The organism is Pseudomonas sp. G5(2012) (assembly GCF_000408945.1).
GTDB classification, from domain to species: Bacteria; Pseudomonadota; Gammaproteobacteria; order Pseudomonadales; family Pseudomonadaceae; genus Aquipseudomonas; species Aquipseudomonas umsongensis.
Map to the genome: position 1 here is coordinate 114,873 of NZ_APIO01000047.1, position 48,003 is coordinate 162,875.

39 protein-coding genes and 1 pseudogene (1 of these 40 cut by a window edge) are annotated in these 48,003 nt (G+C 58.6%); 19 read left to right on the top strand and 21 right to left on the bottom strand.

What is annotated here, in order from left to right:
• From PG5_RS16485 to PG5_RS16510, 6 genes are all read right to left on the bottom strand, one after another.
• Nucleotides 1-8, bottom strand: the start of a protein-coding gene (locus PG5_RS16485; protein WP_020798252.1) for an SDR family oxidoreductase. 814 nt of this gene lie to the left of the window's left edge; the window shows 8 of its 822 coding nt (coding positions 1-8); its start codon is at nucleotides 6-8; its stop codon lies off the left edge, out of view.
• Between the two features lie 59 nt (nucleotides 9-67).
• A complete protein-coding gene (locus PG5_RS16490) occupies nucleotides 68-1,429 on the bottom strand; it encodes a phosphotransferase family protein (protein WP_020798253.1) in 1,362 nt (453 codons plus the stop codon).
• A gap of 37 nt (nucleotides 1,430-1,466) precedes the next feature.
• On the bottom strand, nucleotides 1,467-1,916 hold the full coding sequence (locus tag PG5_RS16495) for a nuclear transport factor 2 family protein (protein ID WP_020798254.1): 450 nt from the start codon (nucleotides 1,914-1,916) through the stop codon (nucleotides 1,467-1,469).
• A gap of 33 nt (nucleotides 1,917-1,949) precedes the next feature.
• A complete protein-coding gene (locus PG5_RS16500; protein WP_020798255.1) occupies nucleotides 1,950-2,768 on the bottom strand; it encodes an SDR family NAD(P)-dependent oxidoreductase in 819 nt (272 codons plus the stop codon).
• 66 nt (nucleotides 2,769-2,834) lie between these two features.
• Nucleotides 2,835-4,187 carry a DUF1329 domain-containing protein gene (locus tag PG5_RS16505; protein WP_020798256.1) on the bottom strand — a complete coding sequence of 451 codons (1,353 nt, stop codon included), beginning with the start codon at nucleotides 4,185-4,187 and terminating at the stop codon, nucleotides 2,835-2,837.
• A gap of 66 nt (nucleotides 4,188-4,253) precedes the next feature.
• Nucleotides 4,254-5,924 carry a DUF1302 domain-containing protein gene (locus PG5_RS16510; RefSeq protein ID WP_020798258.1) on the bottom strand — a complete coding sequence of 557 codons (1,671 nt, stop codon included), beginning with the start codon at nucleotides 5,922-5,924 and terminating at the stop codon, nucleotides 4,254-4,256.
• A gap of 321 nt (nucleotides 5,925-6,245) precedes the next feature.
• On the opposite strand from PG5_RS16510, the gene PG5_RS16515 reads away from it, so the two are divergent.
• Both PG5_RS16515 and folE read left to right on the top strand, forming a co-directional pair.
• Nucleotides 6,246-9,809, top strand: a complete 3,564-nt coding sequence (locus PG5_RS16515) for an indolepyruvate ferredoxin oxidoreductase family protein (protein WP_020798259.1) — start codon at nucleotides 6,246-6,248, stop codon at nucleotides 9,807-9,809.
• Between the two features lie 61 nt (nucleotides 9,810-9,870).
• Entirely contained in the window at nucleotides 9,871-10,428 is a 558-nt protein-coding gene (folE, locus tag PG5_RS16520; protein ID WP_020798260.1) for a GTP cyclohydrolase I FolE, read from the top strand.
• Between the two features lie 39 nt (nucleotides 10,429-10,467).
• Here folE and PG5_RS16525 read toward each other — a convergent pair whose 3' ends face one another.
• From PG5_RS16525 to PG5_RS16545, 5 genes are read right to left on the bottom strand one after another with little or no spacing between them, the layout of a single operon-like run.
• On the bottom strand, nucleotides 10,468-11,223 hold the full coding sequence (locus tag PG5_RS16525) for an SDR family NAD(P)-dependent oxidoreductase (protein ID WP_020798261.1): 756 nt from the start codon (nucleotides 11,221-11,223) through the stop codon (nucleotides 10,468-10,470).
• A gap of 25 nt (nucleotides 11,224-11,248) precedes the next feature.
• Nucleotides 11,249-12,301, bottom strand: coding sequence for a phosphotransferase family protein (locus PG5_RS16530; RefSeq protein ID WP_020798262.1), 1,053 nt, complete (start codon nucleotides 12,299-12,301; stop codon nucleotides 11,249-11,251).
• Nucleotides 12,298-13,593, bottom strand: a complete 1,296-nt coding sequence (locus tag PG5_RS16535) for an acyl-CoA dehydrogenase family protein (protein WP_020798263.1) — start codon at nucleotides 13,591-13,593, stop codon at nucleotides 12,298-12,300. The genes PG5_RS16530 and PG5_RS16535 overlap by 4 nt, the downstream gene beginning before the upstream one ends.
• 24 nt (nucleotides 13,594-13,617) lie before the next feature.
• Entirely contained in the window at nucleotides 13,618-14,355 is a 738-nt protein-coding gene (locus PG5_RS16540) for an SDR family NAD(P)-dependent oxidoreductase (RefSeq protein ID WP_020798264.1), read from the bottom strand.
• Between the two features lie 50 nt (nucleotides 14,356-14,405).
• Nucleotides 14,406-16,643, bottom strand: a complete 2,238-nt coding sequence (locus PG5_RS16545) for a CoA transferase (protein ID WP_020798265.1) — start codon at nucleotides 16,641-16,643, stop codon at nucleotides 14,406-14,408.
• A 189-nt stretch (nucleotides 16,644-16,832) separates the two neighbouring features.
• On the opposite strand from PG5_RS16545, the gene PG5_RS16550 reads away from it, so the two are divergent.
• Nucleotides 16,833-17,240 carry a VOC family protein gene (locus tag PG5_RS16550; protein WP_020798266.1) on the top strand — a complete coding sequence of 136 codons (408 nt, stop codon included), beginning with the start codon at nucleotides 16,833-16,835 and terminating at the stop codon, nucleotides 17,238-17,240.
• Here the strand turns inward: PG5_RS16550 and PG5_RS16555 are convergent.
• Genes PG5_RS16555 through PG5_RS16565 form a run of 3 tightly spaced genes read right to left on the bottom strand, consistent with a single transcriptional unit; the run spans nucleotide 17,237 to nucleotide 20,028 of the window.
• Complete coding sequence (locus PG5_RS16555; RefSeq protein WP_020798267.1) at nucleotides 17,237-18,016, bottom strand: SDR family oxidoreductase; 780 nt, start codon at nucleotides 18,014-18,016, stop codon at nucleotides 17,237-17,239. The two genes, PG5_RS16550 and PG5_RS16555, sit on opposite strands and share 4 nt — an antisense overlap.
• Nucleotides 18,017-18,040: 24 nt before the next feature.
• Entirely contained in the window at nucleotides 18,041-19,069 is a 1,029-nt protein-coding gene (locus PG5_RS16560; RefSeq protein WP_020798268.1) for an aromatic ring-hydroxylating dioxygenase subunit alpha, read from the bottom strand.
• A 17-nt stretch (nucleotides 19,070-19,086) separates the two neighbouring features.
• The gene (locus PG5_RS16565; protein WP_020798269.1) at nucleotides 19,087-20,028 is read right to left on the bottom strand and encodes a Rieske 2Fe-2S domain-containing protein; all 942 of its coding nucleotides are present in this window, start codon (nucleotides 20,026-20,028) and stop codon (nucleotides 19,087-19,089) included.
• A gap of 320 nt (nucleotides 20,029-20,348) precedes the next feature.
• Between PG5_RS16565 and PG5_RS16570 the strand changes: the two genes are divergently transcribed.
• From PG5_RS16570 to PG5_RS16580, 3 genes are read left to right on the top strand one after another with little or no spacing between them, the layout of a single operon-like run.
• Nucleotides 20,349-20,828: a MarR family winged helix-turn-helix transcriptional regulator gene (locus PG5_RS16570; protein WP_020798270.1), complete on the top strand. Its 480-nt coding sequence runs from the start codon at nucleotides 20,349-20,351 to the stop codon at nucleotides 20,826-20,828.
• Complete coding sequence (locus PG5_RS16575) at nucleotides 20,821-22,002, top strand: HlyD family secretion protein (RefSeq protein WP_020798271.1); 1,182 nt, start codon at nucleotides 20,821-20,823, stop codon at nucleotides 22,000-22,002. Before PG5_RS16570 ends, PG5_RS16575 begins: the two co-directional genes overlap by 8 nt.
• Nucleotides 21,995-23,521, top strand: coding sequence for a DHA2 family efflux MFS transporter permease subunit (locus tag PG5_RS16580; RefSeq protein WP_020798272.1), 1,527 nt, complete (start codon nucleotides 21,995-21,997; stop codon nucleotides 23,519-23,521). Before PG5_RS16575 ends, PG5_RS16580 begins: the two co-directional genes overlap by 8 nt.
• Here the strand turns inward: PG5_RS16580 and PG5_RS16585 are convergent.
• Together PG5_RS16585 and PG5_RS16590 are read right to left on the bottom strand one after the other, a co-directional pair.
• The gene (locus PG5_RS16585; protein WP_020798273.1) at nucleotides 23,509-25,161 is read right to left on the bottom strand and encodes a methyl-accepting chemotaxis protein; all 1,653 of its coding nucleotides are present in this window, start codon (nucleotides 25,159-25,161) and stop codon (nucleotides 23,509-23,511) included. The genes PG5_RS16580 and PG5_RS16585 overlap by 13 nt on opposite strands.
• Nucleotides 25,162-25,318: 157 nt before the next feature.
• Nucleotides 25,319-26,926, bottom strand: coding sequence for an IclR family transcriptional regulator C-terminal domain-containing protein (locus tag PG5_RS16590; RefSeq protein WP_020798274.1), 1,608 nt, complete (start codon nucleotides 26,924-26,926; stop codon nucleotides 25,319-25,321).
• Between the two features lie 183 nt (nucleotides 26,927-27,109).
• Here PG5_RS16590 and PG5_RS16595 point away from each other — a divergent pair, with 183 nt between their 5' ends.
• The 10 genes from PG5_RS16595 (at nucleotide 27,110) to PG5_RS16640 (ending at nucleotide 37,583) form a co-directional block, all read left to right on the top strand.
• The gene (locus PG5_RS16595) at nucleotides 27,110-27,922 is read left to right on the top strand and encodes a demethylmenaquinone methyltransferase (protein ID WP_020798275.1); all 813 of its coding nucleotides are present in this window, start codon (nucleotides 27,110-27,112) and stop codon (nucleotides 27,920-27,922) included.
• Entirely contained in the window at nucleotides 27,919-28,377 is a 459-nt protein-coding gene (locus PG5_RS16600) for a nuclear transport factor 2 family protein (protein ID WP_020798276.1), read from the top strand. The genes PG5_RS16595 and PG5_RS16600 overlap by 4 nt, the downstream gene beginning before the upstream one ends.
• Nucleotides 28,374-29,795 (top strand): aldehyde dehydrogenase (NADP(+)), encoded by a 1,422-nt coding sequence (locus PG5_RS16605; RefSeq protein ID WP_020798277.1) that lies wholly within the window; start codon nucleotides 28,374-28,376, stop codon nucleotides 29,793-29,795. The genes PG5_RS16600 and PG5_RS16605 overlap by 4 nt, the downstream gene beginning before the upstream one ends.
• Nucleotides 29,792-30,103, top strand: coding sequence for a Dabb family protein (locus tag PG5_RS16610; RefSeq protein WP_020798278.1), 312 nt, complete (start codon nucleotides 29,792-29,794; stop codon nucleotides 30,101-30,103). The genes PG5_RS16605 and PG5_RS16610 overlap by 4 nt, the downstream gene beginning before the upstream one ends.
• Nucleotides 30,104-30,306: 203 nt before the next feature.
• Complete coding sequence (locus PG5_RS16615; RefSeq protein WP_269458350.1) at nucleotides 30,307-31,581, top strand: MFS transporter; 1,275 nt, start codon at nucleotides 30,307-30,309, stop codon at nucleotides 31,579-31,581.
• A 47-nt stretch (nucleotides 31,582-31,628) separates the two neighbouring features.
• Nucleotides 31,629-32,714: a mannonate dehydratase gene (locus PG5_RS16620; protein WP_020798280.1), complete on the top strand. Its 1,086-nt coding sequence runs from the start codon at nucleotides 31,629-31,631 to the stop codon at nucleotides 32,712-32,714.
• Between the two features lie 151 nt (nucleotides 32,715-32,865).
• Nucleotides 32,866-34,398, top strand: a complete 1,533-nt coding sequence (locus PG5_RS16625) for a UxaA family hydrolase (protein ID WP_020798281.1) — start codon at nucleotides 32,866-32,868, stop codon at nucleotides 34,396-34,398.
• Nucleotides 34,399-34,585: 187 nt separating this feature from the next.
• The gene (locus tag PG5_RS16630; RefSeq protein ID WP_020798282.1) at nucleotides 34,586-35,839 is read left to right on the top strand and encodes an OprD family porin; all 1,254 of its coding nucleotides are present in this window, start codon (nucleotides 34,586-34,588) and stop codon (nucleotides 35,837-35,839) included.
• A gap of 422 nt (nucleotides 35,840-36,261) precedes the next feature.
• On the top strand, nucleotides 36,262-36,678 hold the full coding sequence (locus PG5_RS16635) for a response regulator (RefSeq protein WP_042955445.1): 417 nt from the start codon (nucleotides 36,262-36,264) through the stop codon (nucleotides 36,676-36,678).
• Between the two features lie 494 nt (nucleotides 36,679-37,172).
• Nucleotides 37,173-37,583 (top strand): response regulator, encoded by a 411-nt coding sequence (locus PG5_RS16640; protein ID WP_042955446.1) that lies wholly within the window; start codon nucleotides 37,173-37,175, stop codon nucleotides 37,581-37,583.
• Nucleotides 37,584-37,895: 312 nt separating this feature from the next.
• Here the strand turns inward: PG5_RS16640 and PG5_RS16645 are convergent, their stop codons facing one another.
• The 4 genes and pseudogenes from PG5_RS16645 to PG5_RS16660 form a co-directional block, all read right to left on the bottom strand.
• On the bottom strand, nucleotides 37,896-38,261 hold the full coding sequence (locus PG5_RS16645) for a transcriptional regulator (RefSeq protein WP_020798285.1): 366 nt from the start codon (nucleotides 38,259-38,261) through the stop codon (nucleotides 37,896-37,898).
• 926 nt (nucleotides 38,262-39,187) lie between these two features.
• Entirely contained in the window at nucleotides 39,188-40,213 is a 1,026-nt protein-coding gene (locus tag PG5_RS33575) for a tyrosine-type recombinase/integrase (RefSeq protein WP_020798286.1), read from the bottom strand.
• Between the two features lie 916 nt (nucleotides 40,214-41,129).
• Nucleotides 41,130-43,733: a DNA ligase D gene (ligD, locus tag PG5_RS16655; protein WP_020798288.1), complete on the bottom strand. Its 2,604-nt coding sequence runs from the start codon at nucleotides 43,731-43,733 to the stop codon at nucleotides 41,130-41,132.
• Between the two features lie 431 nt (nucleotides 43,734-44,164).
• A pseudogene (locus PG5_RS16660) lies at nucleotides 44,165-44,938 on the bottom strand (DNA polymerase ligase N-terminal domain-containing protein); the annotation flags it as partial.
• 185 nt (nucleotides 44,939-45,123) lie between these two features.
• Here PG5_RS16660 and PG5_RS16665 point away from each other — a divergent pair.
• Entirely contained in the window at nucleotides 45,124-45,567 is a 444-nt protein-coding gene (locus PG5_RS16665) for a cupin domain-containing protein (RefSeq protein ID WP_020798290.1), read from the top strand.
• A gap of 116 nt (nucleotides 45,568-45,683) precedes the next feature.
• On the opposite strand, the gene PG5_RS16670 is transcribed toward PG5_RS16665, so the two are convergent.
• Entirely contained in the window at nucleotides 45,684-46,427 is a 744-nt protein-coding gene (locus PG5_RS16670) for a tellurite resistance TerB family protein (RefSeq protein WP_020798291.1), read from the bottom strand.
• 249 nt (nucleotides 46,428-46,676) lie between these two features.
• On the opposite strand from PG5_RS16670, the gene pcsA reads away from it, so the two are divergent.
• Nucleotides 46,677-47,399, top strand: coding sequence for a phosphatidylcholine synthase (gene pcsA / locus PG5_RS16675; protein WP_020798292.1), 723 nt, complete (start codon nucleotides 46,677-46,679; stop codon nucleotides 47,397-47,399).
• Between the two features lie 4 nt (nucleotides 47,400-47,403).
• Nucleotides 47,404-47,790 (top strand): DUF488 domain-containing protein, encoded by a 387-nt coding sequence (locus tag PG5_RS16680; RefSeq protein ID WP_020798293.1) that lies wholly within the window; start codon nucleotides 47,404-47,406, stop codon nucleotides 47,788-47,790.
• The last annotated feature ends 213 nt before the right edge of the window (nucleotides 47,791-48,003 follow it).

The window sequence follows — 48,003 nt, forward strand, 5'->3', positions numbered from 1 at the left end:
ACAGACATAAACACTCCGAAAACAAAGGCCCGGCGGCAAGCCACCGGGCGAGGAAGGCTTCACCGCGTCAGGCGACTGGCGGCAGGTCGATGTGGCTGGCGGAGGCGCCAATGGCGGTGCTGCCATAGACCAGGACGCGCCGCTCGATTTGCGCCATGAACAGGTGCAGCAAGGGTTCGTCGTATTCCGGCCCGGCGTTTTTGACAAAGGTTTCCAGCGCTGCATCGATCTCGCTGTAGTCACTGAAGGTGCGGTCCAGCAGCGCTTGCGCGTCCTGTTGCTCCAGCTTGCGCAAGTGCAACTCCATGGCATCGCCACGGCCCAGGTATTCCACCAGTTTGCTCACTGCGCGCAATTTGGTTTTCTGGAAATCGCTGGCAACCTCCACTTGGGCCAAGGCATCGGTCAGCATGGTCAGCAGCTGTGCATTTGGGCCAGTGCCGACAACGTCCAGCTTCGGCTTTTGCAGGGGAACACCCATGGCCTCGGCCAGCGCATGCACCACCACACGGCGCAGGGCGATATCAAATTCGGTGTAGGTGTCATGCGGGTCACCCGGTTGTGGCGTGGCCACCGATGCCGAGAACTGCATGGTGCTGACCGTGGCGAAGAGCGCGGTGTGGTAGCGCACTACATCAGGCTCCGCCGGTTCGCCGGTCACTTGCTGATAATAGCGATACAAGGCCGCAAAACTGTCCCCGAGCGGTTCGTAATTGTCGCGCATGCGCGCCGAAGCGAGGTCGGCCAGAGGATCACCGATCATGGCGAACTCAAAATCGTAGAGGCCATGCACCTGTCCGTTCTCGAACAGAAACTGCCCCGAATCGTACTGAACGAAAGCAGGCCGGGTTCGGTGCTGTGGCACATTGCGCCGCAGCCAACCGAGGGCGAATTCGGCCAGAGGCTGAGGCTTGGTTTTATTACGCGCATACAGCGGGTAATAGGCTTCCAGACCCGCCAGGGTAATGTCCGCGGCACCTTTGGGCAGGCTGATACCCTGATCGATAAAGGGTTGCAACGGCAGTTGGTGCATACGCACCATGGCATCGACCCACTGGCGTGCAACCCCATGACGTTCGGCATCGCTCTTCGCCGTACTGACGTCACGGCTACCCGGCACCAACTGCATCAGGATGGCTTGCGGGTCTTCGCAAAAGCCGTAGATATGCGGTACGGGCACGCCTTGCTGACCGAGCAAGGAGAGAATGTCCGCCTCCCGGCGCAGATCCGGGAATGGACTGACATCCCCACCGCGCTCGCCCCGAATATGCAACTGAAGGGTTTCGCCATCGCGTTGCAGCTCAAGGTTCCAGGCCGGGCGCCAGCGCAGCAGACGCTGCATGGCGGTGATTTTCCCGCCCAGTAGACCTTCGACAAAGGTACGCAGCTTTTCTTCGACCGGATCACAGGTCACATTTGTTGTTGGCATACATGTCTCCCTCAGACGCTGATGTCCAGCGCCGCTATCAATGGGTGCTGATAACACCAGCGCTCGGCCCGCCCACGTGCTCCAGCGGTACGCCCTTTTTCTTCGCCAGGTCAGCGGTGTCCAGGTACTCGCGCCAGGCACAGATAAGGCCTTGCTCGTTCAGCTCGTACACCGCCACCATCGAATGCGGCATGGGGACGCCATTGCTGACGCAGTAATCATCGCGTTCGGTCATTACCACTCGCTCGGAAGAAACGATGTGGCGCGTGTTGCAGTGGTTATGCGTGACATAACTCATCTGCCGCTCTATCTCCTTGCGCAGCGCGTCACGACCACGGATCACCGGACCACCGGGTACCCAAAGTTGCCAGACAGCGTCGTCGGCAAAAGTGGCCATGATGCGTTCGATATCCGGGCGGCTGCCGTCGCTGCCATCGCCCCAGGCGGCCAGCATGTCGAGGATGAAGCGTTCCTGTTCGAGTGCCATGAAACGGGCTCCAGTGCAGTGAATTGATCGGGATCAGATCGAGGCTTGGGGCAGCAGGAAATTGCGCACCACTGGCACCATCGGCGTACCGCAGCTCATGCCACCGTCTACACGCATCAACGTGCCGTTGACGTAGGCCGCGTCGTCGCTGGCAAGAAATGCGGCCATGGCGGCGATGTCTTCCGGCTCCCCCAGTTGCGGTACGTTTTGCAGGTCGAGAAAAGCGCTCTTCATGGCCTCGTTGGCCCAGCTTTCCATGGCCGGTGTGCGAATGACCCCCGGCAAAATGCCGTTGCAACGAATGCCGCGTTTACCAAAGGTGGCGGCAATGGTTTGCACATACCAATTGAGCGCAGCCTTGGAGGCGCCGTAGCTGAACTGGGAGATTTCGCCGGCAATCGAGCTGGTGGACGATGTGAACAGAATCGAACCGCTGCCCTGGGCGAGCATGTGCGGCAAAGCGTATTTGCACGCCAGGACACCGCCCAGCACGTTGACACGCATGCAGTTGTGGAACAGCTCGGTGTTGAAGTTGATGAAGTCGATATCGCGGGTGGTGGCCGGGTTTCGGTACACCGCATTATTGAACAGCACGTCGATACGGCCGAAAGTCCGGACGGTCTGTTCAACCATCTCCCGCAGGGCGTCTTCCTGGCCGACATCCACTTGCAATGCCAGGGCATTGGCGCCGATTTGAGCCGCCACGGCCTGCGCCGATTCGGCGAAAAGATCGGTGACCACCACGGTGGCGCCTTCCCTGGCAAAACGCAGTGCCGAAGCGCGGCCAATGCCACTGCCCGCGCCAGTGATCACGCAGACTTTGCCGTCCAGGCGTTTCAGAATCTCGCTCATGAATAGGTCTCGGGAACGAAGAAAAAAATCGGCGTCCGAGGCGAACGCCGAAAAGGGCGCACGATGTCAGCGGGTTTGACCACCAGCGATGGTCTGTGGGTTGGCTTCACGCTCGGCGACCGGTTCCTGGCGGTAGCGTGTAGGGCCATTACCGAACATGCCGTACTGGTCACGGGTGAAGTCGTACAGCGAGTAGGAATCCTGTTGCGGATTGTTGGGAATACCGTAGGCCTCGATGTTGTACTGCGAGCCGGTACGGAACAACGCACCGCTGTCGTCCCAGGCGTCGTAGACAGCCGCGCCAAAGGTGTCTTCGTCGATGTAGTAGCGGCGCTTTTTCTGCGCGTGACGCACGCCGTCCTTGCGCGTCGCTTCCACCACCCAGACACGGTGCAGCTCCCAGCGTTCACAGGCCGGATTGATGTGGTTGGGCATGAGCTTTTTCTCCATGTCGCAACCCCATTTCAGCGTGTAGTTGCTGTAGGGAATCAACATTTCCTTCTTGCCCACCAACTTCCAGTCAAAGCGGTCCATCTTCCCGGAGAACAGGAAGATTTCGTCGTAGAACGCTACCCCGCCGAACGCCGAGTTAGGGGTGTCGTAGTTGAACTCCGGAGCCTTGCGTACACGCCGCTGGCCGGTGCTGTAGCTCCAGGCGTAGCGGGAGTCGGTGACCGGGTCGAGGTAATCCCAATACCCGGATGCCTGCCCGGCCGTACGGGCCGGCGCGACGACGTGCGACCAGATACGCTGGGCGATTTTCGGATCACGCCCTGGCACATCCATTTGATAGAAAGGTTTTTCGCCGGTGGAACGGTTGGTGTTGGTCAGCGTGATGTGGCCCTCATTGACCACATAGGCACTGTGGTTCCAGTCCCAGCCATTCACGCCCTGATAGTTGAGGATGTAGTTCCACATCACCTCGCGGCCATCGCGCGGCAGCGGGAAAGGCAGGCCGCCACGGCACGCTTCGCTGATCGACAGACCATCGTTCTCGGTTTTGCAGTCTTTGCGGGTGGCGTTGCGCTGGGTAGCTGCCAGGAAGTTTGCTGGAAAGGTGGCGGTCCGGTGGGTGGGGTACACCTCAAGGTAATACGTGTCGGGGTACTTTTTGAGCAACTTCATCTGCCCGGCCGTCATCTGGTCAGCGTACTGGTCCGCGTTGCTTGCGGTAATGCGCAAGCGTGGCTTTTCATTGGCAAACGGGTTCGGCCAGGTCCCATCGCCAGGCACCATACCGGCAGGGACTTTCAGACCACCGTCGTAAGCCGGAATAGTGCCCGCCGCGTTGCCGGCGACAATCGAACCAAACGCCGTGAGCTTGCCGCCCAGGTCCGCTGTAGTGAAGCTCTCATCAGCCACCGCCGACCCCGCCAAAGCGATGGCCACGAGGCCTATCGCACAAGAATTAATCTTCATGACCTTCTCCATTCAGATGGGTGATCACCAAGCCCGGTGATCACTGCATTGCATTTCAGGGGCGGTTTAGAACGCTGTGCTGACGGTCAGGGAGACCCAGTTACGGTCGGACAGTCCAACGTCGCCGGAACCACCGACGACGGTTTTTCCTACGCCATTGACATCGGCGTAATGGCGTTCGCTGCCGTAGCCGATATAAGACAGCGTCACGTCCATGCGCTCGTCGTAGGTGCCCTTCACACCGGCCTTCCAGGTGTATTTGCCTTCGTTGCCTCCCCCTGTGGCGGCATTGCCGCTGACGCCGTAATCCACGCTCATCGGGGTAGAAATATTCCAACCGGGGAACACCCCCAGCCACTGCGGCGCAAAGCTAACGGCAAGGCCGACATAGTTGTCGGTGGCGCAGCCGAAGTGTTTGTCCTGCCCCGCCGGGCAGCCGCGGTAGCCTTCGCCCTTGAACAGCTCTTCATGCTCTGTCACCTTTTCCACGTGACTGAACGCCATTTCGGTGATCAGGCTGCCGGTGTCGAAGTAATTGGTACGCGGCAGCAACCAAAGGCTGTTGACCACCAGGTGCCAGGTATCACCTCGGGCGCCCTCGTTGTCGACGGTGCTGATGTTGCTGGAGATCAGGGAAGTGTTCTGGCGATACGACAGGTCTACCCCCACGGAGCCGCCACCCAGTACCGGCCCTGCGGAGTAACCCAGGCCATAAAGCTTGACGTTGTTGGCGTAAACGTAGCGGGCGAAAGTCGGCGCCACTTGCAGGCCCCACGGGTTGTAATCATCGAACTCGCGGTAGTACAGGCTGACTTCCGAGTGCAGATAGTCGAAGCTGTAGGTACCCATCACGCCCCAGTTGCCCTCGTCCTTGGGCTTGAGCGGATCGATCAATGGCCGTGTGAAACCACTGAACAACGGCAAGCGGTCCGGGCCTTCAAGTGCGATGTCGGCGGAGGCCAGGTAAGTGCCGCCCTCAGGCGCACGAGTAGTGTCCCATTCGAAGAAATATTGCGCCGCCAGCGACAACTTGTCGGTGACCTGCGCCTGGGTGGAAATCTGCGTCAACGGCAGGAAGATTTCGCGCGTCTCGGTGCCGGGGTTACTCACGGCCTTGCGCCCATCCAGCGGTGCTTGTGAGTAGGAAATGGCATGCCCGGCAATCAACAGGCCATTGCCCCAATACACGGTGTGCCGGCCGGCACGCACGCTGACCGGGATGTCGCCAAGGTCGAAGCGGGTAAACGCAAAGGCGTCCAGCAATTCGCCGCTGGGTCCGCGGTGGTAGCGCTTGGTAAAGTTGGAGTAATGGCCGTTGGTATAGCTCGGCGTACTCTTACCCGGAAATGCGCCGGGGTAGAAGACGTTGCCATCGCTGGTTTCGACATCGGTGTCTTCGTACGCCTGGTCGTACCAGGCAGCGCCGCTGATGCGAAAGCCGTTGTACTTCTTATAGGCCACCTCCATTTCGCTCATCAGGTCGACGCGATTGGTCACCACATCGCCTTTATCAAACTTGGAATCAGACTCGTCGTAGGTGGCGTTGTTGGCCAAGGCATTGTCACGCCCCTCAGCTCGCACGCCGACGTTGTAGCGAACGGTGTTGTCCCAGCGCGCGGTGAGGTCCGGATTGCCGGTATCGAACTCGGCAGCCCTACTGTTGCCAACGGACAAGACACACCCGATCACACTGAGCCAGATGGCCAGGCTTAACGGCTTTGGTTTTGCGTCGATCATCAACACTCCCTTCCCATTCTTTTTGTTATTGGCAGCCGAAGTGCCGGGCCGTTTCAACCGCGCCGAAGAGCGCTGGCCTGAGGGCTTCGATATGGCTGAAGTAAACGGGACAGGGAGGTTTGGGCACAACGATTGGGAGCATTGCTGAAATGCATTTGATATTGATCAAATGCCAAAGAACATTCCGGTATTCAAATATCCAATACCACCCCGCTGTTTTTGTGATTTTACGATCCACACCCCCCTCCCTAGACTCCGGCCAATAACTAGGCAACGCCGCTCTCCTGGCGCCGCCATGACAATAAAGCCTGGAGGATGAGCATGAGTGCGTCCCCGTCTCTGGATGACAAATACATCCAGCACAGCGGAAAAGTTTTACTCACCGGGATTCAGGCGCTGGTGCGCCTGCCTCTGATGCAGCGCCAGCGCGATCTGGCCAATGGTCTGAATACCGCCGGGTTTATTTCCGGCTACCGTGGCTCGCCGCTGGGTGGTTTTGATCAGGCTTTGTGGAAGGCCCGCGACTATCTCAAGGAACACCACACGGTGTTCCATCCGGGCATGAACGAAGATCTCGCCGCCACCTCGATCTGGGGTACCCAACAGGTCAATATCTTCGAAGGCGCGACCTACGACGGCGTGTTCGGCATGTGGTACGGCAAGGGCCCGGGCGTCGACCGTTGTGGCGACGTGTTCCGTCACGCCAACGCTGCCGGCACCTCACAATTCGGCGGTGTGCTGGCGATTGCCGGTGATGACCATGGCGCCCGTTCCTCCTCGCTGCCGCATCAGACCGAGCACATTTTCAAAGCGGTCATGATGCCGGTACTGGCGCCATCGGGTGTGCAGGAATACCTCGACTACGGCATGCACGGCTGGGCCATGTCGAGGTATTCCGGTTGCTGGGTTGCGCTCAAGGCGGTGGCCGATACCGTGGAAAGCGCGGCCGTGGTCGACATCGACATTCATCGCGTACAACCGATCATTCCGGATATCCCGTTGCCCGAAGGCGGCTTGAATATCCGTTGGCCTGACCCGCCCCTGGCGCAAGAACAACGCCTGCTGGAACACAAGCTGTATGCCGCCCTCGCCTACGCCCGGGTCAACCGTCTCGACCGTATCGTGATGGACTCACCGAAAGCGCGCATCGGCATCATAACGTCAGGAAAATCGTACCTCGACGTGTGCCAGGCGCTGAAAATCCTTGGTATCGATGAAACCCTCGCACAGCAGATCGGCCTGCGCGTGTACAAGGTCGGTATGGTCTGGCCGCTGGAAGCCGAAGGCGTGCGCCAGTTTGCCGAGGGCCTGGAAGAAATCGTGGTGGTCGAAGAAAAACGCCACATGATCGAGTACCAGCTCAAGGAAGAACTCTACAACTGGCGCGAAGACGTACGACCGCGCATCGTCGGCAAGTTTGACGATAAAGGCGAATGGAGCCTGCCGCACACCGGCTGGTTGCTGCCGGCGACCAATGACCTGACCCCGGCAATGATCGCCCGTGCGTTGGCCAAGCGTATTTTGCGCCTGCATCAGAATGGTCCGCTGCAAGTAAGCCTGGCGGTACTGGACGCACAACTGGCCAGCAAAGGCCAGTTCAGCAACCTGATGGAACGCGTGCCCCACTACTGTTCCGGTTGCCCGCACAACACCTCGACCAAGGTCCCGCAGGGCAGTCGTGCACTGGCCGGTATCGGTTGCCACTACATGGCGGCCTGGATCTATCCGCAGACCCAGACCTTCAGCCAGATGGGCGGCGAAGGCGTGGCATGGATCGGCCAGGCACCTTTCACCAAGACCCGGCACGTCTTCGCCAACCTGGGCGACGGCACCTATTTCCACTCCGGCATTCTCGCGATTCGGGCCGCCATCGCGGCCAAGGTGCAAATCACCTACAAGATTCTCTACAACGATGCCGTGGCCATGACCGGCGGACAGCCTGTGGACGGCAGCCTCAGCGTTGCGCAGATCAGCCGACAGCTCGCGGCCGAGGGCGTGCAACGTATTGTGGTCGTCAGTGACGATGTCGAGAAATATCAGCACATCCGTGATCTGGCAGACGGCGTGCCGGTGCTGCGTCGCGACAAAATGGACGAAGTGCAGGAACAGTTGCGCCAGTTCCAGGGGGTGTCGGCAATCATCTATGACCAGACCTGTGCCGCGGAAAAACGCCGGCGGCGTAAACGCGGCAAATTCCCGGACCCTGCACGTCGGGTCGTGATCAACGAAGCAGTATGTGAAGGCTGTGGCGATTGCAGCAGCAAATCCAACTGCATGTCGGTGGTGGCGGTGGAAACCGAGTACGGCCGCAAGCGTGAAATTGACCAGTCTTCATGCAACAAAGACTTCACCTGTCTCAACGGTTTTTGCCCGAGTTTTGTCACGGTCGAAGGTGGCACCTTGCGCAAACCCAAAGCCCTGGCTTCCGCGAAGGATGACGTGTGGGATTTGCCGACGCCCGCGACCGTAGCGCTGGATGAGCCATATAGCATCCTGGTCACTGGTGTGGGCGGTACGGGCGTGGTGACCATCGGCGCCCTGCTGGGAATGGCGGCGTTCATCGAAGGCAAAGGCACGCTCAATCTGGACATGGCCGGCATGGCACAAAAAGGCGGTGCGGTGTGGTCGCACATTCGCATTGCCGCGCACCAGGAACAGTTGTTTGCACCGCGGATTGCCGAAGGTGAGACCGCCCTGCTGCTCGGTTGCGACCTGGTGGTCAGCGCCAACACCGAAACCCTGTCCAAACTGCGTCATGGCGTGACCCATGCCTTGATCAACAGCGAAGAAACCATCACCAGCGCCTTTGTGCGTACCTTCGCCCAGCAGGCGGAAACTGGTGATTTGCTGAAACACCCGGACCCGACCTTCCAGACCGGCAACATGTCGGAGCAAATCGCCGAAGCGGTGGGCACTGAGCATGCGGATTTTATCGACGCAAGCAAAATCGCCACGGCCCTGATGGGTGATTCGATTGCGACCAACACGTTCATGCTCGGCTATGCCTACCAGAAGGGCTGGTTGCCGGTGGGTAAAGCGGCGCTACTACAGGCCATCGAACTGAACGGCACGGCGGTGCCCTTTAATCTCTCGGCCTTCGACTGGGGTCGGCGCAGCGCCCATGACCTGCCACGGGTATTACGCAAACTGGAAGCCGGCAAGGTGCAAAGCCCGGACCGCTTACTGTCGCAAAGCCTGGAAGAAACGCTGGCACGGCGCATGGAGTTTCTCACTGCGTACCAGAACTACGCCTATGCCCAACGCTACCGCTATCGTGTCGAGCAATTCATCAAGGCAGAAACCGCACTGCTCGGGCAACCCGGCAAGCTGTCGGCAAGCGTCGCCCGTTACTACTTCAAAGTGCTGGCCATCAAGGATGAATATGAAGTAGCCCGTCTGTTTACCGACGGCCAATTCCTGGAAAAAATCCAGGCTGGCTTCGAAGGCGACTATCGCCTGCGCTTCCACCTCGCTCCGCCGCTGCTGAACGATAACGGCTCCGGCCGTGAATCGAAAAAACGCAGCTTCGGCCCCTGGATGCTGCAAGGCTTCAAACTGCTGGCCAGGCTCAAGTTCCTGCGTAATACATGGCTTGATCCATTCGGTCGTACCCATGAGCGCAAGGTGGAACGCAATTGGCTGGCCAACTACGAACAGATCCTCGACGAAGTGCTGGCGGGCTTGACCACCCAAAAACTGGGCCTGGCCCAGGATCTGGTGGAATTGCCTGAAAGCGTTCGCGGCTATGGTCCGGTCAAAGAGCGATTCCTCGGCCATGCGCAACAACGCCAGGCGCAATTGCTGGAGCAGTGGCGCAATGGCAACACCGCCCAATTCCATGATGCCAGCCAGAGCAACAGCAAAATCGCCGTCACTCAACTATAAGCCTTGCCCGGGCTGAACATTGTGCAGCCCGGGATGTTGGTTCATTCAACAAGGTCAAACCATGAACGAAGAACTGGCCAGAAATTACCGTGAGATTCTCCACAGCGTAGGTGAAAACCCAGAACGTGAAGGTTTGCTGGACACGCCAAAGCGCGCAGCAAAAGCCATGCAGTACCTCTGTCATGGCTACCAGCAAAGCCTCGAACAAATCGTCAATGGCGCACTGTTTGAATCGGACAACGATGAGATGGTCATCGTCCGGGACATCGAACTTTACTCCCTGTGCGAACATCATTTGCTGCCGTTTATTGGCAAGGCCCATGTCGCCTATATACCGACAGGCAAAGTGCTGGGACTGTCGAAAATCGCGCGTATTGTCGACATGTTCGCCCGCCGTTTGCAGATTCAGGAAAACCTGACACGCCAGATTGCCGACGCCATTGCCCAGGTGACCGATGCCGCCGGGGTGGCGGTGGTGATCGAGGCAAAACACATGTGCATGATGATGCGCGGTGTTGAGAAACAAAACTCGGTGATGAGCACCTCGGTGATGCTCGGCGCCTTCCGCGAGTCGTACAACACCCGCCAGGAGTTTTTGCAGCTGATCCGCGGTCGCTAGGCACGTGTGCCGGGCTCACCCAGGCACACTGCTTGCCACTCAACTGAGCATCATCATCCCGCCGTCAATCACCAGCGTCTGACCGGTGACAAACCGCGAGCCATCGCCGGCAAGAAACACCAGCACAGGGGCCAGGTCCCGGGCCGGTTCGCCCAGCTTGCCGCCGATTGGTACTTGGCCGGCCATGTACGCATCGTGTTGCTGCAATTGCTCGGCGCCCATGCTCGCGCGGGTGGCGTCGTACATCGGCGTCCACATCGCCGGAGCAATCGCGTTGACGGTAATGCCCAAGGGCCCCCACTCCCGCGCCACCGTGCGCGTCCACGCCAGTACGGCGCCCTTGCTGGCGGCGTAATGGGCTTTGCCCGGCTGTCCGAGTACGCCTGCGGCAGAGGCGAAATTGATGATGCGCCCGCCGCTGCCCTTGAGCTGCTCATAGGCCGCTCGGTTGGTCAGGAAAGTGCCACGGGTATTGACCGCAAAGACCTTTTCCCACTCGTCCAGCGTGATGCTGTCGGCGCTGGCATTCGGCGCGATGCCCGCGGCATGCACCAGCACATCCAGACCGTTGAGCTGTTCGCTGGCCCAGGCAAAGGCCGCGTCCACCGATTGGCTGTCAGCGATGTCACAGACTCGCGAGTGCGCCCAACCACCACCGTCACCCGTTATCGAGGCTGCCTCGCCCAGGTCGAGACTGACGACATGGGCACCCTCTTCCACAAACGCCTTGACCACTGCCGCGCCAATGCCGCGGGCGCCCCCCGTGACGATGATCCGCTTACCGGCCAGTTGCATGGGCTGTTCCTCTTGTCTGGATATATCAGGATAGTTGCTCGATACGTTGCAACGCCGTAGCGATCAGGCGCAGCGCCGAGGCGTGGTGTTTTTCACCGGTGACCCTGCAAGCTTTACCTGCACAGGCACGTGCGTGGCTGACTTCGAGAAAAATGCCGAGCTTGAACCCAGCCAACACCAGGTACCAGGTCAAGTCCGCCAACGAGCGTGAGCTGCCGGCGCGGTAATGGGCGACCAATTCATCGCTGCTGCAAAAGCCATCCCAGGGATGCACTTCGATGGTGCCGGCGCCACGACCCTCGGCATCGGGCCAGGTCACCACCAGCCAGGCGAGATCGAGCAACGGATCACCGACGGTGGCTAGCTCCCAATCGACTACCGCGGCGAGCTCTGCGTCGTCGTGCCGGAACATGACATTGGACAGGTGAAAGTCACCGTGCTGGATACCGGCCTGGAACTGCTGCGGACAATGCTCGCTTAACCATTGGGCCAAGCGTTCGAGCCCCGGCAGACCCTTGGCGCCGGGCCAACCGGGATAGTCTTTGACACTGTCCATCTGCGCCAGCCAGCGTGAGACCTGACGCTGGTGAAAACCCTCAGGCCGGCCAAAATCCGCCAGCCCCACCGCCTGGTAGTCAATTTCGCCCAGGCGCAACAGCGCATCGACCATGGCCAGCCCCATGCGCCGGCGCATTTCAGACTGCTGCGCATGAGGCGCCGGCAAACCGGTCGCGCAGTTGGGATTGAAACCCTGTATTGGTTCCATCAAGTAGAAACTGGCGCCCAAAACGCCTGGGTCAGCACAATCGGCAATCAAACCGGCATGGGGCACTTGCGACCCCGCCAATGCCTTGAGCAAGCGCGCTTCACGGGCAATCGTCTTGCCGCCGACTTCGCGCAGTTCCCTGGAAGGCCGACGCAGGACGAATTCACGCGAACCGCGCCGAAAGCGCAGCAGCAGGTTTTGCGTGCCTCCGGTCAAACGTATCGGGGCCTCGATGGGGCCGCGCTCCAGGCCTTGACTATCCATCCAGTCGGCCAGGCGCTCGAGGTCGACCAGATCCTGCCAGTCGTTCATGGATTGCGCTCGCCAAGGCTGGCCAATACGTCGGCGTATTTTTCCCGGGCACGGGCCTCGGCGGTGGGTCGATGGTAATCGGGGAACAATTCGTCGCAGGGCTGATAGTCGCGCAGCAGCTGTTTGGCAACCGTGACTTTGTGCACCTCGGTTGGCCCATCGGCCAGTCCCATCTGGAAGGAGCGCACGATGTAGCCGGTAAAGGGCATTTCTTCACTGACGCCCAGCGAACCATGCACATGCAGGGCGCGGGCGGCGATGTCATGCAACACCTTGGGCATAACAGCCTTCACTGCGGCGATGTCCTGGCGCACTCGCTTGTAGTCCTGGTACTGATCGATGCGCCACGCCGTGCGCATCACCAGCAAGCGAAATTGCTCCAGCTCGATCCATGAATCGGCAATTTTTTCCTGGATCATTTGCTTATCCGCCAAACGGCTGCCCTGGGTACTGCGCGACAGGGACCGCTCACAGAGTGTATCAAGGGCTTTTTGCGCCTGACCAATCACCCGCATGGCGTGGTGCACGCGGCCACCACCGAGCCGAACCTGAGCCACGACAAATGCCTGGCCGGGCGCACCGAGCATGTCGCCCGCGGGCACTCGCACCCTGTCGAATGACAGATAAGCATGGGTGGCGGCTGGGTCATCGGCGATACCGACGTTACGGATAATGCTAACCCCAGGCGCGTCAGCGGCGACGATGAACATAGACATGCCTTCATACACCGATACGCTTTTATCGGTGACCGCCATCACGATATAGAACGCTGCGTAGCGGGCATTGGAGGCAAACCATTTTTCGCCGCTCAGCAGCCAGTCATCGCCATCGCGTACCGCTTCGGTGGTGAACACGGCGGGATCCGCGCCACCTTGCGGCTCGGTCATGGCGAAGCAGGACACGATATCGCCATCGAGCAGCGGTTGCAGGTAGCGCTGCTTCTGCGCCGGGGTGCCGTAATGGGCGAGGATTTCCCCGTTGCCGGAATCTGGGGCCTGGCAGCCAAACACAATCGGGCCAAACAGCGAACGACCGAGAATTTCATTGATTAACGCCAGGCGCACCTGGCCATACCCTGCCCCACCCAGCTCCGGTCCCAGGTGACAGGCCCACAATTTGCGTGCCTTCACCTGCGCTTGCAGCGGCTTGACCAGCTGCTTGAACAACGGATCGTGGATATTCCACGGGCTGCCCAGCACATGATCGAGGGGCTCGACTTCCTCACGTACAAACTGCTCGATCCAATCCAGTTCCGCCTGTATCTCGGGGTCGGTCTGAAAGTCCCAGGCCATGGTGTGTCTCCTAGTAAATAACGATCAGGCCAGCAGCATGCCGCCGTCGACCAACAGGGTTTGGCCGAGCACATAGCTGGCCAGCGGCGAGGCAAGAAACAGCGCCACGTTGGCCATGTCCTGGGGCGTGCCCAGGCGCCCTTGAGGAATGGCCCGCAACGCGCCTTCGAGGCGCTTGGGGTTGCTGGTGGTTACCCGTGTCAGCTTGGTTTCCACCAGCCCGGGGGCAATGCCGTTGACCCGGATGCCGTCACGAGCCCAGGCTTCGGCCAGGGTGCGAGTGAGTCCAAAAGCACCGGTTTTCGAAGCGTTGTAGGCCGGATTGCCACGCGTGGAGTGGAAGGCGGCAGCGGAACTGACGGTGATCATCGAGCCCTTGGCCTGCATCAACAGCGGGTGAAACTTCTGTGCGCACACCATCAGGCTGATGAGGTTGACGTCGAGTACGCGCTTGAAACCCTCGGTCAGAAATTCCTGACGGTCGTAGAGCACCGTGCCTTGTGCTTGCACCAGCACATCCAGGCGGGTGAAGGGCACGCTGGCGACTTCAATCAACGCCGCGTCCGCAACGTCGAACTGGGCGTAGTGCAGGCCTTCGAGATTAGAGTCGGGTGAATCTCGATAGGCCGCTGCCGAGGCTCGTGTGCCCCAGACATGCACTTCGGCACCGCGCTGGCGAAAGTTCTGTGCAATGCCATTGCCAATGCCACTGGAACCGCCGATCACCAGCACGGTTTTACCGCTGAAATCCAACTCGTACATGGGTGTTCCTTGTGCTTGTCGATGAATGCTGTCGAGCAATAGCCACGCTTTTACAGCGCCACCAGACCCGCCGAGGCCATGCGTTCAATTTCACTGCGGGTGTAACCGAGCTCTGCCATGACTTGCCGGGTATGTTGGCCGAGGGCCGGTGGCGGGCGATTCAGCGACAACGGCAAATTGCCGAAATCCCAGAACGCGCCAATCTGTTGCAGGTCCCCGTACACCGCATGGGGATAATGGGCATGCAGGCCCGCGGCAGCGTGTTCGGGGCTGTCGAGAAACGCATCCATCTGCGCCTCCAGCACGGCCTGCGCAGGAACCTGCACGCCAGTCAGTGCTGCCAGTGCCGCCTGCCGGGTGAGGCCTGCGAAATAATCCTCGGGACGACTGCCCACCAGTGCGGTGAAGCGCTGAATTTCATCAGGCTGCAGCGCTGCCACCGCCAGCCAGGCATCGCTGCACAGATACAGACGGTGTGCGTCATTCAGCCCCGTCTGTTGCGCGTCCATATGGGCGACAGGCGTGAGACTGCCATCCTCCAGCACCACCGCTTCGCTCATCGACAGCAACGTGGCGCCCAACAATGAGGAACTGACCATTTGCCCGGCGCCGCTGCGGTTACGCTCGTACAACCCCAGTAGCAAGCCATAAAGCGAGGATAAACCGGCAAAAAAATCACCCACGCCAAAACGCAGCCACATCGGCGCTTGTCCTTCGCCGCCCTGCTCGACCTCCCAGCCGCAGGAGGCCTGCATCAGTTGGTCAAAGCCTGGCCAATCCGCACGCGGGCCGTTCGGCCCGTAGGCGCTGACATGGCAATAGACCAACTGCGGGTTAAGTGCTTTGAGACGCTCGTAGTCAACCTTGAGTTTGCGTGCGGCCGGCAGCCGCATGTTGTGGTGCACCACATCGGCCCAGCGTGCCAGCGTCTCGACGACGGGCTCGGTTTGCGGATCACCCAGTTGCAGCGCGACCCCCAATTTGCCCCGCTGGGTACCACTGAAAATTCGCTCCAGACGGCGCATGGCGTCGCCTTTAGGGGCTTCGATTTTAATGACCTCGGCGCCCAGGTCCGCCAGCAGCATGCAGGCAAACGGCCCGGCCAGGTAGGCGCCCAGATCCAAGACTTTCAAGCCATGCAGCGGTGGCAATGGAGCGGGACTCCACTTGTTCCCTTGCACTGGGAGCAATGCATCAGCGCCCGGCAGTACTGCGTTCCCTTCACCAACCAGTGGTGCACTGCCGCCGACTCGCGCAGGTAGCTGCACCTGCCAGGCCGGACCCGGTTGCAGGGTCTTGCCCAGTTGTACATCGTCAACTTCAACCACATAGCCATTGAGGCGCGCCTGCTCGTCGAAGTAGATATCGCCAAAGGCGCCGGCGATTTGCGCGGCCACATCGTGCTGCCAGAAATGCTCGACCCAATCCTGCGCCGGTCGTGTGGCGATAATCGCCTTGTTGGCGCCGAAGTTGGGCGCCACATGGCTGGGTGGCCATAACGCATTCAGGCGAGTCACTTCGGTTTCGCCCAGTTCGCTGAGCGCTGCGGCCATCCACGGCGATTTGTCCGGCGAGTAATGCACATGCAGCCAGCGGCCATCGGCGCACTGGTGCAATGGAATCGGAATGTATTTATCCAGGCCCTTGGCGAAGGCTGGGGTTGGCGTTTGCGCCCGGTTCCAATGCATGGTCATGGGCACCAGGGCCGCCTGTGCCAGACTCGTATGGGCGATGCCGCCACAGCCGTCACGGTCCCGCGCCAGCAACCGCGCCATTACCCCGACCACACACAGCCAGCAGGCCAGCCAGTTGGCGAATGGCATGCGCACAAACACCGGGCCGGGGCGATGCGCGGGCTGCTCATCCAACAGGCCCAGGCGCGCCAGGATCAGTGTTTCCCGTGGTATGGCATTCGCCAGCGCGTGCCGTTGCGGCCAGCCGCTGATCGCAGAGACAACCAATCGGGGGAAGTCTGCGACGAGCAGCGCGTCTGCCAGACCATGGGCCTGCGCCTCTGCCGGGGTGAAATCGTGCAGCAGCACATCGGCGCTGGCCAGTAGCAACCGCAACTGCTGGCGATCGGCAGGGTTCTCCAGGTCAAGGGTGACACTGCGCTTGCCACGATTGAGCACCGCGAACAGCACCTGGTGGTCTCTAGCCGCGTTGCCGGGTGATTCAACCATGACCACTTCGGCACCTGCTTCACACAGTTGCAGGCCCGCGGCTGAACCGGCAATGCCGGAACACAGGCTGATGACGCGAATGCCTTCAAGGATTGCCTGGCTCATACAGCACCTTTCAGTGGCTTGTTCTGCTCAAAGCGTTCTGCAGCAAAGCTGCAGAACGAATCCATGGCGTCACCCTAAGCCATCGAAAATTAATTTCATATATAGATTAGTATTCCGAATATAGAATCATAAGCACGGATATGAACAATAGTTAATAATCAGTTCAATAACACAATCAAGGGCCTCGACATGATCCTGCGCATGGACCACTTCACTATTGTCTCTGACCAACTGCAGGTGACACGGGATTTCTATGTTGAGGTGCTGGGTTTGGTTGAGGGGCCACGCCCGCCCTTCCCGGTTCCCGGGTTCTGGCTTTACACCCGGAACCAGCCAGTGCTGCATGTCGTGGGCGTAGCGCAAATGCCGGAACCACGACGTGGCGTGCTCGACCATATGGCCTTTCATGCCAGTGGCTTGCAGACGATGTGCACGCGTCTAATCGAGCATGGCGTGCGCTTCAAAATCATTCGTGCGCCAGGCTCGCAACGCACCTGGCAGCTGTTCATGCAGGACCCCAACGGGGTTGAAGTCGAACTCGACTTTGACGCCAGCGAAGAGCCGCCAGCCGATTGGAAAGAACGCCGGGCCGGCTAGATCAACCCGGAGTAACTGCCGCCGTCGACCTGTAGGTTTTGCCCGGTGATGTAGCCGGCCTGAGCCGAACAAAGAAACGCACAGGCCGCTGCAAATTCACTCGGCTGGCCAAATCGGCGCGCGGCTATTGGCTTGAGCATTTCCACCCGCGCCTGCTCGACGCTGAGTCGGCGATGCTTGGCCAACTGCTCGGTCATGAAGCGCAGGCGCTCGGTTTCAATACGTTCGGGCAGCAGATTGTTAATGGTCACGTTGTCGCGCGCGACTTCGACTGACAGGGCTTTGCAGAAAGCCGTGAGCCCTGCACGCGCCGCCGTGGACAATCCCAGGGGCAAGCGTGGCGACTTGACCATCGCCGAGGTGATATTGACGATGCGGCCAAACCCCCGCTCGCGCATCCCGCCGACCACTGCCTGAATCAGCAGAATGCCTGAAAGCATATTGGCCTCAATGGCCGCCAACCAGGCGGCATGGTCCCAGTCCTCCAGACGGCCCGGTTCCGGGCCTCCGTTGTTGGTCACCAGTATATCCACCACCGGACACGCGGCCAGCAGCGCCTGTCGACCGGCTGCGGTGGACAGGTCGGCCACCACGGTGCGTGGCAGTCGACCCGTGCTGCGTAAAATATCTTGCGCGGTGTGGGCCAGGCTCTCGGCATCGCGGCCATTGATCAGCACCTCGCAGCCCTCCTGCGCCAATGCCAGCGCACAGGCTTTGCCAAGCCCTCGAGAGGATGCACACACCACCGCAATACGCCCACCAATACCCAGATCCATTGCAGTACTCCTCGTGCGTGGGTGTCAGTCGTTCATGCCGAGCAAGGCTGTGATATCCCGCCCGGGTTCAGCGTCGCTGCCGTAGGCGAACTGGCCGGCACGCTGACGTTCGACCAACTGTTCCATCTGGTAGCGATAACGGGTACCCGGCGTATCGAAGCGCGAGTGCAAGTCACGACGTTCGTCGACCTCGAAATAACGTTGGTTCTGCGGGCGCACCACCGAGTTGTCCTGGGGCTGGATGATGTAGTTGATGCGCGGCATCACATAGCGAAAAGGCGCGGGTGCAGCGGTGGTGTTGAAGGTGACGTCACACCGCGATCTATGCTTGCCCACCGGCAGGAACGGTTGCAGGTTGGGCACGTCATACCCGGGGCGAAAGCGCGGATAGGAGATGCACACGTTGCTGCGCAAGTGAATGTGCAGCACGGCGCGAAAGTCCTGGTATTTGGCGCGCACACCGCCGACCCAGCGCATGATGGGCGCCACTGACTTTTGCGCCACGGTACGAGTGCGGGTCACGGTCTCGGAGGTCCATTGCACCTCCACCACGTCCGACTCACTGATACCGTCGCCAATGGTATTGGCATGCAGGAAATCGGCATGGGTCAGGTCAATCAGGTTTTCCACCGACAGCGCCGAGGTCGCATCAAACCGCACAGTACGCTGGGTGTAACCGGGAAGACTGCCGTCCTGCGGTAGAAACGGAATATGCGGGAGCAACTGCATGTCGGCAGCGTCCGGATTGCCGTACCAGACCCAGATGTAGCCGTAACGCTCAACCAGCGGATAAAAGCCCCGTCCCCCGGTAAACGCTGTGAGTATCAGCTCTTTCTGGGGGAAATGCGGATGAAACTCGGCAGCCACCGCGCGCCCGTTGTCCCGCCACAGGTAATAGGGCTGGGCATGAATGATCCGGCGAATGGGCCGCGCACTCAGGTCGCGGCTATGGGACACCGGGAACCAGGTGTCACGCAGGTCGTAGTTGATCGGCGTCCAGTCACCCCGCACTTTGCCAGGGATCGTATCGGTGGAGGAAGGCACGGCATGCATGGTGGGAACTCCTGTGCTCAGACGACTGCGCTGACGGGAATCAGGCGCGGTTGGCGCAACCCACGCAGTTCACGGGATGAGGCTTGCAACAAGGCCGCGACGGCTGCGCCATCAATCAGGCTTTTCACCTGGAATGGGGCTTGTTTACGCAGGCGTGCTGCTCGCCAGCGCAACGGTGCCCTGGCCGGCACCTGCTCATGCACGTAGCCACGCCAACACAGGCTGGTGGTGCCACGACGATTGGCACCGGTCGCGATCATCAGCGTCACTAGCGGCAATTCATCTTCGCTCAGCAAATCCACCCGAACAGTACCGCCGTTCAATGGGACGGCGGTGCGCACAATCAAGGGGTAATCCACCACAAACTGCGAAGGCAGGATTTGTGTGCTCCATACCGCACCTCGTTCCAGAACCACACGCCCCTGCTCGCTGCGCAGATCGCCAAGGAAAAAATCGGTAAGGCGCACATGGGGAAACCCGAGCAAGCATTCCGGACCGTCGAGCATCGCATCCAGGTACTGGTCGTGACTCATGTTGACGATAGTGGAACCGGTAAATTCGCGTCCGCTGGGTTGGTAATCGCTGCTGGGCAATGCCCCTTGCGGTGCCCCCTCACCCAACCACACATGGACAAAACCATTTTCCTCGCGCACCGCAAAGGCACGCGCGGCATAACGTGCAGGTACGCGCTCATCGGCATGCAGATTGGGGATCTGCGTGCAGCCACCACTGGCGCCATCAAAGGTCCAGCCGTGATAACCGCATTGCAGGCCGGACTCGACGACTCGCCCCAGAGCCAGCGGCACCCGCCGATGTGGGCAACGGTCTTCCAAGGCAAAGGCTTGGCCGGCCGCGTTTCGGAACAGCACCAACTCCTCGCCGGCAAAGGCCACGGCCAATGGCGTTTGATCATTCACGGCCTCGCAAAGCGCCATGGCCCACCAGCCTGGGGTCTTCATCGGGCTGCCTCTTTGTTATTGGTCTTGGGCAATTGCGTTGAACGCAGTCAGCGCTAACGGTAGTGCTTAGTGGTGGATAGAGCAAACATAATTCGACAGTTTTTTATTTTCTGTCGATATTTTTTAACCCAGCATAAAAAGGCAAAATTCAGGCATAAAGCCGAAACATTTCGGCTTAAAGAGCACATTTCAGCTTGATAAGCGACATCCAAATGGACATTTTTTCTTTATCTGATCATGTTTTAATGAAAAATAGCTAGCGAGCAATCCATAAGCCTGATTACCATTAGCTTGCTCATTGACTCCAAGGTGCGCTGACGATGACCCAATCCACCCTCGGCTTTGTCCTCCATGACGTTGCCCGCTTGATGCGTAAGCGCTTTGAACAATGGGCTCGCGCAGCCGGTCTCACGCGCTCGCAATGGCAAGTCCTGGCCAAGCTGTCGATTCATGAGGGCATCCACCAGAAAGGCTTGGCAGACCTGTTGGAAATCGAGTCGGTCACCCTGGTGCGCTTGCTGGACAAGATGCAGGAGCGCGGGTTGATCGAACGCCGAAACCACCCCACCGACCGCCGTTACTCCTTGCTGTTTCTCACCCCGGCTGCCCATCCGCTGTTGCAATTCATGCGCACCATCGGCGAGCAAACCCGACTGGAAACCATGGCGGATTTCTCCATTCAGGAGCACGACCAATTGCTGCAGTACCTCGAACGTATGCGTGAACACTTGCTGACAGCCTGCGGTCAGCCCGTGGATGAGCCCACAGGTTGTGCAGCAAGCGAGGTGAAGCATGGCTGAGCCCACATTGCAGCGCCCTGCCGTGCACGCTGAAGCCCGACCGCTCGAGCCAGCGGAAAAACCCCAGATGCAGGCGCCCGAGGCGTCGGCCCTTGTTGGCCATGCTGAAGTTCCGGCTGACACGGCACGCCAACGCTGGCGCATCGGCCTGTTCTTGCTGGCACCGATCAGTGTCGTGGCCTGTGCTGCCTGGTATGTGTTGGGTGGCCAGATCGTAAGCACCGACAATGCTTATATCCAGGCCGAGCGTGTAGGGGTTTCCACCGATGTCGCCGGAATCGTCGCGGCCATTGAAGTCAGTGACAACCAAAGCGTGAGCAAAGGCCAGGTGTTGTTCCGTCTCAAGCCCGAGCCCTTTGAAATCGCCGTGGCCAGTGCCAAGGCGCAGCTGGAAAACGCGCGCAACCAGATCCTTTACCTCAAGGCCAGCTACAACCAATCGCTGGCCGAGATCGCCCAGGCTGAAGCCAAATTGCCCTTTTACCAGACCAATCTGCAACGGCTGGAAAAGCTGGTCAGCGTTGCCGCCGTATCCAGGACTCTCTACGACGACGCCCACCAGGACCTCGACAACACCCGTCAGCAGGTGTCGGTCGCCAAGGCCCAGGCTGCCGCGGCGCTGGCTCAACTGGGTGGGCGTCTGGACAGAGCTCTGGAGCTGCATCCCTCCTACTTGCAAGCGCTGGCGGCACTGAATGAAGCCGAACGCAACCTGCGAAACTCCGTGGTCATCGCCCCGTTCGACGGCGTCGTCACCAACGTTGACTCGCTGCAAGTGGGCGCGTACCTCCAACCACCACAATCGGGCTTCAGCCTGGTGTCCAGCGAGCAGCTGTGGGTGGCTGCGTCACCGAAAGAGACCGAGCTGACCAACGCTCACATCGGCCAGGGCGTAACCATTGAAGTAGACACTTATCCCGGTGTCACCTGGCATGGCACCGTGGAAAGCATCAGCCCGGCGTCCAGTTCGAGCTTCTCCCTGTTGCCGGCCCAGAACACCACGGGCAACTGGGTGAAGGTTGTGCAGCGCATTCCAGTACGGATCCATATCGACGATGCGGCAGGCAAACCTGCGCTGCGCCATGGCATGAGCGCCGTGGTCGATATCGACACCGGCACGGCCCGTGGCCTGCCGAAGCCGCTGGCAAACCTGTTCGCACGCCATCATGAGTGAAGTATCCGGACCACTTCCGCCATCGCCGTTGCGGGTACTGATCACCTTGTGTGTGGTGCTGGCGGTGGTCATGCAGGCGCTGGACACCACCATCGCCAACGTCGCCCTACCCTATATGCAGGGCAGCGTATCGGCCAGCGCCGATCAGATTAACTGGGTGCTGACCTCGTACATCGTCGCCACCGCCATCATGACCCCGCCCTCGGCTTTCCTGGCCCGGCGCTTCGGTCGCAAGCGCGTGTTGCTGTGGTCGATCCTGGGTTTTGTATTGGCGTCGGTGCTCTGTGGCATTGCCCGTTCACTGGAAGAAATCATCCTGTTCCGTCTGCTGCAAGGGGTGGCCGGGGCGGCATTGGTGCCGTTATCGCAAGGCATCCTGCTGGATATTTACCCGCAGAAAGAACGAGGGTCGGCAGTGGCCCTGTTCGGGGTATCGGTCATGGTCGGTCCCGTATTGGGTCCGATGCTCGGCGGCTGGCTGACGGAACACCTCAGCTGGCGCTGGGTGTTCTTCATCAACTTGCCTATCGGGTTGCTGGCCTTCATCGGCATGACCCGCTTCATCCGGGAAACCCCGGCCGACCGAACCGCACGCCTGGACTGGCTGGGCTTTGGCTCGCTCAGCGTGGCCATCATGTCGATTCAACTGTTCCTCGACCGCGGCGAACAACTGGGCTGGTTCGACTCGGGGGAAATCATCCTGGAAGCGCTGGTGGCAGCCATCGCTTCGTACATTTTCATCGTCCACACCTTCACCCACGACAAGCCCTTTATCAGCCTGAAGCTGTTCAAGGATCGTAATTACTCGGTGGCGGTGGTGTTTATCTTCATCATCGGCATCACCTACCTGGCCTCGCTGGCATTGATGACACCCTACCTGCAAACCCTGATGGGCTACCCGGTTCTCACCGCCGGCATGGTCATGGGGCCGCGCGGCCTGGGGACGATGCTGAGCATGTTTCTTGCCGGGAAGATCATCGGAAAAGTCGATATTCGCTGGATACTGTTTTGCGGCCTGGTGTTGTCCGCCTGGTCGATGTACATGATGACCGGTTGGACACCGGCCGTGTCCATCGACACCATCGTCTACGTCGGCTTTATCCAGGGCGCGAGCCTGGGCCTGTTGTTCGTCCCGCTGACCACCATCGCCTTTACCACCCTGCCCCCGCATTTGCGGGGCGAAGCCACGGGCCTGTACAACCTGTCACGCAATGTCGGTTCGAGCGTTGGCATCTCGATCGTCACGGTGCTGCTGGCGCAAAACACCCAGATCAACCATGCCGAAATCGGCGCCTACGTGACGCCATTCAACCGCCTGTTCGATGCCTGGCCTGTCAACAACCAGCTCAATCCACTGACCGCCAGCGGGCGTGCAGCCCTGGATGGCTTGATCACTGTTCAAGCCAGCTGGGTGGCTTACCTGGATGACTTCAAGCTGCTGATGTGGTTATCCATTGGCGTCATACCGCTGCTGCTGATATTCAGGACTGCGAAGTATCAAGCCAATCAGGCCTCGTAGCGAAAACGCCCCACCGCTACGTTCAGCTCATCGGACAGTTCGCGCAAGGACACCACGGCTCCGGATACCTGATGGGTGATCGCATCACCCTCACCGGCCATGCGCGCGATGTGCTCGACGTTGGCCACGATGCCCCGCCCGCCCTCGCTCTGCACGCTCACCGCATCGGCAATCCGGTCCACCCCACGCGTGGAGTCACCGACCAGTTCCGTCGCCTGTTGCAGGGTACTTTCCAACTCACTCAGCAACCGGCCGCTGTCCTCAAGTGCCACGGTGCCCGCACTCAATGCCTGGTCGACGATCCCGGACTGGTTCTCCAGCTTCAACGTCAACTGGTTGATCGAGTTGGCTGCCAGCGCCGAGCGTTGTGCCAGGTTACGCACTTCGTCGGCCACCACGCTGAAACCGCGCCCGCTCTCACCAGCCCTCGCGGCCTCGATCGCTGCGTTGAGCGCCAGCATGCTGGTTTGCGCGGAAAGGTCCTTGACCTGACCGATGCTGGCGGTGATCGCTGTCGTGCTTTCGACAAAATCGCCCACCGAGCCGCGGATGGCGGAGAAGGCATGGCGCACGCTGTCGATTTTCTCGAGTAGTCGCGACAAGGCCAAGTGCCCATCTTGCGCACCACGCAAACTGGCTTCGGCGCAGCTGCGCAGACTTTCAGCATGACTGGAGATTGCCGCAATGCCGTCGCTCATCTGCTCGATGGTCATAGACACCGCGCCCACCGCACCGGCCTGCGCCGTGGAGCTTTGCGCCACGCGCGCCGAAGTACCCACCAGCTCCTCCGCCGACGCGCCGACCGACGCTGCGACTCCGGCAACCTGGCGCATCGCCTGCTGAAAGCTATCAATGAGTTCGTTGAATGCCTGGGCCGTGTGGGCCACCTCATCTCGCCCCATGACCCGTACGCGTCGGGTCAGGTCGCCATCGCGCAACTCGATCGACGCCTGTTCGATTTCCCGGATGGGCCGGAGGATCTGGGCGCGCAACAAAAGACTGACAATGACGGCGAGTACGCTGGCGGCGATTAATACCGCAACCAACATCCGTGACACCTGGCGTTGCATAGTGCCGGCCTCGGCAAAGGCGCCAGAGGTCAGCTGCGCCTGCAGTCCCAGCAAACGATTGAATTGACCTTGCAGACCATTGTTGTCGGCGCGCACCCTGCCCAGCAGCGAGGCCGCCTGTATTTGGTCACTCAAGGCCGCGCGCTTGAAATCGGCAAGGCCTTCGCCGACCACGGCGGCCTGTTCTTGCACGGCGCGGTAGAGTTCTTTCTCCTCCTCACCCAGACGCGTCTCGCGAGCCACCTTGTCCAGCCCGACTCGCATGTCATCGACACTGGCCTGCATATCTTCCAGATAGGACTCAAGCTCCTCGGCAGAAGCCTGACCATTGGATTCAAGGATGCGTGCGCCTATGGCATAGGCCCCGACCATTGCCGCCTGCGACGCAGACGCGGTTTCCAGTACCTGGCGATACTGCTGGAAACGCAACTGGTCGATTTCCTCGATCACCGCCTGTTGCCTGGCCAGCCCATGATAGGCAAGGCCCGAAACAACCAATAAAGCGATAACAAATAATGCGGGCAGCACAAAGAGCTTGGCGCCGATTGAATAGCCTTTGAGAAATGACATTCTGATTACCGTTTTTGTTTTTATAGGAAATGACAGGCCAACATCAGCTCCATCATATTCTCTATACGGTATCTCATTCTACTATCAGAATGTTAGATGATACCTCAAATGGTTATCAGCACCTTCACGTTGGATAAACTAAAGCAATACAGGACCATCAAACTGTCCACTCCGTGATATTGGCCAAGGCTCCCCCGTGCTCCACGTAGATACTGAACAAATGCCCTGATCCTGGAGCGTTGTTCAGCATTTCCATCGGAATGTCGTGACGTGCGCTGGTGATGTACAAGGTGTCACGGTCTTCACCACCGAAAGCCAGGTCCGTCGGCCCTGGAATCGGCAAACCAATCATTCGATCAATGCTGCCGTCTTCGGCAAATCGAACCAGGCTCCAACCGTCGCGCAATGTGGTCCAAACACCCCCCTCTCGATCAAGGGCCAGTCCGCTCAGCCGCCCCGACCCTTTGGGCAACGTGGCCAAGCGCCGAACATTCACACTGCCTGCCTGCACGACGTAGACCGACCCGGTTTCCGGCCCGATTGCGTAAAACGCCTGCCCACGCTCATCCCAGCACATTGACGTGATGTTTTCCTGAAACTCCCAGGACAAGCGCAGATCACCATGCCGGTTCAACTCTCCCACCTTGCAGCCGGTGTGGCTCGCCAGGCACGCCCAGACACTGCCGTCAGGTCGACTACAAAGCCCCAAGAGGCTCTTGCCGGGCCAGTCGGGCAAGGGATGTTCGCAACCTTCAAAGTCAATCAGCGACCAACCCTGGGTATGGGCGACCAGCAATCCCTGGCTATGCAGCTCCATCGCCACGACCGGGGATTCGAGGCGGGCGAAAATACGCTCGCCATCGCCATCCAGCATGCGAATGGCCGGCGCCAGGGTATCCGCCCAAAACAGGCAACGAAGCTTGCTCGACCAACGCGGGAAAGCGCCATTGAACGCCCACGGACTATCGACCAGTTTGACGTCGGTGTCGCCGATTTGAATGCGCGGCTCGCTCAACTGAGCCCCCACGCGTCTTGCCGCTTCGCTTATCTCAGGGCCCAGCAGCTCCAGACGCTCAAGGGTCAAGCGATAAGCCGGCCCTGCCACACTCAAGGCGCCGCGCACATTTCCCGCGTTATCCCGGATCGCCGCAGCCACGCAACGCACGCCCATCACAATCTCCTCATCGTCGATGGCATAGCCCCTGGCCCGGGTGATCTGCAACTCGGTATGCAGGCGTCGACGATCGGTGATGGTCAGTTCGGTCAGCGGTGTCAGCACCAGCCCCTTGATGATTGCCTCACGAGCGGCTTCATCCATCGCCGCAAGAATTGCCTTGCCCTGACCCGTGCAATACACCGGCTTGCTCTGGCCAAGCGCCGCCGCCGAACGCATGGTGTGCGCGCCGTCGCAACGCTCGAGAGATCTGACTTGATTGCCATCGAGCACCGCCAGATAGGACGTCTCGCCGGTCAGATCGCGCAAGGCCCGCAACTCGAAACTCGCGGCCGCTACCAGGTCCGGCATCAGATAGGCATTGCGCACCAGTTCCAGATAACGGAACCCCAACCGGTAAACCTTGTGCACCGGATCGCGGCGAATCATGCCGCGCTCCACCAGGCTGGCGATGATTCGATACAGCGTGGTTTTGGGTAACTCCAGCTGCCCTGCCAATTCGGCCTGACTGACGCCCCGAGGCGCGGAACCAACGGCCTCCAACACATCCAGCGCCTTCTCCAGTGCACCCGTGCCCTCTCCTGCTTTCATGACTTATTCCCACCATATGGAACAACGAATGAACTGGATCATACGACGGGTATTGCACACGTCAACAAACCTCTAGGATCTGACGATATCAGGTCATCACAAACATTATTAGTCCCAAATTACGGGAATAACCAATGACTTGGTGCACCTACACGCCATGCGTAAGAGCACAGGAGAACAACAATGACGCAGATCCACCAATACGCCGACACACTGGAAGAAACCGACGAGCGCCAGGTTCATGTCAGCGATGAAGTGCTGGCACGCCTAGCCCGTTGCAGCAGCGGTTCGCTGACCACCCAACTGTTCAAATTGGGTTTTCGTCAGCCAGCCCTGGTCGGCCTTCGCGCCATGAACAAAGACATCAAGCCGTTCGCTGGCCGCGCTTTCACCATGCGCTTCATACCGGCCCGCGAGGACATCGACACCTACGGCACCATGACCACCAAACCCAACCACAACAATCTGCAATGGCAGGGTGTGGAACAGATCCAGCCGGGCGACGTGCTGGTCATCGACAGCCAGAACGACCCGCGTGCGGCGTCGGCGGGCAATATCCTGGTGACCCGTCTGCTGGCCCGTGGCGCCCGGGCTATCGTTACCGACGGCGCCCTGCGCGACGGCAGTGAAATTGCCGCTTTGCCGCTGCCTGCCTTTGCCCGCGAAGTCACTGCAACCACGCGCATCTCCTATCACCACGTGGCTGACTTGCAGGTACCGATCGGCTGTGCCGGTGTGGCGGTGTATCCAGGCGACATCATCGTCGGCGACGGCGACGGTTTGACGGTGATTCCTGCGCATCTGGCAGAAGAGCTGGCCGATTACTGCACCGTGCAGGACGACCTGGAAGGCTATCTGGCGATGCGCATCGCCGCCGGCGAAGCACTCTGGGGCGTCTATCCACCAGGTCCAACCGCCATCTCTGACTACCACGCATGGGTAGCCTCAGGTCGTCCTGCCATCCCGAGCATCATCAACAAGGGGGATGAACAATGAGCAAACAAGCCGAATACGCCGCACTGATCCGTCGCTACTTTGCTGCTTGCAACGCGGGCGATCACGCCGAATTGGTGTCGTGCTTCACTCCGGATGCCGTGCACTACTTCCCAGCCGGATTGCCAGAAATTCCTTGGCGCACTGCCGAGACCATCGCGTCCAAATGGGTGTGGTGCGTCGAGAACCTCGGCTCGCAATGGACCATCGAGAAGATTCTCGTCAGCCATGACAGCCCTGAAGCGGTGATCGAGTGGACGCACTGGAAGGGTAAACTGGGTACTGCGCTGCGTGGTGACGAGTGGTACATCTTTGACGAGCATACTGGTCTGATCAAAGAGATCCGCGCTTACTACGCCTCACCTGCCGACAAGGAAGTGGCCATCAACGAAATCGTCGACTTCGATTACGCGGGTCGTGGTTACCACCTGGAACCGGCCACAGGAGGTGAACAATGAGCACCACCGAGTTTCAATTGATCGATGCAGCTGTCGAGGCTGCCGGTGCCGTCGCCGGGTTCTGGGCGGCCTCCGCGCCCTCCGTTCGCAGCGGCTTGCTACGTGGACTGGCCAGCGGTCTTGAACAGTACCAAGCCGCTCTTGTGGCACTGGCCGACGAAGAAACCGGCCTGGGTGCCGGGCGACTCAACGGTGAAGTGGCGCGAACGGCCTTTCAACTGCGTGGTTTCGCCGACGAGGTAGAGGCCGGTGTGCCATACCAGACAATCGACGATCAGGCCGCGGCTGGCGCGCCGCCCGTAGGTCGCCCACGCCTGACACGCACCCACGAACCGCTGGGGCCGGTGGCGATGTTTTCAGCCAGCAACTTCCCGTTCGCTTTTTCGGTCCTGGGCGGCGACACCGCTTCGGCATTGGCGGCCGGTTGCCCTGTGGTAGTCAAGACTCATTCCGGGCACCCACGGCTGTCGCGCGCAGTACATGAGGTGGCTCAGGGCGTACTTGACGGCATGAACTTGCCTGGCGGGCTGCTTGGCCTGGTCGATGGCGCCTCCCGCGCAGCGGGCCTGCACCTGGTAGCGCATCCGCAGATTGCCGCCGTTGCATTTACCGGTTCCTATCAAGGCGGGACCGCGCTTTGGAAAGCCGCTAACGAACGCCGTCGCCCTGTTCCGTTTTTCGGTGAGTTGGGCTCCATTAATCCATTGATCGCCCTGCCCGGTATTCTAGAGCGTGACAGCGAGGCCCTGGCGAACACCCTTGCTGCTTCGATCACCCAAGGCACCGGACAATTCTGCACCAGCCCGGGGGTGATCGTTTTACTCGACCATCCGGCCAGTGACCGTTTTGTCGCGCAATTGAGCGCGGCACTGCAACCGATCAAGACCCATCGCATGCTGACTCCCGGTATGCGAAACGGATTTGATGCAGGAGTCGCCCATCTGCTGGCATCCGATGCAGCGAGCCAAGTATTCGAGCCACTGGCCGATAGCGAAGGCCCGGCTCCGCGTCTGTTCAAGGTCGACGCCAAGGCCTTTATTGAAGACGCCAATCTTCGCGAAGAAATGTTCGGCCCCGCCGCCGTGGTACTGACAGTCGAGTCCATCGAACAGGCGACCGCTGTGTTGCACGCCATTGGAGGCAGCTTGACGGCGACGCTTTGGGGCTTCGAAGACGCCACCGACGACACCCGTGCGCTGCTTCGCGCCGCTCGCCAGATCGCCGGTCGAGTGTTGTTCTCGGGCGTGCCAACAGGCGTTGCCGTCACGCACGCACAGCAACATGGCGGCCCCTGGCCTGCGTCGACTCAACCACAAAGCACTTCGGTGGGCTACGCCGCGCTGCAGCGCTACCTGCGCCCGGTGGCGTTGCAGGATGCTCCGGCATGGGCACTCGCCCAGCAAGGAGCCCAGCCATGATGAAACACATCGTGATGTTCCGGCGCCTGCCTGCGGTGGAGAAAAACCCACAGCTGGAAAACCATCTCGTGCAGTGGATGAGCGACCTCGCCAAGGACATTGAGTTTGCCCGCAGCTGGAAGGTGTCGGCCAATGAACTGGACCGACCGATCTGCTGGGACTACGTGCTGGAGACGACGTTCGACGATGCCGAAGCGGTCAACCGTTACCTGCCTCACCCGGCGCACGTTGCCCTGGTCACTGAACTGAAAAAGTACTTCGAATGGGTCGTTGTGGACTACACGGAGGCAGACACCCAGGCCGCTTGATCCCGTTACAGGTATTGGCTCCCAAGGGTCGCCAATGCCTGGGCACTCTACAAAAATAATTAGACGAGGCACACATGAACAACAACGAGCGCTACGCGCTGGAAGGAAACACGCCAGTTGCCGCGGTCTCGGCCCAATCGAAGGGCCACCAGGACGCGGCGGCGACCACGAAATAGAGCAGCTATCGCTTTCTGATTCTGGCGTTGATCACCATCGTTCTCGCCCTGAGTACGGGGGATCGTGCTGCACTGTCGGTCGCAGGGACCGACATGAGCAAGGAGCTCGGTATCAGTTCTGTGGAAATGGGATACCTGTTCTCGGCATTCAGCTGGGCGTACGTAATCTTCCTGATCCCCTCCGGGTGGCTGACCGACCGTATCGGCTCGAAGCTTTCAATGATGCTGGCCGTGGTGATCTGGTCTTGCTTCACGGTGATGATGGGTATGGTGCATTTCATTGGCATGGTGGTACCACTGCTACTGGCCCTGCGCTTTTTGCTCGGTGCTGCTGAGTCTCCGGTCGGACCAGCCTCGGGCCGCATCATTGCCGCATGGTTCCCCTCCTCCGAACGCGGTATTGCCGGCGCCATCTTCAACAGCGCGCAATACCTGTCGCTGGCTGTCTTCACCCCAGTCATGGGATGGCTCTGCTACACCTACGGCTGGGAGTACGTATTCATCATCATGGGCGCCATCGGCCTGGTGATTGGTGCCATCTGGTGGAAATTCTACTACCTGCCCATTGACCATCCGAAGATGAACAGCGAGGAACTGGAATACATCCGCGCTGGCGACGGCCTTGTTGATCTGGAGAGTTTGAAATCCAAAGCGGCAAATACCGGCAAGGGCATGAAGCTCGGCGAGATCGGACAGTTGTTTCGCAGTCGCATGCTGGTCGGGATTTTTCTGGCCCAATACTGCATCACTTCGATCACCTGGTTCTTCATGACCTGGTTTCCGATTTATCTGGTCAAGGAACGTGGATTTGACATCCTTCAGGCCGGGTTTATCGCAGCAATTCCAGCGTTGTGTGGCTTGGTGGGCGGCGTGTCCAGCGGTTTTATCTCCGACCTGATCCTGAAGAAAACGGGCTCTTTGAGCATTGCTCGTAAAACCCCGATCACCATTGGCCTGTTGCTCAGCGCCAGCATCATTCTCTGTAACTATGCCGAAAGCGCTGCCGTGGTCGTTGTGCTGATGAGCCTGGCGTTCTTCGGTAAGGGTTTCGGCTCGATGGGCTGGACAGTGGTCGCCGACACCGCGCCCAAAGAGCTTATCGGGACTACCGGTGGCGTATTTAATGCCTTCGGCAACACCGCTGGAATCGTAACCCCGGTGGTCATCGGCTACATCCTTCAAACCACAGGTTCCTTCGATGGCGCACTGCTCTACGTCGGCGCTCACGGATTGGTAGCGGTCGCCAGTTACTGGCTGATCGTCGGCAAGATCCAACGCTTCAAGCTTCATCCGAAAACTTGAATTCGGTTTCCAACTGACTCCAATTAAAGATATGCGAGGCACCAAAAATGAAGATGATTTTTCGTTGGCACGGTCCGAAAGATCCAATCAATTTGCAGTACATCAATCAGATTCCCGGGTTGTACGGCATTGTTTCATCACTTTACGACACCCCGCTTGGAGAAGTCTGGCCGGTGGACCGTATCACCAGTCTGCGAGACGCAGCGGCGGCTTATGGTTTGAAAATGGACGTCGTCGACAGCTTCCGCGTGCACGAAGACATCAAACTGGGAAAGCCCAATCGTGAAGCGCTTATTCCGCAGTACATTGAAACGCTGAAGAATCTTGCCGCCAGCGGTATCAAGATCGTCTGCTACAACTTCATGCCTGTATTCGACTGGACTCGTACACAGATGGAGTACCAACTGCCCGATGGCTCCAATACATTGTCTTTCGAGGCCTCGTTGGTTGATCGACTGGACGTATCTAAAGGTGTGATTCCCCTACCCGGCATCGGTACAAAATACCCTGCAGAGAAGCTCCAGGCACTGCTTGAAGAATACAAGGATGTCAGCACCGAACAGATGTGGAAAAACCTTGAGTGGTTCCTGGGCAAGTTGGTGCCGGTTGCCGAGCAGCTTGGCCTGAAACTGGCCCTACACGCAGACGATCCGCCTCGTTCGGTGTTTGGCCTTCCTCGAATTATCAAAAACATCGAGGATCATCGCCGCGTACTGAGCATCATTGACTCGCCTGCGAACGGCCTGACGTTATGCAGCGGCACCATCGGCTCGGACCTCAACAACGATGTGCCGTCGTTCATCAACGAATTCGCCGCTCGCCAGCGTGTGCATTACGTTCACCTGCGTAACGTCAAGGTGTTCGACAACGGTGACTTTTATGAAAGCGCCCACCCGACGCAATGTGGTTCGCTGGATATGGCGGAAATCCTGAAGGCCCTGCATGACGCCAACTTCACCGGCTACGCCCGTCCAGACCATGGCCGCATGATTTGGGGAGAGACAGGCGTACCAGGATACGGCTTGCACGATCGTGCACTGGGCATCATGTACTTGCAGGGTTTGTGGGAAGGCATCGGCAAGGAAAAAACCAAGGCAGTGCTGCAAAAACAAGGGCCCGCCGCAGTAGCGTGATCGAGTCTTCCACCGAAGCACTGCCAATCTATTGCCGCGTACGCAGTCGAATGTGTGCTTTACGCGAGGACTGTCTCGCGGCAATTAGACGCTTCGGTCATGCCAGGCAAAGTCAGCAGCATCGACCTTATAAGAAAAGCAGGACTTAATTATGACCTCCCGTGAAATCAGCCCCGTGATCCGCCTGGACCCTGCCGACAACGTAGTGGTCGCACGCGTGGAAATCCCCACAGGCACTGCCATTACTAACGAATCATTGACTACGCTGCAGGACGTCCCGCTGGGGCACAAGATTGCTGCACGCATGATCGAAAAAGGCCAACCGGTGCTCAAGTACAACACCGTGATTGGCTATGCCAGCGAAGACTTGCCACCAGGTACCTGGATGCACAGCCACAACATTGAGTTCGGCGAAACCGCTCGCGATTATCGCTACGGCCTGGATTACGTGCCCACCGACCTGTTGCCAGCCGATAAGCGCGCGACGTTCCAGGGCATCATTCGCGAAGATGGCCGGGTGGCCACGCGCAACTACCTCGGCATTTTTGTCGTCGGCAATTGCGGCGCCACCGTGGCACGCAAAATTGCCAATCACTTTGACGAAGAGCGCCTGGCCGCCTTCCCGAACATCGACGGCGTCGTGCCCTTCGTGCATGAAATCGGTTGCGGCATGGAAATGACCGGCGAACCGATGAACCTGCTGCGCCGTACCATCGGCGGCCACATCAAGCACGCCAACACCGCCGGCGGCCTGCTGATTGCCCTGGGCTGCGAGCGCAACAATATCTATGGTTTCATCGAGCAGGAGCAACTTGTACTGGGAGACATGCTCAAGTCGCTGGTGATCCAGGACGTCGGCGGCGTTAAAACCGCGGTAGACCAAGGCATCAAGATGATTCAAGCGATGCTGCCCCAAGCCAACGCCGTGCAACGCGAAACCGTGTCGGCCGAACACCTGATCATCGGCATGCAATGCGGTGGCTCTGACGGCTTCTCCGGCCTCTCGGCCAACCCGGCGCTAGGCGCTGCGGTTGACATTCTGGTGCGCCACGGCGGGACCGCGATTCTCTCCGAGACCTCGGAAATTTTCGGCGTCGAACACACCTTGACCGCCCGAGCCGCCACCCCCGAAGTCGGTCGCAAACTGATTGACCGCATCGACTGGTGGCTGGAATACAACAAGGGCCGCGACACCCAGATCAATGGTCGCGTCAGCCCCGGCAACAACGCCGGTGGCCTGGCCAACGTGCTGGAAAAATCCTTGGGCGGTGCCAAGAAAGGCGGCAACGCACCACTGATGGATGTGTATGAATACGCCTACCCGGTGACGACCCATGGCCTAGTGTTCATGGACACCCCCGGCTATGACCCGGTGTCCGCGACCGGCCAGATCGCCGGTGGCGCCAACATGATCGCGTTTACCACCGGGCGTGGTTCGTGCTTCGGTTCGGTTCCTGCACCGACCTTCAAACTGGCGAGCAATTCGCCCATGTTCAATCGCATGAGCGATGACATGGACATCAACTGCGGCCAGATCATCGACGGCGACAAGACCATCCAGCAAATGGGCCAGGAAATCTTCGAGCGCCTGCTGACTCACGCCTCGGGAGACAAAACCAAGAGTGAACTCAACGGCCTGGGCGAAGACGAATTCTGCCCATGGCAGATCGGCGTGCTTGCATGACACCGGTGCCGTTGTCGCTACACGTTGCCCCTGCCGCATGGCCTTGCGGCAGGTCGCTCGACAGGATGCTCGGCTGACTCGTCACGTATGAGTCACCGTGTGAACTGAGTTCTCCTTCAAATAACAACAACGATTCCGCCGAAAAGGCGGTTGGCGCAGCCATGCCTGCGATTCAACGGGAGCCACCATGCAACACAACAACAAAGTGCTCATCTGCTCGACTTTGCTACCAATGGGACTGTTCAGCAGTGCCGGCCACGCAGCAAGTTTCCTCGAAGACAGCCACGCCACACTGCAGACCAGTAATTTCTACTTGAACCGAGACTTTCGCGAAGACCCGGGTATCTCCAAACGTGAAGAATGGGCACAGGGTTTCGTCCTCGACTACAAGTCCGGCTACACCGCAGGTACCCTCGGCTTCGGGCTCGATGCCATTGGCATGCTGGGGATCAAGCTAGACTCGGCCCCCGATCGCAGTGGCACCGGTTTGTTGCCGGTCGGCGAAGATGGTCGGGCCCCTGACGAGTACAGCAAGTTCGGCGCGGCAGCCAAGATCAAGGTGTCGAAAACCGAGCTGAAGGTCGGTACGCAGATTCTCAAGTATCCGGTCATATCTTCCAGCACCGGACGTATCCTGCCCCAGACCTTCCAGGGCGGCATCCTCACCGCCAAGGAACTGGACAACTTCACACTGACCCTGGGCGACATCAACCGCACCACGCTGCGTGACTACTCTCATAACCAGCCTCTGACCCTGGTCAGCAAGAACAAGCGCTTCAAAGCCACTCCCGACGCCGACGACTTCAAAATGGCCGGCGCTGACTACGCTCTAAGCAAGAATCTGACCTTGAGTTATCAGTACGGTGAGCTGGAAAACATCTATCGTCAGCAGTATCTGGGCTTGGTGCATTCCCTACCATTGGGTAGCGGTACTCTAAAGACAGATGTGCGGTATTACCTCAGCAGTGATGTCGGTAATGCCGGTGCCGGCAAGGTCGACAACCGTACCCTTAACGCACTGGTCGCCTACAGCTTGGGTGGCCATGGCGTCGGGCTCGGTTATCAGGGGTTGAGCGGATCAACTGCAATGCCTTACATCGTTGGTACCGATGCGTACTTGACTAACTACATGATGGCAAACGACTTCATGGAGCGCGACGAACGCTCCTGGCAACTGCGCTACACCTACGATTTCGCCGTCTTCGGTGTGCCAGGCCTAACCTTCTCCACGCGCTACACAAAGGCCGATCATGCCAACCCGGCGACCGTGGCGGGTGAAGGCAGGGAATGGGAGCGTGACACCGATATTGGCTATGCGATTCAAAGCGGGACATTGAAAAATGTCGCGGTACTTTGGCGCTATGCAACGCTGCGCTCGAACTACTTGCGTGATATCGATGAAAACAGAATGATCATCAGCTATAACCTGCCACTGTTCTGACCATCAAAACCGTGCGGGAAGGATCGAGATAATTCTTCCTGCCGTCAGGCGTAATTGTGGCACACAGCGAATGGCAGGCACCTCTTCAAAATTGAATTACCAAGGCAGTTCGCGCCTTCAGAAGCAATTCACCCTACTTTTCCAGACGTTCCGTGATGGGGGCGAGTTCTATTGAAACCGAACACCCATTTAGGGGCCCCCTCATGTCTTACGCCATAAGCACACTTGGTTGAACAAATGGGTCGCCCCTACTCCATTCCTTTGCTTCACTCAGCACTTCTTGGAGCGCTTGTGTATTAAACGCACGCGTTTGGTCTGCGGAGAACAGCGCATAGAGTACGAGTGCAGCGACTACGCTGAGAAAATCGTCCTATGCTGTCTTTTCGATGAGGCAAAAAATCCGACCTTGAAGGGCAAGGCCTGTGAACGTGAACTGGGAAGGAATGCTGCCGATCGAAGGTACGGTGATCGTTATTGAGGATGATCCGACCCTTCGATCACTGATGACGGACATCCTGTCCGAGATTGGCGCCCAGTCTCTGGCTTTTGAGGCTGCAGACGACGCGCTGACGTACTTTTTGCAGAACACTTTCCACTGCCCGCTTGTGATCGTGGATCAGGCGCTACCAGGGCAGATCCAAGGGATGGAGTTTATTGAGATGATCCAAAGTCGTCTGCCTTGGATCGCCTCCATTCTCACATCCGGTTATTTGATCGATCCAAGCGACTTACCGGTCCATACGATTTATCTGCACAAGCCTTGGTCCCTGGATGACCTGGTGATTTCGGTGGCCACCCTGCTGCAGCCCGGTAACCCCATCGTGAAGACATCCCCCTGAGTCGCTGGAGGTTTATTCGAACACCAACAAGCTCGCGAGCGCGACGGCAACGCACCACGCGGAGATTGTTACTAGCAGACGTAGAATGTGGTTCATCTCCATGTCTTGCCGCGCATTATCTCAACTCCTGTAGCAGTAGGGTCACGATTACTGCAAACCCAATCGCGAGTATCCCGATTCCAAACGTTACTCCTAGAAGAATAGGATGTTTCCACAAGGCTCCAGTCGATCAACGATTTGTAGGGTGCGAGCATCTGAGCAATAACCAAGCCAGCCAGCCGGCACAGTCAAGCCCAGGCTTCTTGCCTGCGAGAATTCCCCAAAAGCGGGGGAGACTTTCCTTACATACGGTGCTGAGCTCCCAGATATGGTGCCGACATCGGGCTGTTTCTGTTTCTATCCAAATTGGCAAACAGGGATAGCTCTGGAAAAAAACGCCTAAACTGGGAGAGACGCTATCACTGCCTTTGGTGATATCTGAATAAGGATCAAGCATGAAGGCAAAGCGGGAAAAACCCTTACCGCTGAATGGATGGGTCATCGTTGTTGAGGACGACCCCACGCTGAGGATGTCGATGGTAGAAATTCTGGACGAGATCGGCCTCAGCCCTTTGGATTTCCAATCTGCCGGCGATGCTTTGATCTACTTGATGGGAATACCCGACGGTTGTCCGTTGGTGATCGTTGATCAAGGCCAGCCTGGTCAGTTGAGCGGTGCGGACTTCATTAAGTTAGTGAAAAAGAAATGGCCACTGACCGCCGCCGTTCTTACATCCAGCTATGAACTCGTCCCCTTAACGTTGCCCGACTCAACAATCCATTTACAAAAGCCGTGGTCAATGGATGATTTGGTGATGGCAGTAGCAACGCTGGTTCAACCTAGTCACCCCATCGACAAGAACTAATCACTAGAATTCTTGAACGACTGTTTCGGGTCGACTTGCGCCTTAGCAGACGCCCTCAACACTCGCCACTCGCTGATAGAACAGCGCCGCTCGTTGTGAGTCCCCAGGCCCGCCCAAACTGGTTTTTTCATTTCGGCCAAAAACGGCTTGCCGGATTACCTGTTTGGGGCTGATTTTTGGCTGTCGTCAGCGTCACCTTTGGGTTGTGGATACAACCGGTCGCCATCGTCAGCTTTGGGTCGTTTTCCGTCCCCTGCGATGGGCAGCTTACCCACAATCTACAAAGTCGGAGATGGACGACCGGCTTTGTCATCACCAATCAAGATCTTTGTGCTTGCGGGAATTAACAACCTCCGCTTTGGCTTCGTCGGAGGTAACACGAGAGCCGGAGGCGCGTCGTCGCTTTTTGCCTTCCATGCGCATGATTTGTAGCGGACTGGGCCGCACCTCCTCCAACAACGAACTCAGGCGCTCCAACTCGCCGAGGGCGCGCAAAACGGCGATCAGATTGATCAAGGTGCCTTTGCCTTGATTGAGCATCAGGTGCAGAGTCTGCCGGCTGATCGCCGCGTTCTCCGCTACCGTCTCAACGCTGATGTTCTTCTTCAACCGCAGCTTTTGAAGGTGTGCCCCTACTGTGGCGGCGAGCATTTGATCCGATTGAATATAAAGTCGCATAGCGTCTATTTTCCTAGGCATTAACTGGCTAAAAAGCACTTTACGTCAGGAATTCTAGACAGCACAGAGAAAAACTTTCATATTCTCGCCGCTTCTGCTGAATCCCCAGACCACGGCGACATAAATGAACTGTATTCCGAGGATCATCGGCTAGGCCATGCAAGGCTTTACATGGACAGTGAATGACGGCTTCTGGTCGTTTTCTGCGCGTCATAAGAGGCAGAAACCGATCCATAGCTGCCTCTCCCAGAGGGCTGAGCTCTCGACCAAGCGTACGCAGCCTGCACTTTTCCTTTTAGGCAGCATTTATCCTAGAGATTTTGTTGAGTCACCAAAAAAAATCTTAATTTTTGGTGATTTTTCCAACATTTTCTTTATTTTGCGGGGTGACATGCACTCAATTATCCTCGTTTCTCAGGTTTGGCAGCTATATACATAGGGCTGTAGAAAAAATCCCAAGAGGGCGAAATGTGAGCGATCGACAGCCGTCCCAAAGCCCCCGTAAATACAGGCTGACCTTCCATTTTTGTTACGCGACAGTAATTAACGCAGTCGACGCGCGGTACAACATTCGCGGCTACATGCTGGCGGAACTGGTGAAGTTGTGCCTGAAGAACCGAGCCAGGATCCTATGCAGCCAACGTGCCTTTTATGAACGCCACGTTCAGATGGAGGCTCTCACGTACCTAGAATGTTTCACAGCTAAGCTTTTATTTGGTCCGGGCGGACGACTGTGCCCACATGAGTATCACTACGTAGCCAGCGATGAGTCTCTATTAAGGGCAAATACCTAAGTGGCCTTTTGTGGCGGATTCGGTCTATAGCGATGGGGCGCAAATCGACCCAAAGCTGACTGTCACTGGGGGTTGTTTATCACTTCAGGAGGTGCCAAGCGCCGTTGGGCGCTTGGCGCATGATTCGTCATCTTACGAATCTGCCCCCTCATCGGACGGACGAATGTAATAGCGCGCAATATCAGGTGAATAGTGCCCGGTATGGATCCTGGCAGGAGTTCCTGCCATAGCAGCATGTACAGCAACGGATAACCGAACGCTATGGATAGACGTTCGGGTACCCTCTATCTGAGCAGCGACCAGCCAAGAATGAAATATTTTACGCAATTCTTTATCAGTCATATGTGCTTTGGGGGCATTTTTTGAAGGGAACAGATAGTCACCCACGGAGAGCCCAGCCCCTCGGATGTATTGAGCTAAGGCCCCTGCGGGAGCAATTGATTTGACTTTTTCCCCCTGTGTGCGGGTTTTTTGAGCTAGCCAAGAGATTGAAGTGTACGGAGAGTTGAGGCGGGCGACCTTGGCCTCAACGATTTCGATCGAACGCATTCCGGACAGTAGGAGCGCAAACAAGGCCCCATCACGAAAACTATCTTTTTGTTGTATAACTCGCTTCAAGGACACCAACTCTTCTGGGCTCATCACGCGTGTAGATTTCGAGCGCTGGGTGCAATGGATATGTGGTCCTGACGAACCAACCTCTTGTCCGTTCTCTTTCTCAAGTGGACGGACATCAAGCTCCGGTTCCGAGAAGGGGGGCAGAGTCCTCAGCGATGGCGTCTCTAGTTGCCGCGTTCGCTGCGTGTGACTTGATCCTCTAAAAACTTGAAAGTCTTGCAAGGGCAACAACATCACTAGCGAGTCTAAAGCGCTCGGGTCGAGGCGGATAGAGCACTCCGTTCGAAGGTACTCTAAAATGGAAGTATTTATGCCGTGCCTCACCTCCGCCAAGGTAGGCGCAATGGTATTCAGCGGACAGCTTTTTGAGCTCTTCACAACATCATTGAAATTACGATAGCCGAGTCCGCGAGATAAAATCTCACGCGCCGCAGAGAGCTTCAAAGGTGAGCTACTAGGCCAATTACGTTTAATTTTTTTTGCTATGGGTTTGAAACCCAGGTTGTTGGCTAGGTCGGCTGGATAAATTGGAACACGCATGGCAGTTCTCCAATGCGTCAGGGTGTCGGCTGCCCGCTGACTATCGTCGAAGAGCATGCGAAAAGAGGGGGGGGAGCTACCTGATGGTGACCACCTTAGCGAGCCGACCGCACGATCCAGGAAAACCGCACCTATCACGCTAGCACTTAACAGCGGCCTGTCCAACCGTTAATTAGATTTCACGAGTACCTGCGTTTTGTCGTGCGACTCCAGGCGACAACTGAATATCACGACGTCTATTTGGCAATGCGACAAATCTACAAATCATAAATGTTTGCATGACGCGGCCATCGATTATCACTAAAACACCAAGCTAAAGCCGCCATCCCATAGAGGATGAGTGTACGATTTTTGGCCGTTATCCGCCTGTCGCGACCGACTGAAAACGACTCAGGCTGTGTGAAAACGCACCGATTCCGTCTGCTGGTTTCGCAGGCAACACCCGTAGCTCTCAGCTTTCGAAGTGTTCAGTGCGTTTTCACACAGCCTGGGTCGTTTTCTGCCTCTCATGAAAGGGCGAAATCGACCGAAAGCGTACAAGCTTGCGCCTTCAATCCACAAACCTCACCATGCAGCAGGCCGCCTTGGGTCGATATGGACAAGAATGACTTGGATGTCCACATGAAACCGCTGTCCATATGGATTTCTTTGAGAAGCGCTCAAGGCCCGATGCAGCAAGGCTTAGAAGTAGTGTCCATCACTCAGTAGCATTCGACTGCACCGAGTATTACGGTAGGGAGAACCTAGCGAAAGATTCGAGTGGTTCAAGGTCGATCACGCAGTAAACAATGTGCTCAATCAACAAAGTGGGTTGATCCTACCTAAGTCAACTTTAGTAAACGCAAGACTGGATAATGGCTGAGCACTCACCAGACATTTGGCCAGACTGCTGGCGCCATCGGCGCGTCAGTCTGGATCAGGCCTTTTTCATCCCCACCCGCCGCCGCATCTCGGCCGTGATTGTCTGCCGGGTCTTCTTCATGTCTGCCCAAGGTCCGTCGCCTACTTCCACCAGGCGTTCGTGAACATTGTGGATGTCCCACTGGTTACCGCCCTTGAGCTCGGAAATCTCCTCACGGTAGATCGGCACCGACACTGGCAGTCCTTCGCGGGTACGCGCGGCGTAGGCGCAGATGGTGGTCGCGCCCAAGCCGTTGCGCAGGTAATCGATGAAGATCCGCCCCACCCGGTTCTTCGGCCCCGACACCGCGGAAAAACGCTCCGGCAGCATCTTGGCCATGTGGCTGACAATGGCGTGGCTGAAGTCCTTGACCTCCTCCCAACCGAGCTTGCGGGTCAGTGGCACCACCAAGTGAATACCCTTGCCGCCGCTGGTCTTGAGGAACGCCTTGAGTCCCAGCTCATCGAGCACCGTCAGGGTCAACTGGGTGGCCTCGACCATACGCTTCCACGGCAGCGCCGGGTCGGGGTCGAGGTCGAGGATGAAGCGGTCAGGTTTGTCGAGGTTGTCCGTGGTGGCGTTCCAGGTGTGCAGCTCGACGGTACTCATCTGCACCGCACCGATCAGCGCCTCGGCGTTGTTGATGAGCATCATCGGCTGGCCCGTAAGTTGCTGGTCCAGGGTGGCGATACCGGGGATCGCCAGGCGCTCGGCGTTTTTCTGGAAAAACAGTTCCCCTGCGATGCCGTCCGGCGCACGCACCAGCGCCACGGGCCGGTCCTTAAGCTGCGGCAGGATCCACTCGGCGACGCTGGCGTAGTACTGCGCCAACTGCACTTTGGTGGTACCACTGCTGGCATCGATCACACGGTCCGGGTGGGTGATACGCACCTTGCCTTGGTCCAGGCCGATTTGCGACGGCGCAGGTTCGGCTTTCTTCTTCGCGGCGGAAGGTTTGGCCGCAGCGGTTTTTTTCGCAGGGACGGTTTTCACGGCAGTCGCACGCTCCTCGGTGATGTCTTTGGCAGGTTTGTCATCCCGCAGGCCATGGAACACCGCATGGCGCACCGAACCGTCCTTGGTCATTTCGGCAAAGGCCACTTCCGCCAGCAGGCGCGGTTTGAGCCAATGCACAGCCTTGAACTCGGCACCGCAGGGCGGGTTGACCACCGCGGGTTTCTTCGTCTGCAGGGGTTTGAGTCGTTGATGAATGCTGTTGAGGGTCGCCGCGGTAAACCCGGTGCCGACCTTGCCGGCGTAGCGCAACTCACCGCTGTCTCGGTTATGCAGCCCCAAAAGCAACGCACCGAAGGCATTGCGTGACCCTTTAGGGTCGGTGAAGCCGACGATGACGAACTCTTGTCGATGCTTACATTTGAGCTTGATCCAGTCACTGCTGCGCCGGGAGACGTAGGGCGATCCCAGGCGTTTGCCGATCAGGCCTTCCATCTGCATTTGGCAGGCGCTGTTGAGCAAGGCCTCCGGGTCTTCACTGAAGGCCTCGGAGAAGCGCAGCAGCGGGTCATTGCTGGTCCTGAGCACCGTCGAAAGCGCAGCCCGGCGTTCCTCGACGGGCACCTCGCGCAGGTCCACGCCATTGAGGTAGGGCAAATCGAACAGATAGTAGAGAATATTGCCACTGCGGCCGGCCTCGAAGGCGTTTTGCAAGGCCTGGAAATCCGGTACGCCGTGTTCGTCGGCTACCACGATTTCACCGTCAAGCCAAGCCGATTCCAGGCCTAGGGACACCAGCGCCTTGGCCTGGCCGGGCAACTTGTGGGTCCAGTCATGGCCGTTTCGTGTAAAGAGTCGAACCTTTCCATTTTCTATCCTAGCGAGCATCCGAAACCCATCGAGCTTGCACTCATAGCTCCATTGACCGCCCGGGGCCTTTTCCACCAAGGTCGCCAGTTCCGGTTTGATCTTGTCTGGTAACTCGGCCTTGCGCGCGCCGGTGAGTGGTGCGGACTGTTCTTTGCGTGCTGGCGCCGTGGGCTGCTTGATGACCTTGGCTTTGGCTGCCCTAGGTGCCTTGGCTGTTTTGGCGACGATGGTCCGTTCGCTAATCACGCTGTCGGGCTCGGCGGCAACCACGTCGTAATCGTTTTCAGGTCGAGCGGCACCGTCCTGATGCTTGATTAGAAACCATTGCTCCTGCTTGCCCGGCATGTGCGTGCGAACCAGGCTCCACAGGCCGACGAGCTTCTCGCCTTGCAGTTCAAACTTGAGCCGGCCATTGGCATAGGCCTCGACCGGGTCGCCCTGGGGAATCCACATGCCACGATCCCAGACGATGACATCGCCCGCACCGTAGTGCCCTTCGGGGATGCTTCCCTCGAAGGTGGCGTAATCCAGCGGATGGTCTTCGACATGCACCGCCAGGCGCTTATTCTTGGGGTCCAGCGACGGACCTTTGGGTACCGCCCAGCTCTTGAGCGCACCATCTAACTCCAAGCGGAAGTCGTAATGCAGGCGCGAAGCATCGTGCTTCTGGATGCAAAACTGCAAGGCGTGTGCTTTTTCCTTGCGTTTGCCTTTCGCAGATTTGGCGACGCCGGCAGGTTCGGGGCTCTCTTCGAAGTTACGCATACTGTTGTATTTTTCGAGTTGCTTTTCCATGATGCCCTCCCCAAAGTGCAGATAACATCGACCTGCTGTTGTCTTGAGACCTCGAATAGGTGTGAGAAGGTTCACTTGGTTCGCCGCGCTGGACGTCTACTGAATTGATGGCACTTCAGGCCACGGCTACGGGTCCGAATTCACCAAATCTGCGCTAATCTGGAAGAGCAATTGCTAGTCAAGCAGAGTGCAAATTTGCTCAAATCAGCGCGGTGACAAGGACAATGAGGATTGCAGTCGCAACCAGTGAAGCCTGTCCGCCCTGTCGCCTCATTCCAAACGCAACATGTTGAAATTCACTCCGGTGAGTTTTGGTGAAGGGCATTGAACCGAAACGCAACAAAGGATTTTTTTCAATCGCAACACCACTAACATCGGCCTAGCAAAATAAGACACCTGAAACGCAACACTTGAGGTGGTGCCTATTTATGCTTGACTTCATAACTCCACTGTCCGCCCGGGGCCTTTTCCACCAGCGTCGCCAGCTCCGGCTTGATCTGGTCAGGCAGTTCGGCCTTGCGCGCGCCTGTGAGTGGCGCGGATTGTTCTTTGCGTGCAGGCGACGCGGGCTGCTTGATGGACTTGGCTTTGGTGGCCTTGGATGCTTTGGGTGTCTTGGGTGCCTTGGGTGCCTTGGCGACGAGAGTCCGTTCGCTGAGCACGCTGTCGGGTTCGGCGACCACCACGTCGTAATCACTTTCCGGACGGGCAGCACCGTCCTGGTGCTTGATCAAGAACCACTGCTCCTGCTTGCCCGGCATGTGCGTGCGCACCAGGTTCCACAGGCCGCCGAGCTTCTCGCCTTGCAGTTCGAACTTGAGCCGGCCCTTGGCATAGGCCTTCGCCGGATCGTCCTGGGGAATCCACACGCCACGGTCCCAGACGATGACATCCCCCGCGCCGTAATGACCTTCGGGGATGCTGCCTTCAAAGGTGGCGTAATCCAGCGGATGATCTTCGACATGTACCGCCAAACGCTTGACCTTGGGGTCCAGCGACGGTCCCTTGGGCACCGCCCAACTCTTGAGCGCACCGTCGAGCTCCAGGCGAAAGTCGTAATGCAGGCGCGAAGCATCGTGCTTCTGGATGCAAAACTGCAAGGCATGATCCTTGGTTTTTTTTCTGCCCTTGGGTTTGACGGCGACAGGTTCCGACGTCGCCGAAAAATCGCGCATGCGGTTGTAGTCATCGAGATTTTTGTTCATGGCTCACCCGCGGTTCGCTGCAGGGCGCTGAATCAGCACTTCCCTCTCTCAGCAGAGCGAGCCTTGGCGAAAAAAATTCCATCGCCGTCGAAATTGCCCGGACGGACGGCCCCGTACCGCGGCTGCCGGCCAGCGTTCAAAGCGCCTACAATCGGCGGATGCTGCCTCATCTGCGGAGAGCCATCATGCGCACGGTTCACGTCCTCCAGTCCCCACCGGCATCGGTCAATGTCGTTGGCGAAAAGATCACTGTCCTGGCTGGCGGTGATCTCAGCAAACCGTTTGAAATGCATATCCAGGAAGGCGTTCAAGGCGGCGGCCCGCCCCCGCACTTTCACCCATGGGATGAAGCGTTCTACGTGGTCGACGGTCAGGTCGAAGTGACCGTCGAAGGCACCTCCACCACTGTCTCGGCCGGGGGCTATGTGCATATTCCTGCCGGGTCGATTCATGCCTACAAGAACGTCAGCCCCACGGCAAAGATGATCGGCGTGGTCTCCGATCCACGAGGCGGGCTTTTTTTTACGGCGATGGACCGGTTCAAGGTACCCGAGGATCTTCCGCGGATATTTGAGGTGGCGGAGCGCTTTGGCGTGACCTTCCTGGTGCCCGAACCGCCGATTTCCTGATCGACCGACCTCGCTCTCTGTAGGAGCTGCCGCAGGCTGCGATCTTTAGATCTTCAGCGATTCTTCAGGCGCAAAAGTCAAAAGATCGCAGCCTGCGGCAGCTCCTACAGAGGCCTTCAGGCTGTGCCGTGGGCCTGCTGTTCCAGATGTACCTGCAAATCCGGATCGATATTCAAGGCAGCCGCCAGTTCATCCAGGTAACTGCGCTCGGCATCCTGCTGATCATCCACCAGCATCACGCTGGCCAGGTACATCTCGGCGGCCATGCCGGGGTCCGTTGCCGACTGTGCCACCTCGGCAGGGTCAAGCGGTTTGGCGGCTTCCTCGTCAAGCCACTGCTGCAACTGCGGATCATCGGTGTGCCGGGCGATTTCGGCATTGATCATTTGTGTCTCGGCGTCGTCGAAGCGGCCATCGGCTTTGGCCGCCGCGATCATCGCCCGCAGGATCGCGTGGCTGTGTTCCTCGACTTCCGGGCCCGCCAGCATGTCCACCGTACGCATCGCCTGCTGCGGCGCCTGCTGTTGCTGCGCGGCCTGGCTGCGTTGCCAGGCCTGAAAGGCCTGGAATGCCATCATCCCCAGCGAAGCCAGCGCAGCATAATTGGTACCACCGGCGGAGCTCGATTGCGGCGCACCGCCCATTGGCGATCCTGCGCCCAGCAAGCCACCGAGCAAACCGCCCAGGCCACCCATGCCGCCAGCGCCTGAACGGCTGGCGCCGCCACCGCCCAACAGGCCGCCCAGCAATCCGCCCAAGTCACCCAGGCCACCCTGTGCCGACGCCCCACCGCCGCCCCGTTGCGCCATCGAGCCCTGGCCGGCCCGCAGTAATTGTTCGAGTAGATCGCTGGTGTTCATGACGACGTCCTCATCGATGGGAGTGATCCAGTCAGACAACGATAGCCCTCGCGCGTAAATGTGCTACCACCGTCTGGCTGACATATTATCGATTTATCCGCCGTATTTTTTTACGGCGCAGCTAAGATTCATGGGTGGTGAACCTTATTCCCGGATACCCGGTCGATACTTGCAACCCAACCCGGTTTGCCGCCGCCCGCCAGATGAGGGCGTTGACTGGCTTGCTTCACTTTCTGGAGAACGCCCCCCGTGATATCGACCCTACACATCGCCAGGCTTAAAGCTTGGGGCGCGCATGGTTTTACCGCCACCGGCGTGGTCACCGCCTTCCTCGCCACCCTCGCCCTGCTCGATAACCAGCCCACCAGTTGCCTGCTGTGGCTGGGTGTGGCCCTGATCGTCGATGGCCTGGATGGCGCACTGGCGCGCAGGGTCAACGTACAGTCGGTGCTGCCGAGTTTCGACGGCTCGATTCTCGACCTGGTGATCGACTACCTGACCTACGTATTCATTCCGGCACTGTTCATCTATCGCTACATCCCGTTGCCGGACTACACACTGCTGCTGACCGTGTCGCTGATCCTGGTGTCGTCGCTGTTCTGTTTCTGCAACGTCAACATGAAAAGCAAGGACAACTACTTCCAGGGCTTCCCCGCCGCCTGGAACGTGGTCGCCCTGTGCCTCTACATCATCGCGCCGTCACCCTGGATCACCTTCCTCACCGTGATCGGCCTGGCCCTGTTGACGCTCACCCGGATGAAATTCCTGCACCCGTTCCGCGTTCGCCGCTTTATGCCGATCAACATTGCCGTGACGGCGATCTGGCTGCTGTGCAGCCTGTCGCTGGTGATCAACCACCCGGTGATCAATCCTATGGTCATGGGGCTTTGGCTGTTGATGTCGGCGTACTTCCTGGGGATCTGCTTCTGGCGCACGGCGCTTGAGTGGTTCGACGAATCGCGGCTCAAGTAGCGCCATGCCGATCCATATCGTGCGCCTCGGCTCTGCGCGAAAACCCGACGAAGGCTTGCGCCTGGGTACGGTGCGCCGTCCACCCCGTGGCGTACCGAAAGCCGAGTTTGCCAGCCGGGATTTCTATGATGTGTGGCAGCCACTGCTGTCGCCCAGCCCGGAGCTGGTACAACAGGCCCAGGCCGCTGAGGACGAGAAGGCCTGGAATGCGTTCAGGCGCAAGTTCAAGGCCGAAATGAAGCACCCTGCCCCCAGCCAGTTGCTCGATCTGCTGGCGGCTCTTTCGCATCACACTTCCTTGGCCGTGGGGTGTTATTGCGAGGACGAAGCGCATTGTCATCGCTCGGTGTTGCGTGAGTTGCTGGAGGCTCGGGGGGCGGTGGTTGTCTAGATACTCTCGCGGCTGTACCCGATCTACTGTGGGAGCGAGCCTGCTCGCGAAGGCGGCCTGACGGCCGACCTGTTATTTGTTGTCTGAGTACATATCCATTGCTGCGGTAACGGCCACTTAGGGTTTCGCTTTTACTGTAGGAGCCAGGCTTGCCGGCGAAGGCGTTCTGGCAGACGGTGATTGTCTTTCAGGTGTACATATCCGTTCCTGCGG

Bases quoted from the DNA above. Each gene is read 5' to 3' on its own strand.
- PG5_RS16490 (WP_020798253.1), bottom strand. From the start codon at position 1,429: ATGCCAACAACAAATGTGACCTGTGATCCGGTCGAAGAAAAGCTGCGT.
- PG5_RS16495 (WP_020798254.1), bottom strand. From the start codon at position 1,916: ATGGCACTCGAACAGGAACGCTTCATCCTCGACATGCTGGCCGCCTGG.
- PG5_RS16500 (WP_020798255.1), bottom strand. From the start codon at position 2,768: ATGAGCGAGATTCTGAAACGCCTGGACGGCAAAGTCTGCGTGATCACT.
- PG5_RS16505 (WP_020798256.1), bottom strand. From the start codon at position 4,187: ATGAAGATTAATTCTTGTGCGATAGGCCTCGTGGCCATCGCTTTGGCG.
- PG5_RS16510 (WP_020798258.1), bottom strand. From the start codon at position 5,924: ATGATCGACGCAAAACCAAAGCCGTTAAGCCTGGCCATCTGGCTCAGT.
- PG5_RS16515 (WP_020798259.1), top strand. From the start codon at position 6,246: ATGAGTGCGTCCCCGTCTCTGGATGACAAATACATCCAGCACAGCGGA.
- folE (WP_020798260.1), top strand. From the start codon at position 9,871: ATGAACGAAGAACTGGCCAGAAATTACCGTGAGATTCTCCACAGCGTA.
- PG5_RS16525 (WP_020798261.1), bottom strand. From the start codon at position 11,223: ATGCAACTGGCCGGTAAGCGGATCATCGTCACGGGGGGCGCCCGCGGC.
- PG5_RS16530 (WP_020798262.1), bottom strand. From the start codon at position 12,301: ATGAACGACTGGCAGGATCTGGTCGACCTCGAGCGCCTGGCCGACTGG.
- PG5_RS16535 (WP_020798263.1), bottom strand. From the start codon at position 13,593: ATGGCCTGGGACTTTCAGACCGACCCCGAGATACAGGCGGAACTGGAT.
- PG5_RS16540 (WP_020798264.1), bottom strand. From the start codon at position 14,355: ATGTACGAGTTGGATTTCAGCGGTAAAACCGTGCTGGTGATCGGCGGT.
- PG5_RS16545 (WP_020798265.1), bottom strand. From the start codon at position 16,643: ATGAGCCAGGCAATCCTTGAAGGCATTCGCGTCATCAGCCTGTGTTCC.
- PG5_RS16550 (WP_020798266.1), top strand. From the start codon at position 16,833: ATGATCCTGCGCATGGACCACTTCACTATTGTCTCTGACCAACTGCAG.
- PG5_RS16555 (WP_020798267.1), bottom strand. From the start codon at position 18,016: ATGGATCTGGGTATTGGTGGGCGTATTGCGGTGGTGTGTGCATCCTCT.
- PG5_RS16560 (WP_020798268.1), bottom strand. From the start codon at position 19,069: ATGCATGCCGTGCCTTCCTCCACCGATACGATCCCTGGCAAAGTGCGG.
- PG5_RS16565 (WP_020798269.1), bottom strand. From the start codon at position 20,028: ATGAAGACCCCAGGCTGGTGGGCCATGGCGCTTTGCGAGGCCGTGAAT.
- PG5_RS16570 (WP_020798270.1), top strand. From the start codon at position 20,349: ATGACCCAATCCACCCTCGGCTTTGTCCTCCATGACGTTGCCCGCTTG.
- PG5_RS16575 (WP_020798271.1), top strand. From the start codon at position 20,821: ATGGCTGAGCCCACATTGCAGCGCCCTGCCGTGCACGCTGAAGCCCGA.
- PG5_RS16580 (WP_020798272.1), top strand. From the start codon at position 21,995: ATGAGTGAAGTATCCGGACCACTTCCGCCATCGCCGTTGCGGGTACTG.
- PG5_RS16585 (WP_020798273.1), bottom strand. From the start codon at position 25,161: ATGTCATTTCTCAAAGGCTATTCAATCGGCGCCAAGCTCTTTGTGCTG.
- PG5_RS16590 (WP_020798274.1), bottom strand. From the start codon at position 26,926: ATGAAAGCAGGAGAGGGCACGGGTGCACTGGAGAAGGCGCTGGATGTG.
- PG5_RS16595 (WP_020798275.1), top strand. From the start codon at position 27,110: ATGACGCAGATCCACCAATACGCCGACACACTGGAAGAAACCGACGAG.
- PG5_RS16600 (WP_020798276.1), top strand. From the start codon at position 27,919: ATGAGCAAACAAGCCGAATACGCCGCACTGATCCGTCGCTACTTTGCT.
- PG5_RS16605 (WP_020798277.1), top strand. From the start codon at position 28,374: ATGAGCACCACCGAGTTTCAATTGATCGATGCAGCTGTCGAGGCTGCC.
- PG5_RS16610 (WP_020798278.1), top strand. From the start codon at position 29,792: ATGATGAAACACATCGTGATGTTCCGGCGCCTGCCTGCGGTGGAGAAA.
- PG5_RS16620 (WP_020798280.1), top strand. From the start codon at position 31,629: ATGAAGATGATTTTTCGTTGGCACGGTCCGAAAGATCCAATCAATTTG.
- PG5_RS16625 (WP_020798281.1), top strand. From the start codon at position 32,866: ATGACCTCCCGTGAAATCAGCCCCGTGATCCGCCTGGACCCTGCCGAC.
- PG5_RS16630 (WP_020798282.1), top strand. From the start codon at position 34,586: ATGCAACACAACAACAAAGTGCTCATCTGCTCGACTTTGCTACCAATG.
- PG5_RS16640 (WP_042955446.1), top strand. From the start codon at position 37,173: ATGAAGGCAAAGCGGGAAAAACCCTTACCGCTGAATGGATGGGTCATC.
- PG5_RS16645 (WP_020798285.1), bottom strand. From the start codon at position 38,261: ATGCGACTTTATATTCAATCGGATCAAATGCTCGCCGCCACAGTAGGG.
- PG5_RS33575 (WP_020798286.1), bottom strand. From the start codon at position 40,213: ATGCGTGTTCCAATTTATCCAGCCGACCTAGCCAACAACCTGGGTTTC.
- ligD (WP_020798288.1), bottom strand. From the start codon at position 43,733: ATGGAAAAGCAACTCGAAAAATACAACAGTATGCGTAACTTCGAAGAG.
- PG5_RS16665 (WP_020798290.1), top strand. From the start codon at position 45,124: ATGCGCACGGTTCACGTCCTCCAGTCCCCACCGGCATCGGTCAATGTC.
- PG5_RS16670 (WP_020798291.1), bottom strand. From the start codon at position 46,427: ATGAACACCAGCGATCTACTCGAACAATTACTGCGGGCCGGCCAGGGC.
- PG5_RS16680 (WP_020798293.1), top strand. From the start codon at position 47,404: ATGCCGATCCATATCGTGCGCCTCGGCTCTGCGCGAAAACCCGACGAA.